42 protein-coding genes, 1 tRNA gene and 1 pseudogene (1 of these 44 cut by a window edge) are annotated in these 47,673 nt (G+C 66.5%); 21 read left to right on the top strand and 23 right to left on the bottom strand.

Annotated features, from left to right (window positions below):
• Positions 1-66 precede the first annotated feature (66 nt).
• Both O7R11_RS07805 and O7R11_RS07800 read left to right on the top strand, forming a co-directional pair.
• Positions 67-330 (top strand): AbrB/MazE/SpoVT family DNA-binding domain-containing protein, encoded by a 264-nt coding sequence (locus tag O7R11_RS07805; RefSeq protein WP_337996941.1) that lies wholly within the window; start codon positions 67-69, stop codon positions 328-330.
• Between the two features lie 55 nt (positions 331-385).
• On the top strand, positions 386-649 hold the full coding sequence (locus O7R11_RS07800) for a type II toxin-antitoxin system PrlF family antitoxin (RefSeq protein WP_337996940.1): 264 nt from the start codon (positions 386-388) through the stop codon (positions 647-649).
• Between the two features lie 55 nt (positions 650-704).
• On the opposite strand, the gene O7R11_RS07795 is transcribed toward O7R11_RS07800, so the two are convergent.
• From O7R11_RS07795 to O7R11_RS07760, 9 genes and pseudogenes are all read right to left on the bottom strand, one after another.
• Positions 705-1,781 carry a hypothetical protein gene (locus tag O7R11_RS07795; protein ID WP_337996939.1) on the bottom strand — a complete coding sequence of 359 codons (1,077 nt, stop codon included), beginning with the start codon at positions 1,779-1,781 and terminating at the stop codon, positions 705-707.
• Positions 1,778-2,323: a hypothetical protein gene (locus O7R11_RS07790; RefSeq protein ID WP_337996938.1), complete on the bottom strand. Its 546-nt coding sequence runs from the start codon at positions 2,321-2,323 to the stop codon at positions 1,778-1,780. Before O7R11_RS07790 ends, O7R11_RS07795 begins: the two co-directional genes overlap by 4 nt.
• A 414-nt stretch (positions 2,324-2,737) precedes the next feature.
• Entirely contained in the window at positions 2,738-3,778 is a 1,041-nt protein-coding gene (locus O7R11_RS07785; protein ID WP_337996937.1) for a zinc dependent phospholipase C family protein, read from the bottom strand.
• 92 nt (positions 3,779-3,870) lie between these two features.
• Positions 3,871-4,998 (bottom strand): BCS1 and AAA domain-containing protein, encoded by a 1,128-nt coding sequence (locus O7R11_RS07780; protein WP_337996936.1) that lies wholly within the window; start codon positions 4,996-4,998, stop codon positions 3,871-3,873.
• A 280-nt stretch (positions 4,999-5,278) separates the two neighbouring features.
• Positions 5,279-6,151: a TniB family NTP-binding protein gene (locus O7R11_RS07775; RefSeq protein ID WP_337996935.1), complete on the bottom strand. Its 873-nt coding sequence runs from the start codon at positions 6,149-6,151 to the stop codon at positions 5,279-5,281.
• Positions 6,136-8,046, bottom strand: coding sequence for a Mu transposase C-terminal domain-containing protein (locus O7R11_RS07770; RefSeq protein ID WP_337996934.1), 1,911 nt, complete (start codon positions 8,044-8,046; stop codon positions 6,136-6,138). Before O7R11_RS07770 ends, O7R11_RS07775 begins: the two co-directional genes overlap by 16 nt.
• Positions 8,036-8,305: a hypothetical protein gene (locus O7R11_RS07765; protein ID WP_337996933.1), complete on the bottom strand. Its 270-nt coding sequence runs from the start codon at positions 8,303-8,305 to the stop codon at positions 8,036-8,038. Before O7R11_RS07765 ends, O7R11_RS07770 begins: the two co-directional genes overlap by 11 nt.
• A gap of 33 nt (positions 8,306-8,338) precedes the next feature.
• Positions 8,339-8,692, bottom strand: a pseudogene (locus tag O7R11_RS14960) (TnsA endonuclease N-terminal domain-containing protein); the annotation flags it as partial.
• A gap of 39 nt (positions 8,693-8,731) precedes the next feature.
• Positions 8,732-10,039 carry a TniQ family protein gene (locus tag O7R11_RS07760; protein ID WP_337996932.1) on the bottom strand — a complete coding sequence of 436 codons (1,308 nt, stop codon included), beginning with the start codon at positions 10,037-10,039 and terminating at the stop codon, positions 8,732-8,734.
• Positions 10,040-10,287: 248 nt separating this feature from the next.
• On the opposite strand from O7R11_RS07760, the gene O7R11_RS07755 reads away from it, so the two are divergent.
• The 4 genes from O7R11_RS07755 to O7R11_RS07740 are packed head-to-tail and all read left to right on the top strand — an operon-like array spanning position 10,288 to position 15,353.
• On the top strand, positions 10,288-12,477 hold the full coding sequence (locus tag O7R11_RS07755) for a DEAD/DEAH box helicase family protein (protein ID WP_337996931.1): 2,190 nt from the start codon (positions 10,288-10,290) through the stop codon (positions 12,475-12,477).
• Between the two features lie 12 nt (positions 12,478-12,489).
• Positions 12,490-12,729 (top strand): hypothetical protein, encoded by a 240-nt coding sequence (locus tag O7R11_RS07750; RefSeq protein ID WP_337996930.1) that lies wholly within the window; start codon positions 12,490-12,492, stop codon positions 12,727-12,729.
• 3 nt (positions 12,730-12,732) lie between these two features.
• A complete protein-coding gene (locus O7R11_RS07745; RefSeq protein WP_337996929.1) occupies positions 12,733-14,877 on the top strand; it encodes an AAA family ATPase in 2,145 nt (714 codons plus the stop codon).
• 11 nt (positions 14,878-14,888) lie between these two features.
• Positions 14,889-15,353 (top strand): hypothetical protein, encoded by a 465-nt coding sequence (locus tag O7R11_RS07740; RefSeq protein WP_337996928.1) that lies wholly within the window; start codon positions 14,889-14,891, stop codon positions 15,351-15,353.
• 32 nt (positions 15,354-15,385) lie between these two features.
• Here the strand turns inward: O7R11_RS07740 and O7R11_RS07735 are convergent, their stop codons facing one another.
• Positions 15,386-16,591 carry a cysteine desulfurase family protein gene (locus tag O7R11_RS07735; RefSeq protein ID WP_337996927.1) on the bottom strand — a complete coding sequence of 402 codons (1,206 nt, stop codon included), beginning with the start codon at positions 16,589-16,591 and terminating at the stop codon, positions 15,386-15,388.
• 120 nt (positions 16,592-16,711) lie between these two features.
• Here O7R11_RS07735 and O7R11_RS07730 point away from each other — a divergent pair, with 120 nt between their 5' ends.
• Genes O7R11_RS07730 through O7R11_RS07720 form a run of 3 tightly spaced genes read left to right on the top strand, consistent with a single transcriptional unit; the run spans position 16,712 to position 21,892 of the window.
• Positions 16,712-17,677 carry a DUF4007 family protein gene (locus O7R11_RS07730; protein WP_337996926.1) on the top strand — a complete coding sequence of 322 codons (966 nt, stop codon included), beginning with the start codon at positions 16,712-16,714 and terminating at the stop codon, positions 17,675-17,677.
• Positions 17,674-21,066 carry a hypothetical protein gene (locus O7R11_RS07725; RefSeq protein ID WP_337996925.1) on the top strand — a complete coding sequence of 1,131 codons (3,393 nt, stop codon included), beginning with the start codon at positions 17,674-17,676 and terminating at the stop codon, positions 21,064-21,066. The genes O7R11_RS07730 and O7R11_RS07725 overlap by 4 nt, the downstream gene beginning before the upstream one ends.
• Complete coding sequence (locus O7R11_RS07720) at positions 21,056-21,892, top strand: phosphoadenosine phosphosulfate reductase domain-containing protein (protein ID WP_337996924.1); 837 nt, start codon at positions 21,056-21,058, stop codon at positions 21,890-21,892. Before O7R11_RS07725 ends, O7R11_RS07720 begins: the two co-directional genes overlap by 11 nt.
• 527 nt (positions 21,893-22,419) lie before the next feature.
• Here O7R11_RS07720 and O7R11_RS07715 read toward each other — a convergent pair.
• From O7R11_RS07715 to O7R11_RS07700, 4 genes are all read right to left on the bottom strand, one after another.
• Positions 22,420-22,494: transfer RNA gene (locus O7R11_RS07715), tRNA-Gln, on the bottom strand.
• Positions 22,495-22,563: 69 nt separating this feature from the next.
• Positions 22,564-23,502, bottom strand: coding sequence for a 4-(cytidine 5'-diphospho)-2-C-methyl-D-erythritol kinase (locus O7R11_RS07710; RefSeq protein ID WP_337996923.1), 939 nt, complete (start codon positions 23,500-23,502; stop codon positions 22,564-22,566).
• Positions 23,503-23,521: 19 nt separating this feature from the next.
• Positions 23,522-25,243 (bottom strand): tetratricopeptide repeat protein, encoded by a 1,722-nt coding sequence (locus O7R11_RS07705; RefSeq protein WP_337996922.1) that lies wholly within the window; start codon positions 25,241-25,243, stop codon positions 23,522-23,524.
• A 16-nt stretch (positions 25,244-25,259) separates the two neighbouring features.
• A complete protein-coding gene (locus tag O7R11_RS07700) occupies positions 25,260-26,906 on the bottom strand; it encodes an electron transfer flavoprotein-ubiquinone oxidoreductase (protein WP_337996921.1) in 1,647 nt (548 codons plus the stop codon).
• A 137-nt stretch (positions 26,907-27,043) separates the two neighbouring features.
• Here O7R11_RS07700 and O7R11_RS07695 point away from each other — a divergent pair, with 137 nt between their 5' ends.
• From O7R11_RS07695 to O7R11_RS07680, 4 genes are all read left to right on the top strand, one after another.
• Positions 27,044-27,844, top strand: coding sequence for a uracil-DNA glycosylase (locus tag O7R11_RS07695; protein ID WP_337996920.1), 801 nt, complete (start codon positions 27,044-27,046; stop codon positions 27,842-27,844).
• A gap of 103 nt (positions 27,845-27,947) precedes the next feature.
• Complete coding sequence (locus tag O7R11_RS07690; RefSeq protein WP_337996919.1) at positions 27,948-29,786, top strand: lytic transglycosylase domain-containing protein; 1,839 nt, start codon at positions 27,948-27,950, stop codon at positions 29,784-29,786.
• A 5-nt stretch (positions 29,787-29,791) separates the two neighbouring features.
• Positions 29,792-30,415 carry a ribonuclease HII gene (locus O7R11_RS07685; protein WP_337996918.1) on the top strand — a complete coding sequence of 208 codons (624 nt, stop codon included), beginning with the start codon at positions 29,792-29,794 and terminating at the stop codon, positions 30,413-30,415.
• A gap of 34 nt (positions 30,416-30,449) precedes the next feature.
• Entirely contained in the window at positions 30,450-31,532 is a 1,083-nt protein-coding gene (locus tag O7R11_RS07680; protein WP_337996945.1) for a site-specific DNA-methyltransferase, read from the top strand.
• Between the two features lie 139 nt (positions 31,533-31,671).
• On the opposite strand, the gene O7R11_RS07675 is transcribed toward O7R11_RS07680, so the two are convergent.
• Positions 31,672-32,778, bottom strand: coding sequence for an A/G-specific adenine glycosylase (locus tag O7R11_RS07675; RefSeq protein ID WP_337996917.1), 1,107 nt, complete (start codon positions 32,776-32,778; stop codon positions 31,672-31,674).
• A gap of 317 nt (positions 32,779-33,095) precedes the next feature.
• Between O7R11_RS07675 and O7R11_RS07670 the strand changes: the two genes are divergently transcribed.
• The 8 genes from O7R11_RS07670 to O7R11_RS07635 all read left to right on the top strand — a co-directional run bounded on the left by O7R11_RS07670 (position 33,096) and on the right by O7R11_RS07635 (position 40,680).
• Entirely contained in the window at positions 33,096-33,539 is a 444-nt protein-coding gene (locus O7R11_RS07670; RefSeq protein ID WP_337996944.1) for a DUF721 domain-containing protein, read from the top strand.
• A gap of 59 nt (positions 33,540-33,598) precedes the next feature.
• Positions 33,599-34,225: a thioredoxin domain-containing protein gene (locus O7R11_RS07665; RefSeq protein WP_337996916.1), complete on the top strand. Its 627-nt coding sequence runs from the start codon at positions 33,599-33,601 to the stop codon at positions 34,223-34,225.
• 57 nt (positions 34,226-34,282) lie between these two features.
• Entirely contained in the window at positions 34,283-37,750 is a 3,468-nt protein-coding gene (locus O7R11_RS07660) for a chromosome segregation SMC family protein (RefSeq protein ID WP_337996915.1), read from the top strand.
• A gap of 219 nt (positions 37,751-37,969) precedes the next feature.
• Positions 37,970-38,356: an AtpZ/AtpI family protein gene (locus tag O7R11_RS07655; RefSeq protein ID WP_337996914.1), complete on the top strand. Its 387-nt coding sequence runs from the start codon at positions 37,970-37,972 to the stop codon at positions 38,354-38,356.
• A 99-nt stretch (positions 38,357-38,455) separates the two neighbouring features.
• Entirely contained in the window at positions 38,456-39,181 is a 726-nt protein-coding gene (locus O7R11_RS07650) for a F0F1 ATP synthase subunit A (protein WP_337996913.1), read from the top strand.
• 73 nt (positions 39,182-39,254) lie between these two features.
• Positions 39,255-39,479: an ATP synthase subunit C family protein gene (locus tag O7R11_RS07645; RefSeq protein ID WP_337996912.1), complete on the top strand. Its 225-nt coding sequence runs from the start codon at positions 39,255-39,257 to the stop codon at positions 39,477-39,479.
• Positions 39,480-39,640: 161 nt separating this feature from the next.
• Positions 39,641-40,135 (top strand): F0F1 ATP synthase subunit B family protein, encoded by a 495-nt coding sequence (locus O7R11_RS07640; protein WP_337996911.1) that lies wholly within the window; start codon positions 39,641-39,643, stop codon positions 40,133-40,135.
• A gap of 8 nt (positions 40,136-40,143) precedes the next feature.
• Entirely contained in the window at positions 40,144-40,680 is a 537-nt protein-coding gene (locus O7R11_RS07635) for a F0F1 ATP synthase subunit B family protein (RefSeq protein ID WP_337996943.1), read from the top strand.
• Positions 40,681-40,772: 92 nt separating this feature from the next.
• On the opposite strand, the gene O7R11_RS07630 is transcribed toward O7R11_RS07635, so the two are convergent.
• From O7R11_RS07630 to O7R11_RS07595, 8 genes are all read right to left on the bottom strand, one after another.
• A complete protein-coding gene (locus O7R11_RS07630; protein WP_337996910.1) occupies positions 40,773-41,396 on the bottom strand; it encodes a nucleotide-binding protein in 624 nt (207 codons plus the stop codon).
• An 83-nt stretch (positions 41,397-41,479) separates the two neighbouring features.
• Positions 41,480-42,304 (bottom strand): ABC transporter substrate-binding protein, encoded by an 825-nt coding sequence (locus tag O7R11_RS07625; RefSeq protein WP_337996909.1) that lies wholly within the window; start codon positions 42,302-42,304, stop codon positions 41,480-41,482.
• A complete protein-coding gene (locus O7R11_RS07620; protein WP_337996908.1) occupies positions 42,301-43,503 on the bottom strand; it encodes an adenosylcobinamide amidohydrolase in 1,203 nt (400 codons plus the stop codon). The genes O7R11_RS07625 and O7R11_RS07620 overlap by 4 nt, the downstream gene beginning before the upstream one ends.
• Before the next feature lie 90 nt (positions 43,504-43,593).
• A complete protein-coding gene (locus O7R11_RS07615; RefSeq protein ID WP_337996907.1) occupies positions 43,594-44,334 on the bottom strand; it encodes an ABC transporter permease in 741 nt (246 codons plus the stop codon).
• Entirely contained in the window at positions 44,331-45,167 is an 837-nt protein-coding gene (locus O7R11_RS07610) for an ABC transporter ATP-binding protein (protein ID WP_337996906.1), read from the bottom strand. The genes O7R11_RS07615 and O7R11_RS07610 overlap by 4 nt, the downstream gene beginning before the upstream one ends.
• Before the next feature lie 85 nt (positions 45,168-45,252).
• Positions 45,253-45,762 carry a nitroreductase family protein gene (locus tag O7R11_RS07605; protein ID WP_337996905.1) on the bottom strand — a complete coding sequence of 170 codons (510 nt, stop codon included), beginning with the start codon at positions 45,760-45,762 and terminating at the stop codon, positions 45,253-45,255.
• A gap of 361 nt (positions 45,763-46,123) precedes the next feature.
• A complete protein-coding gene (locus tag O7R11_RS07600) occupies positions 46,124-47,524 on the bottom strand; it encodes an efflux transporter outer membrane subunit (protein WP_337996904.1) in 1,401 nt (466 codons plus the stop codon).
• Positions 47,521-47,673 carry the 3' portion of a MacB family efflux pump subunit gene (locus O7R11_RS07595; protein ID WP_337996903.1) on the bottom strand. Its footprint extends 1,794 nt past the window's final position, so 153 of the gene's 1,947 nt are visible here — the last part of the coding sequence; its start codon lies beyond the right edge, outside the window; its stop codon occupies positions 47,521-47,523. Before O7R11_RS07595 ends, O7R11_RS07600 begins: the two co-directional genes overlap by 4 nt.

Below are 47,673 nucleotides of genomic sequence, written 5' to 3'. Positions count from 1 at the left end.
TGACCTCTCGCCGTAGCAACAGGTCATTCACGCAGGGCACGCCATCCCCCGCAAGGCAGCCATCAGATGACGCTTACGGAGGAGACGGAACATATGAGAACGCGGGTCGCCCGGTGGGGGCACTCCCTGGCTGTCCGTCTGCCGCGAAACATCGCCGTAGCGGCGGGTCTGGCCGAGGAAATTCCTGTCGACATCACGGTCGAAGGGAACATGGTGCAGATCGCAAGAGCGCAACCATCCTACTCCCTCGCCGAATTGCTCGCCGCCGTCACCCCGGAAAACCTTCCGGACATATCCGACGACATGCCGCGAGGACAGGAGTTTCTGTGACCGCCACCCGCGGATACCATCCAGCGAAAAGGCTATTTGCCGAACGAGGCACCCCGTGATCACCAGCAAGCTCTCGAATAAGTTCCGCACGACAATTCCGCGACCAATCCGTGCCGCCTTGGAATTGCACCCCGGAGACGAAATCGAATACGAAATCGGCGATACGGGGCGAGTGGTCATGACACACGCCAAATCGGCCGACGAGCCGCCAGCCTCCCCCACGGAACAGGAAATCCCTGCGGCCCCTTGGGATGACTTCTTCTCTGCCGAAGGAACTGACCTAGGGCAGTCCCATGCAGACGAACGACACAAGGGCTAAGAAAGGCCCCCTCGGATCACAGCAGTAGATCAAACCTTGCACTTAGAAACTGACGTCACCCCGCTCCTGGGATCTGAGAATCCGGCACATCTCTCGAACTTGCCTTGGTCGATTCCGACGTAGGCTTGATCCAATTTTTGAACCGGTTGATGAGCTGATCAGCGGTCTTAAAGGCAAGATCGGAACTGTACCCGAACAACAGAGCCACCAGCGGAATCGAGAATTCCCCGCCCCTGACCTCACCACCCAATGCGCTGACCAGAATACCTGCAAGCGCTCCAAAAGTTGCACCCTGAACGATCCGCACCCAGTCGCGGATTCTGTTGGCCGCGCGATAGGTATGGTTGGCGATTGACCAACTGAACTGACGAATAATGTAGGCGCAGGCGCCAATCAGCCCCAGAAGCACCGGGATGAGGTAACCCTGAAGGACGTCAAGATAAATTCTGCCATAGGTCTCAGTTGCACGGGCGGAAGCAATCTCATCCCGGACTTCGGAACCATTAACCATTTCGGAAGATAAATCGGAAGCTTCCAGCTCAGGAACCCAAGGAAATGCGATGATGGTTCTACGCGCCGCGACGAGCCCAGCCTCCGCATTGGTTCTCTTAGCCTCTAGACGATCCAAGAATCCGGAGCCACTGTCTTTGGCCATCACCCGCTGCTGTGCGATATCCTCCATCTGCGCCTGATAATATTTCAGGTCCTCCAAAGCGCGACCAAGTATGACCGCCCCACTCTGAGCGACGATATAGACGAAAAGGCACGCGATGGCCCCCGAAACCCACAACCATTTGCAGCAATGAACACTATCAGCGCTCGGCAGCCGTTCCTTGCGGTTCTCGGTGGTTTCCCAATCTGCCAGTTCGATAACAAGTTTTGCGCTTTCAAGGGTTGTAGGCGCGATCATTTGCGTGAGGCGATCACAACCCCGCCAGAGGGCGATTTCACCTTCTTCGTCAACCTCGTCCGCTGACTTGCGTAGCACTGGCGCTACCGATCGGATCAGTTCCTCCGGCGTGCTTTTGAAAGCAGCTTCGGAATTGTAACGCAGCAAAACCGCTACCGCGTCCTGAAGATGGCGAACACGTGCAATGCGCTTTTCCGCAGCGGCTTCGACTTCAGGGGTCATCGCGTCCTCCCCGGTGCAGTACCAACAGTGATGCGGATTAGACAGTCCTCGATCATGCGTCCGTCGCTACGGCAGGCGACCGGTGAACGATCGGCATAAAGCAGTCGTACCAGCCAAATTCCCGGGCGCAGGTTTTGTTTGGTGCTCCAAGTACGCCAATCGAAGTGGCCACGCTGCGCCACTTCCTGTCGTAGTTTCGCCCGTAACGCCTCAATGCCAGCGATGTCGAGGGGAACTTCGTCGATCACCTCGGGAGCGCCGTCTGATTCCAGCCCACCAGGGGCCTGCCGCATCCACACGTGGCGTAGCGGCAGCCCCCCATGTTCGAGGCGTTGTAGCGCCTCCGGCGTGCCGCTAATGCGCGTCCATAAGGTAAGCGGCGCCACCGGAACCGGTGAGTGCAGACGGTCTGTGGCTTCACGTTCGACGACCCGTGAGGTCCAGATAGCCTCGACCGTAATCACCTCATCGGTAGGGGGAGCGGCAAAGGCAGCAACGGGAATGGATGCTATAAATGCGGCAATCAGGCAGCGTACAAGCATGTTATGGACCTCCGCTCTGGGAGCATGCGGCAGTAGGGCTCATGGTAAAGGCGCACGGTGCACTGGGAAGATCGAACAGCCGCACGTCAACTTGTGGCGTGCAGGCGTAGTCCTCGACCAAACCGTAACGGCCATCGGAAGTGCAGATAAGCACCGCGCCTCCGCCCCGCACGATGACGTGGTAACCTGCGAACGGGAGCAGTACATCGGGATGATCTCGGCCAATTCGATCCGCCAAATCGTCGTCGGCGACCCCTGGTCCACCGAGGCGACGGGCGATACGGGCAAGTGCGTCGGCAGAGGCGGCCATGGTCTCCAACTCGCTCTGCGATGCCGCATTGGCAGGCGGTGCGGCGGGTACCAGAAACGCGAGAACAAGACACGCCATCAGTGGGTTACGCATCGTTTCCTCTTTCACCACAACGACAAGCGTCCAGTAACATTGTCCGCGCCAGTGTCGAGGTTCCAGTCCTTGAATGCCGTCAGGTGGGCATTGCCAACCATGTCCCTCTCGAACAGATCAAGGGCAAGAACGTCCCAGAGCTCCTGCGTCTTCTCTAAAGCACGATCGAATATCGCATCGAAGGCCATCGGTTGACCGCTCTCGACGGCGATGCCGTCGGCATTGAGGTCATCTCCAAGCGGCACCAGAAGATTTGTGACGAATTCCGAGTGCGCGGCATCGTCAAAGTCGGGATAGGCGACGGCACCATCGACGAGATGGCGGCTGAAGAACGGAATTCTGCATCCATTTTCCGCAAAATCGACGAGGGATTGGAACGCTGCATGCCACTTGTCGATCTGATGATCACCCGGACGTTCACCGTAAGCAGTTTCCATACACGCCGCCCACAGATCCTCAACGGCATCCTCAAGGTCGAAACGGCGACCACACGACTTGACTTCGGTCTTCATATTGTCAGAGTAATGGAGATCGAGATTGATGCGGCGACGATATATCCAGACATCCTGGTTCATCTCGCAAAGGCGATGACGGACCTTGTTGGCCTCGTATTTCCCGACCTTGAGATTGACCACTGGGTGAATTACCACGTCAGTAACAACGTGCGCTGCTAGCCCAAGCAGCCAAGCAAACTGCTGCTGCCAGACGCGTCCGCCGGAGTTGTTCTTCTTCTCACGATAGATTGCAGGCATGGCCGCACTTACCATGCGGTCGGTGCCCCCTTTATGCATATGATCTGCCCACTCAGCGTCGAACCCCAGATATGGGTAGTCGGGGCTCACTCCACCGAGGTAGGCGTAGCGGCTCCAAATTTCGAGCACATCAGCAAGCGCGCTCTGCCAAGGCAAAACGCCACTCTCATATTTTCGGTTGCAGACGCTGGTTATTGCTGAGCGCACCAACGTCAGATGAGTATATCCCCCTGCCAAAATAGCGCCCTCACGCCGTTGATATTCCGGCCTGAGTTGACAACTTTCAGGGGTGCCGCGCAAGGATTTTCCATTGCCAGAAGCGTTAGTTCACATTATCAAGACTGCCCACCTAACCTTCTTAACTTATGAATGACATAATGGCCTTAATGGGCTTACGGCCCATGTCGCGGTTCCAAGGTGGGATCGTTCAGTGTTGTAGCAGACAAATCATCTGCACAATTCAGCATCAGCGCCTGCAGCTCGGCGGCGGGAATGTCACGACCGGCGAGCGATTCCAGGATTTCAGCGACCAGATCGGGGCGATCGGGATGGAAGCGGGCGATCATGCGCGCCGCGTCGACCGGCCCCAGGGGGCCGATGGAAACGGACAGATCGATCCTGCCAGGACGGATCAGGGCGGGGTCGAGGCGTTCGGGGTGATTGCTGGTCATGAACATCAGGCGGCCTTCCGCCGCGCCCAGGCCGTCGAGCGCGTTCAGCAGGCCGCTCAGGCTCAGCTTGCGCTCGGCCTTGGGGTCTCGCCCCGGCGCCACGGTATCGATATCCTCCAGCACCAGGGCAGCGCGTTTGGGCAGGCTGCCGAGCAACTCCCGCAAGCTGCTGTCGTTCAATTCCGGCATCGACAGGTCGAGCGCCGCGAGATCGAGGTCCAACTCGCTGGCCAGCGCCCGGATCAGGCTGGTCTTGCCGGTTCCCGGCAGGCCGTGGAACAGGTAACCCCGGCGCCACGGCACCCCGCGCTCCGCGTACCACGCCTGACGCACCAGGAAACGACGGGCATCCTCCAACAGCAGGACATCAATGCCGTCGGCGACGAAAACGCTGTCCAGGGGGCGGCGGGGAATGCGACCGGATTCCACCCATTCGCCGTATGAGGCGGCGGAGTAGAAAGCCAGGGTTCCGGCCCGATCGCCATGGCAGCGAACCACTTCGTCGATCAGTCCGACCAGGGCACCGCGATGTGGGGTAAGAGCACGAAGCTCGATCGTCTCCCGCTGGCTTTGAGCGTGTGCATATTTCCCCTCGGCGGTCGCCCGGCTGCGCCTCAGCCAGAACCAGACTCCGCCCTGACGCAGGATGTGTCCCCCCTCCCCAGGCACGAGGCGGATTCCATCTTCTCCGTCGCCGCCCTCGGCACCGGTGGCCGCGACCAGACTCCGGCAGCGCCCGGTATAGGGATGTTCGGCCAGCCACGCCTGCATGTAGTCGAAAAGCGGCGAACGGCGGTCGACGGTGACGGTGGGGAAAACCCGCGCGGCCAGCAGACGGCACGCCCCCATCCCAGGCGGCCGAACAGCGCCAAGGCGGTGCCCAGTGCGCCTAGGGCAAGACCGCCGGCGAAGATCTGGTTTTCCCACTGCTGTGCGATGAGCGACAAAATGCCGTCGAGCATGGTTCAGCCTCCCCACGAGCGACGACAACCCGGCACAGGTTGCCCTGTCCGGGTTCGGGGTGGCCGTCGTTGGCCGACTATGTCGAAAAAATTGCCGAGCCGTGGTTATAGGACAGGATGAGGCGCACGGCAAGCGTGTTTCGACGCGGCTGCCGTGCGCCCTTCCCTTATCGCCGACGTCCGTCGGGCGACATCCAGCCGGGGACGTTCAGGTCGGATATCGCCAGTTTGTGGCCGGGATCGACGGCCCGAGCCGCCACCTTCCGCGCGAACGCCCGTACTTCGCCGGTCAGGCCTGCGGTCTGGGCATGGAGTTTTCTCACCGCTTCCGTATTGCGGAACAAATCGCTGCCGTCCAAGCGCTCTCCCCGGAACACCTGGATGGCGAACAGGGCGAATTCCCTGTCCACCCTCCAAGGCGGCATCTGCATCGGCGTGAAGCGGTTGCCGATCTGCTGGTCGGTCTGCATGGCGACCCGAGCCTCGTCGGTGCCGACGGTCACGATTGGCAGCCTCAGCTCGTTACTGATGAACTTCAGGAAATTCAGGAAATACATCGTATCGCCCGACGCCCCAGTCAGGATGTTATGAATTTCGTCGAAGATGAGCATCCTTGCCCCAACTTTGGGGAGAACGGCCGTCACCTGTTCGACACGCCGTTGCCGCGTTGCAGTAGCGGGAACCGCCGCCCCGACAGCCCGGAGCAACAGGGCACAAGCATGGCCGACATCCGGACCCGGCGGGGTCTGGACGTAGACGACGGGCATCTCGTCTCCCTCTTTGCCGCGCCGCGCCTGCGCATTGACCAGCCTCTGGAAGCGCCGTGCAACCGTCGTCTTTCCGTTGTTGGTCTGCCCGTAGACGAGCATTCCCGGAGGGCGGTCCGACTGCGGGACGTCCAGCATTTCCTGCATATGCGCCAAAATCCGCTCGGCCACGGGATAGGGCAGCCACCGGTCCTCGCCGGAATCGCCGAAATCGTCGTTTGCCGTCGAAAGGGGAAGAACAGCCTGCATTCGTTGCCTCACCACCGTTCCCATTTGTCCTTGAGTTCTTCGTCGGAGAATTCGAACCGCTCATCCCCGGAGACGCCGCCTTTCGGCGGGACCGAACCGTCGTTGTCGACCACCAGCCTCGGCTCGAAGGGACCCGTCCCCCCGTCCTTGGCCTCCCGCGCCAACGAAACCGCGCGTTGCTTCCCGGCCTGCCTGGCACGGCGGGCTTTCCTGGTCTCCTTGGAGGCCGTCTCGACGATCTCCTGCATGCGCGCCAGGGCCTCAAAGATACCGTCCTCGTCGACTTCCCGGCGCCCTTGCTCCTTGACCCGAGCGGTCGCCGCCCGCAGTTCCCAAACGCTGATGCTGGGCCGCGTGAGCGTTCGATAGGGAACGACGACGTAGTCGCCGATCTTCGGGTCGAAGAACCAGATCCTGCTGATATCCCTGGGGTCCCGGCGGACCAGGAATTTCACCGCCGTTCTCCCCTTGCGGGCGTTGATCCAGGGCCGCAACACGTCTGCGTAATAGAATACGTTATCCCAGGCGATGCCCTCCCTCTGGACGGACCGCTCGGTGAAGGGAAGGAAGTCGAGGCGCAGCCTCTCCGGATTGGCGATGGGATCGGGCAACCCGATACCCTTCCGCTTACCGTCGCCGACGATGCCCTGCTGCCAACGGACGAGCGGCGGCATCTTCAGGGCCGAGTGTTCCTTCTTGTGGTAGACGTTGACGATGAGATCGGTGAGCCACCTCTCGAGTTCGTCCAGGGTCATCACCGCTTTCTGGTCCGATTTGTATTCGCCCCGTTCCTTGACGTTGGAGAAGGTCGTCCCCGGAAGCGCGTGGATTTCCCCGGCGAAGGTTCCGAGAATCCGTTCGATATGCCCGCCGTAGTGAGGCGTCCGCACCGGCCGCCAAGCCAGATTCACGCCGTGCTGTTCGCATGCCTTCCGGAGAAGCTCGCTGCGGAAATCCTTGCCGTTGTCGGCGTGAAGGGTCTTCATCATCCCCCACACCGGCCACTGCCCCGCAACCCCGAGACGCCCCAGCCCGGCGTCCTTCTCCAGCACAGAATGGCGGATGCACATCCCCACCGAGAAAGCACTGGGCGCATCCAGGGACAAATACAACCCGGTCACCATCCGACTGCATACGTCCATAGCAAGCGTCAGCCAGGGGCGGCCGATGGGCAGGCGGTGTTCGTCGTCGACCACTTCGATATCGAGAGGCGTGTGGTCGATCTGAACCACATCCAAAGGGTACTCGGCCCCAGGGAACGCCCCCTTCACCTCGTCGTAGCGGTCGCGGGCGGCCTTCCTGCCTTCGCGCATTTTCGTCTTCCGTCGCGCGTCGACTTCGTTGAGGCGGCTTCTGATGGTCTTCTCGGACGGCGCCTTCAGGTGGGCGGCCCGGCATTTCATCCTGACCAGATCAACGACCTTGCTGCCCTTGAGTTTCTGCATGGTCAGAAAGGCGTTCTCGATGACGCCGGAAGCGATCGCCTCGACCTTCTTGGAAAGTCGCCTCTTGCGCACTTTGGCCCGTTGCGGCGCCAGGGCGGACAGCGTCCCGCCCTCATCAGCGGCTCTCAACCAGCGATACAAGGTGGACTTCGAGACGCCGATTTCCTCGACGATCTCCCTGATGCGGGATCCGCGCGCACGACCGGACAGCGGAATCAGTTCCTTCACCACATCCCGGCGCCGTTGCGCTTCCTCGAACTCGGCCTGCGTCAGAGCATCGACTGGGCGGCATGCTTCCGCCACGGATTCATCGTCGAGGGGGCAAAGAGCGGCTACGGAAACCTCTTCGATGTCGCCGGTATCCTTGAAGCGGACCAGAACCCGGTCCGCGGCGACCACCTGCCGGATGGTGCAGGCACGACCGGCGACGCGGCAGGACGTTCCCTTCCGATAGGTTTTCATCCTAGACGACATCTCGCTCTCCGCTCGCCGCCGCCATGACGCGGCTGTCCATGTTCAATGAACTACACCCCAAGTCCGCCGCCAGACGCCCGGTGGCGAGCAGGTGCCACAGGCAGGCCAGCCACCGTCCCCGTTCGCGCTCTCCCTCGGCCTTGGCGACGATCCCCGCGACGGATTCCGCGCCGTCGGCAACCGCGCGCATCACCGCCAGGCAAAGCCCCGGATCCATGGCCCGCGACCGGAAGGACAGCAGGAACTTGGCGTTGTCCAACCGTACCGTCCGAATCTCGCGTTCCGTCCATACTTCGAAAGACCAACGCCGCCCGGCTGCGTACCCGCGGGCTGCGGCAAACTTCGGCTCCAGATTCGCTCCCTCTGCGGCCAATATCTGGCTCGGCTTCACCTCCACCAGGGACGTGCCGCCCACCCGCCGACGCACCAGGAAATCGGGAACGTAATAAGCCGCTCGCCCTCTCCCCCCGGGAAGAGGAACGCGCACTGGCTGTTCTTCTACCTCGACCACATCAGGGTCGAACAAGGTGAGGATGACGAAATCCCGCTCCAACGGGGATTCGCAGGCGATACCCCGGCGCCCGGGACCGGGGCTGACGACCCCGGTCAGGTTGCGATGGCTTCGCGGAATGCGACGGACAGGCATCGTCCCTTCGGCCCCCGAATATGACGGATTCCCCCGCAATTATTTCGGGATATGATGCGCCCGTCTTTCGCGCGCAAGCTTTTGCCGCAGGACTTGTTCAACCCACGGCCCGACCTTCTCCCCGGCCCGATGGGCGGCGGCCTTGGCTGCGGCGCGAACCTCGGCAGAAACGCCGTCCAACTTCCAGTAGCGATGGGTGCCGTAGGGCCGCACCGGACGCGCCGGAGCCGCATCGGCGAAGGCCCCGGCCTTCACTCCCGAAACGGCGAGAAGGTTCTTCAGGGTCGGAATGCGCCCTTCCCCTTCCAGCAACCGGGTGACCGCCTTGGTCTCGTCGGCCCCCATCGTCCGCATCGGCTGGCTGAGGTGTCTCACCACGGGATCGCGATAGGCGAAGGGGGCGTCGGCGTGGTCCTTGATCAGGATCCGGCTGGCAATGCCCACCTCCCGGCAGGCTTCGACGAAGACGCGCGGCCAATCCCGCAGCAGTTCGTCGGCCATGGACAGCAGCGCCTGGCGGCAGCGGGGGTTGAGCCTCTCCACCTCCTTCACCATGGGCAAGTTCTCCGGACGGGGCATCGCACGGTTGCGGTCGGCCACCCCCGTCCGCAGGGGGAAGGCGAAGCGACCCGTCGCGAGCAGGCGATAGACCCGCCAGAGGATCGGAAACCAGGCCAGGGAATACTGGGGACCGTAGTCACCCAGCATGGCCCAGCCCTCCCGGGCGATTTTCCTCCAGCCGCCCTCCCTCTCGACGGCGCCGGGATCGAGGACGGAGACCTTCGGAGCCCGGCGGTAATCGGCACCGCACTTCCAGCAGCCGATCAGCCGGTCACGACCGTTCGGCGGGGGCAGAAAAAGGGGCTGCAAGGGTTCACCGCATGCGGGACATCGGTCGATCAGCAGAATCCCGTGGCGGGGACAGGCGGTCACGAAGCCCAGCCGCCAGGTCATGCGGAAATAGGGATGAGAATCTTCGACCAAGCACAGGGGACAGGCCTGCTGCCCGAACGAGGTCCGACCACCCGCCGTTCCGACCCAGGGTAGCCAAGTCAGTTTCCGGCGGCCGTCGTCGGCTTCGAAAAGCAACCCCGCCCAGCGACGGAAGGTGGCGGCGGCAACCTCCGCCTCCTCGGCCCCGGCATAGGCCGCCAGGTTCCGCACCAGGTCGTCGCACGCCAACCGGTCCAGGTCGGTCCTGTACAGGCGTCCGCCCGGCAGGACGATCGGGTAGAACTCGGAAGGGCTGAGGCCGTTGGCCAGCGCGATTCGCGTCAGCCACGAGCCCAAGGTTTCATCGGGTTGCAGGGAGGGGCGCAGGGATACCGGACTTTCGGAGAAAACCATACCGGATCCTCCTTCGGTAATGACGTGCTCACCATATTAGCTGGGAGATTGTAAAGCTTCCGCTCGCCCCGTCCTAATGCCGGATAGAAATTATAACCCGAAACGTAAAATGTGCTGGACGATACCGCTAATGGAGCATCCTAATCAGGGGCCAAGGGCGTGACCTCTCCGCGCCGCCCATGCTATTTTTGCGCAGCCGAAAAGGCTCGCGTTCGCATTCCTCCTCCCAGGAGTCAGGGCCGTGTGTGATGTCGCATGTTCAGAACGCTAACGGGGGGGACTCGCAGGACACCGACGCGCAGAAGCTGAGGACCCTGAACGACGCCAAGCCCCTCTATTTTATCCCCAACGACAATTTGATCGACGAAGTTTTGGTGCCCGCTTTCCAGGAGGCCCAGAAAGCGAGTTGCATGGTCGGATTTTTTTCGAGCGCGGTTCTTGCCTCGCTCGCCCCTGGGTTGGCGACCTACATCAACAGCACGACGAGCACGTTCCGCCTCATCGTAAGCCCCTTTCTTCGGATCGAGGACATGCAGGCCCTCAAGGACGGCACTGCACGACCGGAGGTTTTGGCGAAAGACGCGCTTGAGCAACTTCTCGTCACGGAGGACTTGCTTCGCCAACACACGCTCCGCTGCCTTGCCTATCTCCTCCACGCGGGCCGACTCGAAGTTCAGATTGCGCTCATGGAAGACGCCCTGTTCCACCCGAAAGTCTGGATTTTCGAAGCCGGGAAGGACGCTTTCGCGGCCCACGGATCAAGCAATATGACCAATGCCGGGATCGCACGGAATTTCGAGCAGGTCACCATTTCCAAGTCGTGGGTCGATCCCACCCAGAACTACATCATCGAGAAACTCCGCTATCAATTCAGTCGGCTTTGGGAGAACAAGGAGGATAACTGCGTCGTCGTCTCGCTTCCGACCGCAATCAAGGACAAAATTCTTCGGGCCTTTTCATCGGAATATGCGCCGACCGAGGACGAATGCCGAGCCCTCTATGCCCAGGCGATGCAACAGTCGGTTCCGCAGCCGGAGGTGCCTATGCCCGACGACGCGACGCCCGTCAGGCCGAAGCCCTCGTTCTCGATACCCGCTTGGCTTAAGTTCGACGAAGGCCCTTTCGAGCATCAAGGCAGAGCGATCAGGGCGTGGTGCGACGCCGGCTTCCGGGGCGTTTTGGAAATGGCGACCGGATCGGGCAAGACGCTTACCTCGATGATTGGCGCCTATCGTCTTTTCGAGACGGCGAGCCCGCTCTTGATCGTCGTCGCCGCGCCCTACATTCCGCTGATCCAGCAATGGTGCGACGAGATCGAGTCCTTCGGCGTCAAGCCGGTCAATCTGACGACGGTCGGCAACGCGGCGGCACGTTCCCGCGTGCTTCAGCAGGTCAAGCGGCGCCTGCGGCTCAGCCTCTCCCAAGTTGAGGTCGTTGTTATCAGCCATGACACCCTCTGTTCCCAGGAGTTTCACGATGCCGTGGGTGCTTTCGATTGCGCCCGACTTCTCGTTGCCGACGAGGCACACAATCTCGGGCGCGAGGCCTTCGTCTCCCATCCGCCCGATTTCTTCGAGCACCGTCTTGCGCTGTCGGCGACGCCCGTTCGGCAGTACGACCCTGATGGCACCGACGCGATCTTTGCCTTCTTTGGCGATGTCGTGTTCCGCTTCACGCTGGAGGAAGCTATCGGGCGCTGCCTAGTGGAGTACGACTACTATCTCTGCCCGGTGACGCTGACAGCGACCGAAATGGACGCCTGGTACGAACTGACGGTCAAGATCAAGCAGAATACATGGCGTCAGGGCGACGGCGCGCCCGATGAATACCTGACCAAGCTCTACCGCGATCGTCGCGCGCTTCTGGAAACGGCTCATGGCAAGATCGACGCCCTCCGCGCTCTCCTGAACAAGGAAGACCTGAAAACCCTCAAGCACACGCTTATTTACGCGACGGACAAAGGACCGGCGCAGCTCAGCGAAGTCAACCGCGCCCTGCTCGACAATGGGGTTCTCTTCCATCAATTAACATCTGAAGAAACGCACGACAGGGAAAACACGGCGCGCATCATCCGCTCATTCCAGGAGGGCGAACTACAGGTTCTCACGGCCAAGCGCGTTCTCGACGAGGGCGTGAATATCCCGCAAATCTGCAAGGCGTTCATTCTCGCGAGCACGACGGTCGAGCGACAGTGGATTCAAAGGCGAGGGCGCCTTCTGAGAACGTGCAGATCGATCGGTAAAACGTACAGTGTCATCTATGACTTTCTTGCGCTGCCGCCTCTCATGGGTGAAAGTCTTGACAAGGAAGCGCGTGCGTTGATCCGATCCGAGCTGCGCCGCGCCCAGGAATTTGCCAGCCTGGCGAGGAACGCCGGAAAGCCCGACGGCCCGTTGCCAGTTATAGATCAGCTCGTGAACGCCGCGTTCGGCGAGTGAGGGGGAAAGGGAATGCCACTCAATGAGCGGAAGATCATTTCCATCATCCTTGAGCAATGCCAAAAGCTCGAAGAGCGATGCCCTGGCTACCAAGAGGAAATCATTGAGACGGTCTCCGAGATCCTTGAGGAAGAGCGTAAGCACAGCGTTCAGGGTACGAATATCCAGCAGAAAATCAACGACCGATGCAACACCGTCGGTCGCCTCCTGGCGCAGCACCGGGGCCAGATTCATGCGGATCAGGAGGCATAGCCGATGAAGCTGGTCCGCGCGGAATTCCAGAACTTCAGACTGCTCCGAGACCTGGAGATTAATTTTTCGACCGATTCTGAGCGCAGGCTCACTGTTATCCGCGCCGCCAATGAAACGGGAAAGACGACGATCCTGACCGCTCTACAATGGGCGCTCTACGGAGACGCGGCTCTGCCGGGACGTGGCGAGGATTACCGGCTACATCCGATCGATTGGAACATCGCGCAGGGGAAGCGCGTGCCAGTCACCGTCTCCGTCGAGTTCGAGGTCGCAAAGTACCACAAGGCAGCGAGTGGCCTGAAGGAAACGAGGCATCGGCGCCGACTTATCCGGTCCGCCTTCGAGGAGATTGACGGGTCCTCATGGCGTCGGTCCCCCTCCACCGTAAAACTTTTTGCCCTGGCCGATCACGGTACCGCGCCGCTTGCACCTCCGGAATCCTATATCAACGATGAGCTCCCGCCCGAACTGAGGGAGATATTCTTCACCGATGGCGACCGGGCCTTGAGCTTCATTGAAGCCGACGTGGCCCTCTCGACCAAGCGCGACCGCGTGCAAAAGGCCATCCGGTCGTTGCTTGGCCTGAGCGTGATCGAGAAGGCTATCGGGCACATCAACAGAACGGCGGCGGAAGTCAACAGGCTCGCCAAAAAGGCCGGCATGGGAGCCGACCTCGGCAGGATCGCCTCCCAGCTGGAGGAAATCAAAGAGGATATAGCCAAGCACAAGGCGGATAAGGAAGATGCCCGTCAGCAGTTCATGGCCTTCGACGAGCGTATCAACGAGATCGACAAGAAGATCGCCGCCGCGCTTCAGAAAGGCGACAAAGACAAACTTCGTCGAGACATGGAAGAGGCGAAAAAGGAAATCACCCGCATCGACGACCGCATCGTCGCCGCGAACAAGGACCATTCCGCGCTGTTCCGAAGCTTGGCTCTAGCGCGTGACCTGTTGGCACCGGTTCTCCAGAGCGCCTTCGATATCCTGGACAAGAAGCGTAACCGCCAGGATTTCCCGAAGATGGCCATCCCCGTCCTGGAGGACAGGCTCAACGCGGAGGTCTGTATCTGTGGCGCGTCCCTGGACTGTAACTCGGCGGATGGCAGCGCCCGCCGCAGCCATATCCACAAGCTTATCGAGGATAGCCGCAGTTCGGATGCCTTGCAGGCCATCGTGACGGACCTCTATTTCAGTTCTAAGCCGTTGCAGCCGCAGGTGGGAGGCGAGAGCTCCGGCTGGATCGCCGATTACACAAAGGTCGTCGAGAATCGCGACACGCTTCAAAACTTGCGAGAAGACGCGGGCAAGAGGTTCCGGGCTCTGGAATTGCAACTCGACGCCCTCCCGGACACCGATATTCAGGGGCTTCGCGAAACCTTGCGGAAATACAAAGACCAGAGGGATCGCTTCCTCTACAAGGAATCCTCCCTCGAAACCCAACTCGCCAATCTTAATCGCGACTGCGAGTTTCTCACGGCCGAGCGCGACCGGATGCTGCGCGAGCAGAAAAAGGGCACGCGCATCCTGTCCGAACTCGAGGTCACCCAGGACGTCATTCGGGTGTTGGATGGTGCCTACAAGCAGATCACCAACGAGGAGTTGGCGAAGGTCAGCGAGTTGATGAACCGGACTTTCCTGGAGATGATCGGTGCGGACCCCAAACAGGGGGCCATCATTCAGCGCGCGGAAATCAGTCCGGAATTCGACATCATCGTCTATGGCCCCAACGAACACACCCTGAATCCGGACCGCGACCTCAACGGCGCGTCCCGCCGTGCCCTGACGCTCGCTTTCATCTTGGCATTGACCAAGGTGAGCGATGTCGAGGCCCCTAACGTCATCGATACACCTCTCGGTATGATGAGCGGCTATGTGAAGCGGTCCGTGCTCCGCACCGCCATCCGCGAAAGTGCCCAACTCGTCCTCTTTCTGACCCATTCCGAGATCGCGGGATGCGAGGAACTTCTCGACGAGGCGGCGGGTGTCATCTTCACCCTGACCAATCCTGCCCATTACCCGAAGATGCTCATCAACGATCCCGGCGTGAGCGACCGAAAGGTTCTCCGCTGCGATTGCAACCACAAGCGGGAGTGCCAGGTTTGCCAGCGCCGGCAGGATGCCGACCTTGAACTCGATCTGACGTCATAGCGGGGCGTACCGTGGCCGACAAATACCAGAGCAACCCGTTTCAGGGCATTGATGTCAGCGTTCCCGAGGAATTCCGGGAAACCTTCCAGCGCTATTGCCAAACGGGCGGACGCGCCGTCATTGACCAAAGCCCCTTTCCGCGCATGGTTGATCTCTGGTTTCTCGCGATCTGCGTCGCCGCCAGGCTCGGCTTGAAGCCCGCCGCCTTGGCGAAGCTCGATACCTATAAGATCATCGAAGGGTCAATCATCGGCAGTGATCCCTGGCGGGTTCATGCCCTCATGCTGATCGCGGTCGCCCAAAGCAGCGAATTGGAGATTATTTCCGAACCCCGCCGAATGATGGCGTTGGCTAACGGCCTTGCTGTCGCGGGATTACCGAAAGTCGTAGAGATGCTCAAGGATGGCGACGGCAATCCTATTTGGAATATTTCAGAAGAAATAGAATCCCTGCTCCGAAAAAAAGTGGGTGCATAACAAGAAAGTTAGCCTGGCCTGCAGCATGCGTGTTAGAAAGTATTTCTGGGCATTACTTTATTCCCATCATCGTACTTATTTGCAGTTCCGACAATTACGGCGATTGCCTCGTCGATATCGCGGGAGGATGTGAACCGTCCGATCCCGAATCGAACCGAGGCATTGGTGTCCGCGATCGAGAGGCCAAGAGCGCGCAGGACGTGGGAAGGCTCGACACTCCCCGAGGCGCAGGCCGAGCCCGTCGATGCGGCGATTCTCGGCTGCATCATCGCCAGCAGCTCATATGCATCAAACCCGGCGAAACGGAGATTGGCGTTGCCGGGATGGCGTCCAACCAACCTAGGCCCGTTGAGGAGGACGCACGGAATCGCTCGGCGTAGGCGTTCGACGAATAGGTCGCGCAGCGTCGCGATGCGCTTGCGCTCGGCGTCGGCCTCGGCTCCGGCCATCAATCCCATCGCGACGGCGAACCCCACACAGAGCGGCACCGGCAGCGTTCCGGGCCGCAATCCCTGCTGCTGTCCGCCGCCATACATCAAGGGCTCGATCCGGTCGTGCAGATCGCGGCGCACATAAAGGCAGCCTATTCCCTTCGGGCCGTAGATTTTGTGGGCGGAGAAACTCGCCAGGTCGGCGTCCACTTCCGCCATATCGACGATACCTGCTGTCGGCGCATGGACCGCGTCCGTATGGAAAAGGGCCCCAACACCGTGGGCCGCGTCAGCAAGGGCTTTGACCGGTTGTAGGCTGCCGACCTCGTTGTTAACTGCCATCACCGACACCAGCAGCACGTCGTCGCCGAGCCGCTCCATCAGCTCTGCCGGATCGACGATGCCTTCGTCCGTCACCGGGAGAAAATCGACCTGAATGCCGACCCGTTCCGCTGCGCGAGCGGCAGCTAGAATCGACCTGTGCTCGATAGCACTGACAAGAATCCGCCGTCGCCCCGGCAACGCGCGACGCGCCAGCCCCAGAAGGGCCAGGTTGTTCGCCTCCGTTGCTCCTGATGTAAAGATAATCTCGTCGGCATCGACCTGAAGAACACCAGCGATCTTTGCCGATGCATCCTCAATAGCCTTATGCGCAGCCCATCCAAGGGCGTGATCTGTCGCATGGGGATTTGCGAACGAGACGGAATAATGCTCCCCCATCGCGGAGATTACACGCGAGTCCATGGGCGTAGACGCCTGATAGTCGAGATATATTTGTTGATTACAATCACCGTACCATTCGCGCATCGCGGCTCATCCCGAAAAAATCGCGGCCTCACGCCCCGCCCTGGAGAAATCTTCCAGGAGCGGTTGACGTTATCCCATATGGCTTATAATGTCGATCTGGTTGCTTCATCCAGGTGCCCTATGGTTCGAGGACCCCTCTACCGGGACGAGTACAGGCCCGCCTTTTCGGGCCATGAAACCTTCCCGCTCCGCTATGGCTGGCTCAAGAAGGCTTACGATGCCGTGGCCGCCGGTCAGAGTTTGCCCGACAGCCGCCAAATCTTTCGGAGCGACGAGGCCATTGCCCGCTTCGGTGTCGGCAAGAACATGGTCGCGTCTATACGGCATTGGGCTAATTGCTGCGGCATCATCGCCGAAGATTCCGCAGCGGGTCAGCTCACCACCACGGAAATAGGCGATTTCCTGTTCGGGGAAAACGGGGTCGATCCCTATCTTGAGTCGACCGCTTCCCTTTGGCATATTCATTGGCTTCTGTGCTGCGGCGATCCGGTGCGCCCGATCAAGACCACTTGGTTTTGGGTTTTCAATCATTTCACGAGTGTCAATTTCAAGCGCGACGATCTTGTCGAGGGGTTGATGCGCCTCAGCGAAAGCCGGGGTTGGAAGCGCGTGGCGCGGACCACGGTGCAGCGTGACGTCGAGTGCTTCGTCCGGATGTATGAAACGCGGCCTTCCGGGCTTCATGGTCCCATCGAAGAAAGCCTTGAATCGCCACTCGCCGAGCTCGGATTGGTGCGCGGACACAAGGGTCATTTTCATCTGGCGCGAGGAAGTAAGGCGACGCTGCCGGACGGCGTGTTCGCCGTCGCGCTCAACGATTTCTGGAACCGGCAGGGCTCGACGCGAACGCTATCTTTCGAGATGGTAGCGTACGAACCCGGCTCACCGGGTCGGGTTTTCCTTTTGGACGAACCTGATCTTGCCGACCACCTGTTCGGCCTTGAAGATGCGACCAAAGGGAACTTTCGCTGGTCCGAGACTGCCGGGCTCAAGCAGATGCTTCGCGACCATCCGCTCGATCCCACGGAGGCGCAGGACCTTCTTCGGGGCGACTATAAGGCCAGGCACGGACGAAAGGCGGCATGATGAGCTTGATCGACCGTGTTCATGTCACCCGTCGTTTCCAGCGTTCTATCCGGATCGACACCGACCTCGGCGACCCGAAAGCCCTTGAGGGGTTCATATGTCCGCGATCATCGGCCGACGTTCTGATGACCATGGCCCGCCATGTCGGCGAAACCGGCCACGCTGCATTTACGTGGACCGGCCCCTATGGCAGCGGCAAGTCGAGCTTGGTGGTTGCTCTCAGCGCCGCCCTTAACGGCGATGCCGCCTTGAGAAAGGAAGCCGTCGCGACCATCGGCAAAGATGTCGTCGAAACGCTTTGGGCGGCCTTGCCGCCCAAAGCCAAAGGGTGGCGAATTCTTCCCGTCGTCGGCCAACGGGCAGAGCCTTCGGAGGTCATCGGCACGGCGCTTGCCGCTAGCCACCACATCCCCAGGAGCGCCGTAGGTCCATGGACCGACGACAAGGTGATCGCTGTCGTCGAGAAGCTCTCAGCCGAAAATCCGGACCAGCATGGCGGCGTGGTCCTCTTCCTCGATGAAATGGGCAAGTTTCTTGAAGGTGCCGCCCAAGCTGGCCACGACATTTTCCTCTTTCAACGCCTCGCGGAATCTGCCGCGCGGAGCAAAGGACGCCTGATTGTTGTCGGCATTCTTCACCAGGGCTTTGACGAGTACGCAACCCGCGTTTCACGGGATTTGCGGGACGAGTGGGCAAAAGTCCAGGGGCGCTTCATTGATTTGGTCGTGAACACGGCCGGCGACGAGCAACTCGACCTGCTCACGCGCGCGATTCACTCCGACCACCACTCGAAGCAGCCGTCGCAGGCCAGTTTGAGCGCCGCTGAAGCGGTTCGATCGGGCCGCCCCGGTGCCGCAGCCGACATCGCCATAACGCTCGAACGGTGCTGGCCGCTCCATCCCATCGTCGCCTGCATGCTTGGTCCCATTTCGCGGCGGCGGTTCGGGCAGAACCAGCGCAGCCTCTTCGGGTTCCTCAATTCGGCGGAGCCGTTCGGCTTCCAAGATTTTTTGCGCAACGCGGACGACGGCGACGTTTTCGCGCCGGATCGCCTTTGGGATTATCTGCGAACCAACCTTGAACCGGCAATCCTCGCCTCGCCCGACGGCCACCGCTGGTCAATGGCCGTCGAAGTGATCGAACGCGGCGAAACAATCGGCGCGTCCGGTGTTCACGTCCGGATTCTCAAGACTATCGCGCTCCTCGACCTGTTCCGCGAGCGCTCGGGGCTAGCCGCAACACCGAAGGTGCTTGCGACCTGTGCGGGAGACGGGCCGACCGCCGCCGACAAAGCCCTTGACGATCTTCAACGATGGTCGTTGATCGTCTATCGCAAACACCTCGACGCCTACGCCATCTATGCCGGAAGCGATTTTGACATTGATCAGGCGCTTTCCGAGGAGCTTTCCACCATCCCGGCTGTCAATTTTCGCGAGTTGAGAACGCTGGCAGGCTTGCAGCCGCTTCTTGCCAAGCGACATTACCACGCGACCGGCGCCTTCCGATGGTTCGATGTCGATTTTGTCCCTTTGGCGGAACTGTCCGACCGCATCGCAGTTGATGCCGGGAACGACGGCGCGACCGGACGGTTCCTTCTGGTCATTCCGACCGCCAACGAGACCAAATCGAAAGCCGCGCAGATGTGCCTCGAGGCGGCCGAAGCCGCCGAGGGCGAGGTGGTCATCGGTCTTTCCTCGGCATCTTGGCAGGTCATCCAGTTCGCCCGTGAATTCCTTGCCATGAGCAAGATCGTCGAGGAGCGAACGGAACTCCGCAGCGATCCCGTTGCCCGGCGCGAGGTATCAGCCCGCCTTGCCGATATCCGCGCCCGGCTGGAATCGGACCTCGGAAAGATGTTCGAAACTGCGGATTGGTATCGGCGTGGCACCTATCCCGTCCGCTATTCCTATTCGGAACTGAACGGCCTTGCGTCCGATATCGCGGATGCGCGGTATGCCTTGGCGCCGAGGCTTCCGAACGAACTGGTAAACCGGCAATCGCCATCGTCGAATGCCGTCGCGGCCCAAAAAGCGTTGCTCAAGCTGATGGTCGAGCGCGAAGGAGAGGAGCGCCTCGGGATCAACGGTTACCCGGCCGAGGGAGGACTGTTCGACTCCATCCTTTTGAAGGCGGGGCTGTACGGGCTCGCGTCCGATAAATGGCGTTTCATCGCGCCTACGGAAGCCAACGACCCGTGCGGATTGCTCCCAGCATGGACAATGGCCGTCACTTTCCTCGAAAGCAATGCGCGACGTACGGTCGGCATGGCCGAACTGTTCGCGCTCTGGAGCCGACCGCCTTACGGGATCAAACAGGGGCTTTTGCCGATCCTGGGTGTTGCCCTTCTTCTCGCCCGGCGGGATCGGCTCGCGATCTACCGCGACGGTTTTTTTCAGGCGCGCTTTTCGGATATCGATGTCGATTATCTCGCGACGGATGCCGCGTCGATCCAGGTCCGCTGGATGGAGTTGTCCGTTTTGTCGCGTCGCACCCTGTCCGATCTCGCCGCGATCGTGCGCGAGATCGATGGAAAAAATCGCCTCGTGCATCTTGAGCCGATCAATGTCGCGCGCGGCCTTGTCGGCATTCACGAACGCTTGCAGCCCTGGACCAAGCGCACGGCACGCCTATCGGCCAATGCCGTTCAGGTCCGTTCACTCTTCAAGCAGGCGTCGGACCCGAACAAATTTCTCTTCGACGATATCCCGAGCGTCTTCGGCAGCGGCGCCGATCGACCGGACGCCGAGATCGACACAGTGATCATGCGGATTCGCGACGGCCTTCAGGAGTTGACCAAAGCCTACGCGGACATGCTTGCCCGCCTGCAAGAGATGATGCTCGCCGAGCTGGGGGTTCCGAACTCGTCCTCCCAGGCGCTCACCGAGTTGCGTTCAAGGGCGAAGAACATTCAGCAGTTAACAGGGGACTTCAGGCTCAACGCCTTCGTCGGTCGTCTCGCCACCTTCGCAGGAGGCGACAAGGGCATGGAGGAGATCGCGAGTCTCGCCGCCAACAAGCCGCCGCGAGATTGGGTGGATGCCGACCTCGATCAGGCCGGCATCGAGATTTCCGACCTAGCGCAGAAGTTCATTCGTGCCGAAGCCTTCGCACGAGTGAAGGGGCGGCCCGACAAGCGGCTTGCGATGGCCGTTGTCGTCGGACGGGAGGGCCGCCCAACCCCGGTTTCCGGCGAGTTCGCCATAACGGATGCTGATCGCGCGGCGGTCAATGACCTGATCGGTCGCGTGGAGTACGCGCTTGCCGGCACCGATACGCGGCGGCGCAACGTCATCCTTGCGGCTCTAGCCGAAATGAGTGCCCGGTATCTGGGCGAAGGCGAGACGGCGTGCGAGAATCCTTCCTGCAAGGCGTCGTGCCATGCTGAATAATATGAAACACGTCCTTGGTCTGTCTGGCGGAAAGGATAGTGCGGCCCTAGCCGTATACATGCGCCAGAATTACCCCGACCTCGATATCGAGTATTTCTTCACCGACACAGGCAAAGAACTGCCGGAAGTTTATGAGTTTCTAGGCAAGCTTGAAGGCTTTCTAGGCAAGGCGATTCTGCGGCTCAACCCGGACCGCGACTTTGACTTCTGGCTGAAGCGTTACAATGATTTCCTGCCTTCGCCACAGACCCGCTGGTGTACGCGGCAGCTCAAGCTTCGTCCCTTTGAAGCTTGGTTGAAGCCACTCTTGCAGGCCGGGCAGCAGATCGTCAGCTATGTAGCGATCCGGGCCGACGAGGAATATCGGGAGGGCTACACGGCGACGCAAAAAGGGCTAACTATCCGGCTCCCATTCAAGGAGGCTGGAATCGACAAGGCGGGTGTGCTGGAGATTCTCGAAGCGTCCGGCCTGGGGCTCCCCAGATACTATGCCTGGCGGTCTCGCTCGGGCTGCACCTTCTGCTTCTTCCAGCAGAAGATCGAATGGGTGCGGTTGCTCGAACAGCATCCCGAGGCATTCGAGGAGGCCAAGAGCTACGAGAAAACCGCGTTGAGCCATGGCTCTCCCTTCACCTGGAGTCTGGGCGAGTCATTGGAGGAATTGGCACAGCCGGAGCGTATCGCAGCGATCCGCGTCGATCACGAACGCCGGGTAGTTCGAATGCGCTCCAGGAAGCAGCCCAATCCGCTGAGACCGCAGCCCGAGCCGCTTGATATCGACGAACTGTACGGCAAGACGAAAGTCTGCCTCGCTTGCCATAAGTAAGCGGCCAGCTTCCGCTTATTCGACACATTCCGCCTGCACCTGCTGAAGCTGGGGGCCCGGATCATCAAAACCGCCGCCCGCGTTCGCATCGCCTTCGCCGCAGCGTGCCCCGACGCCACATCATCTGCCATGTCACCATCGCCCTGATGCCAATCGGCCGGTGATCGCTGGGATATTCATCGCCCCCAACCACCCCGCCCGTCCGCAACCTCAAACCCGAAGCCCCCACGCTGAACCCTGTTCCGGCGGGATGCCCTTTACCCACACCCTCTCGCAGGCAGACATCCCAGCTCCTTCGTGAATAAGACGGGCTAACAGCTCCGGCAAAGTTCCGACAGCCGATGATAGCGGAACGCAGAAACAGTCCGACTCCAATTTTTCGTCCGCGTGTGGAATATCGCATTTTCAGATGGTTAACGAATCCGCAGTCTCATCGTTAAGTGCGGATTCCCATCCTTAGCTACCGAGTCTCATCGTTAGCTACTTCCGACAGTTGCGGAGAAGCGTAGCGCGGGTGGGGTGAGGATTGGCTGGGGCGGCAGGATTCGAACCTGCGTATGGCGGTACCAAAAACCGCTGCCTTACCGCTTGGCGACGCCCCAGCAGACCCGCGGAACGCGGGGAAAAAGGGAGCCTCTTGTACGCTACTTCGCGCGGGGAGACAAGGCCCCTCAGGCCGCGGGCGGCTCCGCCCCGGCGAGGCGCACCGCGGGGGGCGACTCCAGCAGGCGGGCGGCGCGCACCCACCAGGTGGGGTGCGTCGCCTGCATCACCTCCGCCGCCGCGGCGGCCACGTCAGCGTTCTCGAACAGGCCGAAGCAGGTGGCCCCCGAGCCCGACATCCGCGCGAGCAGGCAGTCGGGCCGCGCCGACAGCGCGGCGAGCACCTCGGCGATTTCCGGCACCTGCTTCAGCGCCGCCTCGGTCAGGTCGTTGCGCCGCTTCATCAGGCTGGCGGCGAGCGCCGCGGCGTGCGGCGGGGCGAGCCATGGCGGCGGCGGCGTGCCGGGGCCGCCCCACTCGCGGAACACCCGCGCGGTGGGCAAGGGCACGCCGGGGTTGACCAGCACCACCGCGGCGGCGGGGAGCGGCGGCACCGGGCGCACCTCCTCGCCGATGGAGAAGATCTCGGCGGCGACGCCGCGCAGGCACGCCGGAACGTCGGCGCCGAGAGAGGCGGCAAGCTCGGCCAGTCCCTCCGGCTCCGCCCCCCAGAAGCGGGTGAGCACGCGCAGCGTCGCCGCCGCATCCGCCGAGCCGCCGCCGATGCCGGAAGCCACCGGCAGGCGCTTCACCAGGGTGAGCGCCACCGCGGGCTCGCGCCCGAGCAGGGCGGCGAGGCCGCGCGCGGCGCGGACGCAGAGGTTGGCCTCCATATCCTCGCCGAGCGCCGCGGCCATCGGCCCGGTGGCGGCGAAGCCGAACGCCGCCGCCGGGGCGGCGTGCACGGTGTCGGCGAGGTCGGCGAAGGCGACCAGGCTGGCGAGGTCGTGGTAGCCGTCGGGCCGCCGCGCCAGCACGTGGAGATAGAGGTTGAGCTTGGCCGGGGCCTCGGTCTCGAAGGCCTGGCCGGGGGAGTGCGCGCGCGGAGGGGGAGGAGGATAGGTCATCGCGAGGGCCGGTCCGTCTTCAGGGTTGCAGCGTCGGCGGCAGGCCGTTCGCGAGCTTGCCGCGCAGTTCCTCGGCCTGCTTGTCTTCGGGGTCGAGGGTGAGCGCGCGCTGCCACTGGTAGCGCGCCTCCAGCCGCCGCCCGACCCGCCAGTAGGCGTCGCCCAGGTGGTCGTTGATCGTCGGGTCGTCGGCCACCAGCACCACCGCCTGCTCCAGGTGCTTCACCGCCGCGGCGTAGTTGCCGCGCTGGTAGTGCGCCCAGCCCAGGCTATCGACGATGTAGCCGTCGCGCGGCCGCTGCGCCACCGCCTTCTCGATCATCTGCTGCGCCTCGTCGAGGTGCATGCCCTTGTCGAGCCAGGAATAGCCGAGGTAGTTGAGCACCAGCGGCTGCTCCGGCTCGAGCTTCAGCGCGGCGAGGAAGTCGGCCTCGGCGCGCGGCCATTGGTTGGAGCGTTCGAGCGAGATGCCGCGGGTGTAGAACAGCACCCAGTGACGCTTGTCGAGCTTCGGGATGCGGGTCATCGCGCCGTCGTAGGCGGCGACCGCCTCGGCATAGCGCGACTGGCCGCGGTAGAGATCGCCGAGTTCGATCAGGGGTTCCGGCCGCGCCGGAAAGGCCGCGGCGAGGCCGGTGAGTTCGCGCGCCGCCTCGTCCCGGCGCTCCATGCGCTCCAGGTTCTTGGCGATGCGCAGGCGCACCGAATAGGCGACCACGGAGTCCGCGGCGATCGCCGCATAGGCGGCATTGGCGCGCGCGTAGTCTTCGTGCCCCTCGAACAGCTCGCCCACCAGCACCCGCGCCAGGTCGAGACCGGGGTCGAGGCGCAGCGCAAGCTGCCCCAGCGCCAGGGTGACCTCCCAGGTGTCGGTGTTGGTGAGCGAGGAGGAGACGCTGAAGAACGCCTCGCCCATGCCCGCCGCCGCGTTCGGGGCCACTCGCTCCGCCGCCTTCTTCTCCACCAGGCGGAGGCGCAGCGCCTCGGTGAGCGCCGCCTCGCCGTGTTCGGCGGCGTAGGCCGCCAGCAGCGCCGCGGTGCGCGCCGGCTTGCCGGTGCGGTTGAAGAATCGGCCCGCCGCCTGCAATGCGTGGATGGAGCGGCCGCCCTCGCCCGCCAGGGTCTTTTCGTAGAAGCCTTCCGCCTGCGCGTCGCGCCCGGCGAGGTCGCAGATCAGCGCGGCGTGGAAATCGTGCACCGGCAGGAACGCCTTTTTCGCGGCGAGCGGCGCAAGGCGCGCGAGCGCGCCGCCGGCATCGCCCCGGCCCGCCGCCACCCAGGCCTTCAGGAGCGGGCCGAGCAGGGCGTTGAGGTTGTTTTCCGGAATCGCCGCGAGCCGCGCGTCCGCCGCCGCCCAGTCGCCGCCGCGCGCCGCCTCCGCCGCCAGAACGTAGCCCGCCATGATGTCGCCGGGCTTGGCCGCGGCGATGGCGCGCGCCGCCGACGCCGCGGCGTCGAAGCGGCCGTCGGCGGTGGCGTAGACCAGCGAAAGGCGCAGCACCTCGAGATTGCCGGGATCGCTTTCCAGGGTGCGCGACAGATGGTCCGAGGCGCCGCCCACGTCGTCGCGCAGGCGCGCCGCGTGCGCCGCCAGGTACGCGCCGAAACCGCCGCTTCCGGACTCCGCCGCCGCGGGAACGGAGACGGAATCCTTCGCGCCGCTGTCGGCCGCCGCGCAGCCCGCGAGGATCAGCGCGCCGCCGAAGGCCAGTCCCCGCCACAGACGCACATGTTTCGCCATCGCCGTCCGCACCGCCTCACATGTTGGGATAATTCGGGCCGCTGCCGCCTTCCGGCACCGTCCAGCGGATGTTGCGGCGGGGGTCCTTGATGTCGCAGGTTTTGCAGTGCACGCAGTTGGAGGCGTTGATGCGCAGGCGCGGCGTTTCGCCGCGGTCGAACTCGTAGACGCCGACCGGGCAATAGCGCTCCTCCGGACCGTCGAAAACCGCCAGGTTGTGGGCAACGGGAACCTCCTGATCGGCCAGGCGCAGATGCACCGGCTGCGCCTCGTCGTGGGTGGTGTTGGCGAGGTAGACCGACGACGCGCGGTCGAAGGTGAGCACCCCGTCGGGTTTCGGATAGGCGATGGGGCGCGCCTTTCGCGCCGGGATCAGGCATTCGTTGTCGGCATGGTGGCCGAGCGTCCAGGGCGCCATCCCCCGCAAGACATAGGCATCGAGCGCGGCATACGCCATGCCGCCCCACAACCCCCAGCGGAACGCCGGGCGGATGTTGCGCACCGCCTTCAGCTCCGCGGCGATCCAGGAGTCCTCCACCAGCATCGGATAGCGCTCCGGCGTCACGCCGCGCGCATCCTCCGGCGCGGCGGCGAGCGCGGCGAACGCCGCGTCGGCGGCGAGGATGCCGCTCATCATCGCGGTGTGGGTGCCCTTCACCTTCGGCACGTTGACGAAGCCCGCGCAGTCGCCGATCAGCGCGCCGCCGGGGAAGGTGAGCTTCGGCAGCGCCTGCCAGCCGCCCTCGGCGAGCGCCCGCGCGCCGAAGCCGACGCGCTTGCCGCCCTCCAGCATGCCGCGGATCGCCGGGTGGGTCTTGAAGCGCTGGAATTCCTCGAACGGCGAAAGGTAGGGATTGCGGTAGTCCAGGCCGACGACGAAGCCGATCGCCACCTGCCCGGCCTCCGCATGATAGACGAAGGAGCCGCCGTAGACGTCGGCGGAAAGCGGCCAGCCGACGCTGTGCACCACCAGGCCCGGCTTGTGGCGCGCCGGGTCGATGTCCCACAGTTCCTTGACGCCGAGGCCGTAGGTCTGCGGCTGCCTGCCCGCATCCAGGCGGTAGCGGGCGATCAGCTCCTCCGCCAGGGAGCCGCGGCAGCCCTCCGCCACCAGGGTGACGCGGGCGCGCAGGTTCGCCCCGGGCTGGAAGCTCGGCCCCGGCTGCCCATCGGCCAAAAGCCCCATGTCGCCGGTGGCGACGCCGACGACGCGGCCGTCCTCGACCAGCGGCGCGGCGGCGGCGAATCCGGGGAAGACGTCGGCCCCCAGTTCCTCCGCCTGCTGCGCCAGCCAGCGGCAGAGATTGCCGAGGCTCGCCACGGTGTTGCCCGCGTTGTGCATCGTCGGCGGCGTCGGCAGGGGCAGCGCGCGGGTTTCGGTGAGGAAGAGGAAGCGGTCCTCGGAGACCGGCGTGCCCACCGGCGCGCCCCTGGCTTTCCAGTCCGGGATCAGCTCGTCCAGCGCCCGGGTCTCGATCACCGCGCCGGAAAGGATGTGCGCGCCGATCTCCGAACCCTTCTCGACGACGCAGACGGAAAGCGCGCGCCCCGCCGCGGCAGCCTTCTGCCGCAGGCGGATCGCCGCGGCCAGGCCCGCCGGGCCGCCGCCGACGACCAGCACGTCGAACTCCATCTCCTCGCGTTCGGTGTCCGCACCACCCATCCCGGCAACGTCCTTGCAAAAACAAACCCCTGCGCCCGTCGGGCGCGGCGGACCGCAGTTATAGCACAGACGCGCGCGCCTGCCAGCGGGCCGTCACGCGCTGGCAGCCGCCAAGTCCGCATGCTAGCATGCGGCCCATGACAGAGTCCCGCACGCCCGAACCCGCCGCCGCCGCGCCTTTCGACGCGGCCGCGGTGCTGCGCTGGTATGCCGCCGCCGGGGTGGACATCGCGGTGGGCGAGGACCCGGTGGACCGCACCGCGCCGCCGCCCGCGCCGCCGCCGCCGCAGCCGCGCCTGCGCGAAGAGCCCGCTGCCGCGCCCGCCGCGCCGCGCCGCGCAACCGCCCTGCCGCCGGAGGGGGCCGCGACGCTGGAAGAGCTGCGCGCCCGGCTGGAGGCGTTCGACGCCTGCCTGTTGCGCCGCACCGCCACCCGCACGGTGTTCGGCACCGGCCCGGCGGACGCCCGCCTGATGGTGATCGGCGAGGCCCCGGGGGCGGACGAGGACCGCTCCGGCATACCCTTCGTCGGCCGTGCGGGCCAATTGCTGGACAAGATGCTCGCCTCCATCGGCTGGCCGCGCGAGGCGGTCTACATCACCAACGTCGTGCCGTGGCGTCCGCCCGGCAACCGCAACCCGACGCCGGAGGAGATCGCCCTCTGCCTGCCCTTCGTGCTGCGCGCCATCGACCTCGTCGCGCCCCGGGCGATCCTGCTGCTCGGCGGCTCCGCCGCCGCCGCGCTGCTCGACAGCCACGACGGCATCACCCGCCTGCGCGGCCGCTGGCACGGCCTTTCCCGCCCCGGGGGCGAGATCGCCGCCCTGCCCACCTTCCACCCCGCCTTCCTGCTGCGCAACCCGTCGAGCAAGGCGGCGGTGTGGCGCGACCTCCTCGGCCTCAAGGCACGCATCGGCGCCGCAGCCGAACCGCGATAGTGATCGCCGTCACACCCCGGCGCTTGCGCCGGGGGGCGCGGGCCGGTACTCTCGCAGACGAGCCGACGCATCCGCTTTCCGACCCAAGAGGGGGACCCTTGAGTTGACGCCCACCAAGATGCGCCTGAGCCGGCGCGTCCGCGTGCTGGCCGGAACCATCGCCCTCGCCTTCTCCCTCGTTCCGGGTGCGGGACGGGCCGCCGATTCTCCTTCGGGTTTCGCCGCGCCGTCCTCCGAACTCGCCGACGAGCCGCTCGACGGCGGGCTGGGGGCCGCCGACGCCGCGCTCTACCGCCGCATCTTTACGTTGCAGCGCGGCGGACACTGGCGCGACGCCGACGCCCTGATCGAACGCCTCTCCGACGACGTGCTGCTCGGCGCCGTGCTGGCGCAGCGCTATCTCCACCCCACCCGCTACACCAGCTCCGGCGAGGAACTGCGGCAGTGGCTGGAATCCTATGCCGACCACCCCGACGCCGCGGCGATCCACCGCCTGGCGAAGGCGCGCTCCCCCCGCGCCACCCCGGTGCCCGAGGCCGAGGACGCGCGCAGCCTGCGCGGCCGCGGCGGCATCGACGGCGGCGAGCTGTGGCTGCGCGGCCTCTCGCTCTCCCGCCTCTCCCGCCACGACGCCGACGCCGCCAACGGCCTCGCCCGCAAGTTCCGCCGCGCCCTGCGCGCCGGGGCGACGCTCACCGCCAAGCGCATCCTCACCGACACGCCGCTGCCCCGCCTGCTCACCCACACCGACTACGACCGCCTGCGCGGCGCGCTCGGCTTCTCCTATTTCCTCGACGGCCAGGACGACCTCGCCCGCGCCTGGGCCGAACCCGCCGCCGCCCGCTCCGCGGCGCGCGCCCCCCAGGCGGCGTGGACCGCAGGCCTCGCCAACTGGCGGGAAAAGCGCTTCGCCGCGGCGGAAGGCTTTTTCGGCATCGTCGCCGAGTCCGCCTCCGCCGACCCGTGGATGCAGGCCGCGGGCGGCGTGTGGGCGGCGCGCGCCGCGCTGCACGCCCGCAGGCCGCAGGCGGTCAACGCCTGGCTCTCGCTCGCCGCCGACCACGGGCGCACCTTCTACGGCCTGATCGCGCGGCGCTCCCTCGGCCTGCCCATCGGCTTCGGCTGGGATGCGGAGACGATGTCCCGCGCCGACCGCGACACCGTGGCGCAGTACGACGGCGGCCGCCGCGCGCTGGCGCTGATGCAGGTGGGCGAGGACGCCTACGCCGAGGCGGAACTGCGCCGCCTCTTCCCCGCCGTCGATCCGCCGACGCAGCAGGCGATCGTCGCCGTCGCCGGGGCCGGGGGGCTCGCCGGGCTGTCGATCCGCCTCTCCGCCGAGATGCAGCGCCGCGAGGGGGTGATCTACGACAACGCCCGCTACCCGGTGCCCAACTGGACCCCCGACGGCGGCTGGACCCTCGACCGCGCCCTGGTCTACGCCTTCGCGCGGCAGGAATCCGGCTTCGACCCCAACGCCAAAAGCCACGCCGGGGCGCGCGGCCTGATGCAGCTGATGCCCGCCACCGCGCGCTTCATCTCGCGCGAGGCGCGCAACCGCGACATCCTCTTCGACCCCGGGATCAACCTGGCGCTCGGCCAGCGCTACCTCAACCACCTGCTCGCCGAGCCCTATATCGGCGGCAACCTGTTCTTCCTCGCGGTCGCCTACAACGGCGGGCCGGGCAACCTCGCCGCGTGGAGCCGCAAGGCCAAGGCGGGCGACGACCCGCTGCTGTTCATCGAATCCCTCGCCTCCCGCGAGACCCGGCACTTCATCGAGCGGATCATGGCCAACCTCTGGATCTACCGCCTGCGGCTGAACCAGGACACCCCGTCCCTGGACGCCGTGGCCTCGGGCCGCTGGCCGGTCTATACTTCGCTCGACCGCCTGGAGGCGCGCCTCGCGGCGCGGCCCGACGGGCCCTTCCTGAACCGCTGAGGCCCATGCCGGATTTCACTTTCGAAGACGCCTGCGCCGCCCCGGCCGCGGGGATCGACGAGGTCGGCCGCGGCCCCTGGGCCGGGCCGGTGCTCGCCGCCGCGGTGATCCTCGACCGCGCCCGCGTGCCCGCCGATCTGCTCGCCGCGCTCGCCGATTCCAAGGCGCTCTCCGCCCGCCGCCGCGAAACCCTTTCCGCCGCGCTGATCGCCTGCCCCGGCGTCGCCTGGGCCACCGGCGAGGCCTCGGTGGCGGAAATCGACGCCCTCAACATCCTCCAGGCGACCTTCCTGGCGATGCGGCGCGCCGTCGAGAAACTGGAGATTCTCCCCGCGCACGCCCTCATCGACGGCGACAAGGCGCCCCCCGGCCTGCCCTGCCCGGCCACCGCCATCGTCAAGGGCGACGCGAAATGCGCCTCCATCGCCGCCGCCTCGATCATCGCCAAGGTGGCGCGCGACCGCATCATGTTGGGGCTGGATGCGGACTTTCCCAACTATGGGTGGTGCCGCAACGCCGGGTACGGCACCGCGGAGCATCAGGCCGGTCTCTTGACAAACGGCATCACCGAGCATCACCGCAAGTCCTTCGCGCCGATCCGCAAGCTGCTGACTCACAAGGACTCTTGACGGCGACTCGGCAAACCGGCATGGTGCGGCGATGATGACCTTCGCGCCGGATACCGTCTATCAGGGGGATTGCATCGCCTTGATGAACGCCATGCCCGAGAAATCGGTGGACATGGTGTTCGCCGACCCGCCCTACAACATGCAGTTGGGCGGCGAGCTGCTGCGCCCCGACAACTCCCGCGTAGACGGCGTGGACGACGCCTGGGACCGCTTCGAAAGCTTCGCCGCCTACGACCGCTTCACCGCCGACTGGCTGAAGGCGGCGCGCCGCATCCTCAAGGACGACGGCACCCTGTGGGTGATCGGCAGCTACCACAACATCTTCCGCGTCGGCGCGACGCTGCAGAACCTCGGCTACTGGATCCTCAACGACATCGTCTGGCGCAAGTCCAACCCGATGCCGAACTTCAAGGGCACCCGCTTCACCAACGCCCACGAAACCCTGATCTGGTGCGCCAAGGACAAGGACGCGCGCTACACCTTCAACTACGAGGCGCTGAAGGACCTCAACGAGGGCCTGCAAATGCGCAGCGACTGGCTGCTCCCCCTGTGCACCGGGGGCGAGCGCCTGAAGGACGGCGACGGCGCGAAGCTCCACCCGACGCAGAAGCCCGAGGCCCTGCTCTACCGCATCATCCTCGCCGCGACCAAGCCCGGCGACACCATCGTCGATCCGTTCTTCGGCACCGGAACCACCGGCGCGGCGGCGAAGCGCCTCGGCCGCCGCTTCATCGGCTTCGAGATGGACCGCACCTACATCGCGGGCGCGCTGGACCGCATCCGCGCGGTCGAGCCGGTGGCCGACCTCGAATCGATCAAGCTGTTCAACAAGAAACAGGAACCGCGCGTCCCCTTCGGCACGGTGCTGGAACGCGGCCTCCTCGCCCCCGGCGAAATGCTCGCCGACGTGCGGCAGCGCTACACCGCCAAGGTGCGCGCCGACGGCACCCTGATCGCCGCCGATACCCGCGGCTCCATCCACCAGGTCGCCGCCGCCGTGCAGGGCCTGCCCGCATGCAACGGCTGGACCTTCTGGTACTTCAAGAACCGCAACGAGTGGCTCTCCATCGACCTGCTGCGCCAGCGCATCCGCTCGGAACTGGCGGGGTTGGCGTAAAAAACAGGCCGGGGCTCCGCCCCCGGACCCCGCCGGGGCCGCAGGCCCCAGACCCCATGACTTTTTTCTCGCCGCGAAGCGGCAATCGACTGTCACGCCGCGCGATGGTCTCATCGCGCTACGCGCGAAAATAAAGAAGTTATGGGGTGCGCGAGGGGACCGAGTCCCCTCGCAACGTTTTGTTTTTCCCCATAGCGGCGGCACGCACCTTCTCCATCACCGTGGGCAGGCCGTCGATTTTTTCCATCGGCACCCATGCGCCGGGACCGAAGGCCGTGGCGGGGTCTGCCTGTGGCGGGGGACTGAGTTTGACCACCGCGAGGTCGAGGGAGAAGTGAGTGAAGACGTGGCGCACCGTGGCATTGAGCGGCGTGGCGGCCCAGCCTGGAGGCAGCGCGGCGGGCGGCGGGTCGGCGGACCATTCGGTGCAGGGGAAGGCGGCCATGCCGCCGAGCAGCCCCTTGGCCGGGCGGCGCACCAGCCAGACGCAGCCATCGCGCTCGACCCAGAAGGCGGTTCCGCGGCGGTGCGGCTTCTCCGCCTTGGGCGGGCGCAGCGGGCGCTGGGAGATGGTGCCCGCGGCGCGGGCACGGCAGACATCGCGCCACGGGCAGAGCAGGCAGTCCGGTTCGCGCGGGCGGCAGACCAGCGCGCCGAGGTCGATCGCCGCCTGGGCGAAGTCGCCGGGCCGTTCCGCCGGAACCAGCGCGAGGCCGAGGGCGCGCGCGGCGGGCTTGAACGCGGGCAAGGGCGTGGCGTCGTCGGTCAGGCGGGCGAGGATGCGCTCCACATTGCCGTCCACCGCGGCGGCGCGGCGGCCGAAGGCGATGGCGGCGACAGCGGCGGCGGTGTACGGCCCCACCCCCGGCAGGGCGCGCAAGCCTTCCTCCGTATCGGGGAAGCGCCCGCCGTGTTCCGCCGCCACGGCGCGGGCGCAGGCGAGCAGGTTGCGCGCCCGGCTGTAGTAACCCAACCCCGCCCACGCGGCCATCACCGCCGCATCCTCGGCGGCGGCAAGCTCCGCCAGCGTCGGCCAGGACGCCAGGAACTTTTCGAAATAGGGGATCACCGCGGCCACCGTGGTCTGTTGCAGCATCACCTCGGACAGCCACACGCGGTAGGGGTCGCCCAGCGCCCCCGCCTCCGGCCGCCACGGCAACGCGCGGTGCCCGGCGTCGTACCAGGCAAGCAGCCGCGCCGCCAAAACGGCGGGCGCGGCAGGCAGGGCGGCGAGAACATCCGGCATCGCTCTCAGATGCCCCGGCGGGGCCGTGGCGTCAAGGATGGGAAAAACCAGGCCGGGCTCCGCCCGGACCCGCAAGGGGCCGCGGACCCCTTGACCCCATAAGTTTTCCGCCGCGTAGCGGCTATCAATCCTCACGCGGCGTGATGGCTCTATCGCGCTACGCGCAAAAGCTAAAAGTTAGGGGGTGCGCGAGGGGACCGAGTCCCCTCGCAAAGTTTTGGCTTTTTCGCCTTCGCGCCTATGATGCAGGCATGAAGAAGCCGACCGCGCCTGTTCCTGCGCCGCCGAGGCGCCGCAGGCGGCCGCATCCCTTGGGGATGGCCGCCGCGGCGGTGGTGCGTCCGATGATCGGGCGCAGGGGGTTCGTCGAGGCGGATCTGTTGACCCGTTGGGAGGCGGTGGCCGGGCCGGAGACTGCGGCGCTGTGCCGCCCGGTGCGGCTGGCGAAGCCGCGCGACGGCGGGCCGCCGGTGTTGCATCTGCGGGTCGCCTCCTCCGCCTTCGCCACGCTGCTGAAGCATCAGGAACCGGAGCTGTGCGCCCGCATCAACGGCTATTTCGGTTTCGACGCGGTGGGAAAGCTGAAGATCGCCCCCGGCACCCTGCCGCCGCCGCCCGCGCCGAAGCCGCCGCCGCCCGACCCGCCGCCGCTTTCGGCGGAGGAGGCGGCCCTGGTGGCGGGCATCGACGACCCGGACCTGCGCGCCGCGCTGGAGGCCCTCGGCCGCTCCCTCCGCGCCGGAAACCGCGCGGGGGGATGACAGGGCGCGATCGGCGCTTTATCTGTTGGGACGTCGCGCATCTTTCGAGGAGTTGCTTCGTGCCGCTGACCCGCCGTTCCCTGCTTGCCGCCTCCGCGGCGTCCGCCGCGCTTTGCCTGCTGCCGCGCGCCGCGCGCGCCGCCGGGCCCGCCCGCCTCGCCGATCTCAGCCTGGGGCGCGACGGCGCGCCGGTGACGATCCTCGAATACTCCTCCTACACCTGCCCGCACTGCGCCACCTTCCACATCGAGACGCGGCCCTGGCTGGTCAAAACCTATGTGGACACCGGCCGCGCCCGCATGGTGTTTTCCGACTTTCCGCTGGACGGCGTGGCGATGGCCGCCTCGATGCTGGTGCACAGCGCGCCGAAGGCGACCGCCGCCGCGCTTTCCGAGGCGCTGTTCTCCGAGCAGCGGCACTGGGCCGCCGCGCAGAACCCGCGCGAGGCGCTGACCCAGCTCGCCGCCCTCGCCGGGATGTCGGCCAAGGCGGTGGAGACCGCGCTGGCCGACAAGGAACTGTTCCAGGCGCTGATGGACCAGCGGGAAAAGGCGGAAAAGGACTACGGCGTCGATTCGACCCCGACTCTCGTCATCAACGGCCACAGGGTCGCCGCCAACAGCCCGCGCAAGGACCTGGCGGCGGCGATCGAGGCCGCCGAGGCGGAGGCAAAACGCAAGTCCTGACGCGCGGTTATCGCAAACCCCTCTTGGCAGCGCCGATCAACCGGGCATAATCGCCGGATGATCCAGTTCACCAAGCTGCGCCTCTCCGGTTTCAAATCCTTCGTCGAGCCGACGGAACTCCTGGTCGAACCGGGGCTGACCGGAGTGGTCGGCCCGAACGGCTGCGGCAAGTCCAATCTCGTCGAGGCGATGCGCTGGGCGATGGGGGAAACCTCCGCCCGGCAGATGCGCGGCGGCGAGATGGACGACGTGATCTTCGCCGGCAGCCGCGAGCGCCCGGCGCGCAACGTCGCCGAGGTGACGCTGACCCTCGACAACCGCGCCCGCACCGCCCCCACGCACCTCAACACCGCCGACGAACTGGAGGTCAGCCGCCGCATCGAGCGCGGCTGCGGCTCCAACTACCGCGTCAACGGCAAGGAGGTGCGCGCCCGCGACGTGCAGCTCCTGTTCGCCGATGCGGCCACCGGCGCGCGCTCCACCGCCATCGTCTCGCAGGGACGCATCGGCGCGCTGATCGCCGCCGCGCCGGCGGAGCGCCGCGCGCTGCTGGAGGAGGCGGCGGGAATTTCCGGCCTCTATTCGCGCCGCCACGAGGCGGAACTGCGCCTGCGCGCCGCGGAGAACAACCTCACCCGCCTCGACGACGTGCTCAACGCGCTGACCGCGCAGAAGCAGGGACTGGACCGCCAGGCGCGGCAGGCGGTGCGCTACCGCACCCTTTCCGAGGATATCCGGGCGCTTGAAATCGCGCTCACCCGCCGCAACTGGGACGAGGCGGTGGCGGCGCGGGAGGAGGCGCGCGCCGCGCTCGCCGAGGCGGAAGCGGCGGTGGCCGCCGCCGCCGCCGCAGCAGCAGCCGCCTCGACGTTGCAGGCGGAGGCCTTCGCCGCGGTGGACCCGGCGCGCGAGGCGGCGAATGCGGCGAACGCGGCGTTGCAACGCTTCGCCATGGCGCGCGAGGCCCTGGAGGACGAGGAACGCCGCCTGGAGCGGGCGACGCGCGGCAATGCGGAACGGCTGGCCCAGGTTGCCGGGGACATCGCGCGGGCGGATGCGCAGTGCGCCGATGCGGCGCGGCGGCGCGGGGAGATCGCGGCGGAGCGCGCCCGCCTGACCGCGGCGGCGGAGGCCGCCCCGGCGGCGAGCGCCGCCTTGCAGGCCCAGGCGGACGAAGCGGAGGCGGCGCTGGCCGCCGCCGAGGCCGAACTCGCCGCGGCGACGACGCGCCTCGCCGAGACCGAGGCGACGATCAAGGCGGCGACCCGCCGCCGCGACGATGCGGAGGCGGCGCTCGCCCGTGTTCTCGCGCGGGAACGGCAGATCGAGGTGCAGATCGCCGCGGCGCAGGCGAAATGCGTGCCGCCGGAGACGATGCGCGGCGCGGAGACCGCCGCGGCGGAGGCGGAGGCGGCCTCCGAGGCCGCGCAGGAGGCGCGCGACGCGGCGGAGGCCGCCCGCGCCCGCGCCGCGGCGGAACGCACCGCGAGCGCCGAGGCGTTCGCCGCAGCCGATGCGGCGCACCGCCGCCTCGCCGCCGAGGTCGAAGCCCTGGAGGCGGTGCTCTCCGCCGATACCGGCGCGGCGGGCGCGCCGGTGCTCGACCGGGTGCGCGCCGAGGCGGGGTTCGAGGCCGCCGCCGCCGCGCTTCTCGACCATGGCGCCGACGCGCCGGAGGACGACGGCGGGACGAAGCCGCCGCGCGCCTGGCGGGTCTATCCGCCGCTCGCCGCGCCGCCCGCGCCGCCCGCGGAGCTGCCCGCGCTCGCCGCCCGGGTTTCCGCCCCCGCCGCCCTGGCGCGGCGGCTCTCGCTTGCCTTCCTGGCGCCCGATGCGGCCACCGGCGACGCGCTGGCGCCCAGGCTTTCCCCCGGCCAGTGCCTGGTTTCCGCCGACGGCGGGCTGTGGCGCTGGGACGGATTCGTCGTGCGCCCCGGCGCGCCCTCCGCCGCGGCGAAGCGCCTGGAGCAGGGCAACCGCCTGCGCGGGATGCAGGGCGGCCTGCCGCGCCTCGCCGATGCCCGCGCCGCGGCGGAGGCCGCCCGCGCCGCCGCCGCCGGGGCCGCCGCCGCCGCCGAGACCGCCGAACGCGCCGCGCGCGACGCGGCGCGCGCCGCCGAGGCGAGGGCGGGAGAGGCGCGCGCGGCGCGCGACCGCCTGCGCCGCGAAAACGACGACGCGGAGGACCGCCTGCAACACTTCGCCGATTCGCGCCAGTCCCTGGCGGTGGAGCGGGCGGAGGCGGAGGCGGCGCTCGCCGCCGCATCCGAGGACGGCGGCGAATCCACCCTTCCCGCATTGCAGGCCGCCGCCACGGCGGCCCGCGCCGCCGCCGATGCGGCGCGTTCCCGCACCCTCAACGCACGCGCGGCGCGCGACGCCGACCGCCGCGAAACCGAGATGCGCGCCGGACGGCTGAACTCCCTCGCCGACGAGGACCGCGCCTGGACGGAACGCGAAACCGCCGCCCGCGACTACCGCGCCTCTCTGGCCTCCCGCCTCGCCGAAGCGGAGACCGAGCGCGAGTCCCTGCGCGCCCGGCCTCAGGTTCTGGCGGAGCGGCGCGCCTCGCTCTCCGCCGACCTGGAAGCCGCCGAGGCGGCGCGCCGCGCCGCCGACGACGCACTGGCGGTGCGGGATTCCGCCCTGCGCGCCGCCGATGCGCGCCTCAAGGAGGCGGACCGCGCCGCGGCGTCCAGCCGCGAGGACCGGGTGCGCGCCGAAGCGGCGCTGGAACGCCGCGACCAGGCCTGCCGCGAGATCGAGGCGCGCTGCCGCGAATACCTCAACTGCGCGATCGGCGGCATCGTCGCCGATGCGCGCTTCGCCGAGATGGGCTCCGCCGAGATTTCCGAGCGCGCCGAGCGCCGCGCCGCGGAGCGCGAGCGCCTGGGGCCGGTCAACCTGCGCGCCGAGATCGAGGCCGAGGACGTGGGCAAGCAGATCGAGGGCCTGGAGACCGAGCGCACCGACCTGCTCTCCGCCATCGCGCGGCTGCGCCAGGGTATCGCGGAACTCAACCGCGAGGGCCAGGCGCGGTTGCAGCAGAGCTTCGAGACGGTCAACCGCGCCTTCCAGGAGATCTTCACCGTGCTGTTCGGCGGCGGCCGCGCCTACCTCAGCCTGATCGAGAACGACGACCCGCTGGCCGCGGGACTGGAGATCATGGCGAGTCCGCCGGGCAAGCGGCTGCAACTGCTTTCCCTGCTCTCCGGCGGCGAGCAGGCGCTCACCGCGCTGGCCCTGCTGTTCGCGGTGTTCCGCAGCAATCCGGCGCCGATCTGCATCCTCGACGAGGTGGACGCGCCCTTGGACGACGCCAACGTCGATCGCTTCTGTCTTTTGCTCGCAGAAATGGCGGCGGACCGCGAAACGCGCTTCCTGGTGATCACCCACCACCGCATGACCATGGCCCGCATGGACCGCCTGTTCGGCGTCACCATGGCGGAACGCGGCGTCTCGCAACTCGTCTCGGTCGATCTCAAGGTCGCCGAAACTCTCCGCGAACAGCCTTCATTGGTATGAATTCATTGAGTTTTAACTCCCGCAACGAGGCACCGTGGGAACGGTTTTCCACCTTGACAGTGCAAGGTGCAAACACTATGGTTCGTGCGCTTTCGTGGCGGAATACCGCCGGTTTTGGGGGATCACGCGGTTTCACGGCTGCGACGGCCCGGTTTGATGTCGATGACGACGCCCGTTTCGGCGGCGCGGCGGACGGATCGGACAGTGGGGCGACGGCGCATGACGGAACCGAAAGATCAGGATCTCTCCCATAAGCTGGCGGAACTGGGGTCCCGCGTCCGGGAGGCACGTGCCGAGGCCGGGCTGTCGCAAGACGGCCAGGCCCCGAAACCGGGGGGTATGCACAGCCTGCTGGGCCTGGGTTTACGCGTGACCACCGATCTGGTGGTCAGCGTCGGCCTCGGGGGCGCGTTGGGATGGGCGGCGGACGACCACTGGGGGTCCTCGCCTTGGGGGCTGATGATCGGATTGGGGGTTGGGTTCGCGTCGGGCGTTCTGACCGTTTACCGCGTCGTACGGGGGGCCGACACCGTGTTGGGGCCGCCCCCGGGGAAGCGGACGGCTGCCGGGAAACCGGGAGACGGCCGCGCGCGCGAAGACGAGTAACGGACGGCAGCCGGTTCCGGCTTCCTCCCGGGGGTTGTGCGGGGCGGCGATCATCGCTACGGTCGTCCGCGCAAGGTATAACGAAGGAAAGACGTTTCGATGGCCATCAACGCGCTTGAACAGTTCGAGGTCCGTCCGATCGTGCCGATTCACGTCGGTGGGATCGATATTTCCTTCTCCAATTCCGCGCTCTACATGGTCGCCGCCGTCGTGGTGTCCACGGTGTTCCTCTCCGCCGCGATGAGCAAGCGGGCGCTGATTCCCGGCCGCCTGCAGTCTCTCGCCGAGATGCTCTACGAATTCGTCGCCGGCATGCTCAAGGAGAACGTCGGCGATGCGGGGCGCAAGTACTTCCCGATGATCTTCTCGATCTTCATGTTCGTGCTGTGCGGCAACGTGCTGGGGCAGACGCCCTACAGCTTCACCTACACCAGCCACATCATCGTCAACGGCGCGATGGCGCTGGGCGTCATCGCCATGGTCACGGTGGTCGGCTTCGCCAAGCACGGCATCGGCTTCCTGAACACCTTCCTGCCGAGCGGCGCGCCGCCGCTCACCGCGGTCATCATCGTGCCGATCGAGGTGTTCTCCTACTTCGCCCGCGCCTTCAGCCTCTCCGTCCGTCTGACCGCCAACATGCTGGTCGGGCACATCATGCTGGCGGTGGTGGCGAGCTTCATCGCCGCGCTGGGGGTCTTCGGCTTCATCCCGTTCGCCGGGATCGTCGGCCTGGGCGTTCTGGAACTCGGTATCGCCTGCCTGCAAGCGTACATTTTCACGGTGTTGAGTTGCATCTACCTGCACGATGCCCTTCACCTGCACTGAGGTGCCTTGAGGACCCCGCCGCGTGGCGGGGCCCGAGGTCGGGTCTCTTGTCGATTGGAAAGGAATAGGACATATGGACGCGCAAGCTGCAAAGTTTATCGGTGCCGGCATGGCCAACATCGGTCTCGCCGCGTCGGCCATCATGGTCGGCTACATCTGGGCGACGCTGATCAAGACCGTCGGCCGCAACCCGGCCTGCAAGCCGAGCGTGGACCTCTACGGCTGGGTCGGCTTCGCGGTGACGGAAGCGATCGGTCTGTACGCCCTGGTCATCGCGCTGATCACGCTGTTCGCCTGAGGCGCGCCCATCCGCCCCGCCGACGGGAAACCGCCTCGGCGGGGACTCCGTTTTCCGCTCCATCGCCCCGGTGCATCGGCTGCCGGGGCGGTTCCCGGGGCGGAAGCCGATTTCGCCGAACCTCGAAGGCTTAGGTTTCAGGCCCGGGAGCACGCCAGCCCATGCCACAGTTCGATCCTACATCATTTGCTTCCCAGCTGTTCTGGCTGGCGGTCACCTTCATCACGCTCTACGTGCTGATGTCGAAGGTCGCCCTGCCGCGCGTCGGCGACATTCTGGAAGAACGCCAGAAGCGCATCTCCGACGATCTCGACATGGCGGAGCGCCTGAAATCCGAAACCGAGGCGGCGATCGCCGCCTACGAGAAGGCTCTGGCCGAAGCCCGCTCCGCCGCCCAGGCGGAGATCTCCCGGGTGATGGACGCCAACGCCGCGGAGGCCGCCGCCCGGCACAAGAAGCTCGAGGAACAGCTTTCGGCAAAGATCACCGAAAGCGAGGAGCACATCCACGCCGCGCATCGCGAGGCGATGGCCGAGGTCGGCGGCATCGCCGCCGAGGTGGCCGCCGCCATCGTCGAGCGCATCGCCGGAGTGAAGGCCGATGCCGAGGGCCTCGCCCCGGTGGTCGAAGCGATTGCCAAGGAGCGCGGGATATGAACGGCTGGCTGATTTCCGTCGCATACGCCGCCGAGCACGGCGGCCATGGCAGCATGCCGTTCTATCAGGACGAGCACTTCTGGGTGGCGATGGGCTTCCTCACCATCATCGCGATCTTCCTCAAGACCGCCTACGCCAAGGTCTGCGCCATGCTGGACGCGCGCGGCATCGCCATCCGCGAGCGGCTGGAGAGCGCGCGGCGCATCCGCGACGAGGCGCAGGCCCTGCTTGCCGAATACCAGCGCAAGCAGCGCGACGCCCTGCAGGAATCCCAGGAGATCATCGCCCGGGCGAAGAACGAGGCCGCCAAGCTGCGCGAGCAGGCGGCGGCGGAGCTCGAGCACCGCGTCGCCGCGGCCGAGCGCCAGGCGATGGAGCGCATCGCCGCGGCCGAGGACGCCGCGAAGCGCGAGGTCCGGCACGTCGCGGTGGACGTGGCGGTGGCCGCCGCATCGCAGGTGATGGCGGAAAAGCTCTCCGCCAAGCAGGCGGGCGCCCTGGTGGACCGCGCCATCGCGGACCTGCCGGCGCAGAAGTTCCACTAAACCTCTGCGCGGGGCCATTTCCGCCTCGGGAACGCCCACCGGGCATTCCCGCCGCCTTCGGCGGCCGGCTTCGATCTCCGCAAGTTTCGGTTTTACGGCGCGCAGTTGTCGAGGTAGTCGAGCAGCGGCTGCCATTCGGCGCGGTAGTCCGCCAGCCGTGCGGTCTGCGCGTCGAACAGGCTGCCCCCCTCCACCGCGAGGTTGGCGTAGGACTGGGTATCGCGCAGCCGCGCCATCACCGGATAGGTGAGTTCGGCGAGGAAGGCGTCCAGGCGCTCGGCGGCGCGGGTGCGCAGCTTCACCCGGTTGGCGACGAAGCAGATGTCGCGCTTGCCCTTCTTCACCGGCTTGATCGTCTCCAGGTGCTTGAGGAAGCGCAGGGTGCCGTCCTCGTCGAAGATCGACGGCAGCACCGGGATGACCAGCACGTCGGCGGCCTCCACCACGTCGGCCACCGCCTTGCGCTTCAGCGCGGCGGGCGCGTCCACCACCAGGCGGGCGATCTCCTTCGGCGGCTTGCCGGTCTCCAGATCCACCGGGTGGATTGCGGGCAGGGTGTAGGGCCGCCGCGCCAGCCAGCCCGCCGAGGACTGCTGGCGGTCGAGGTCGGCGAGTCCGGTGGCGAGGCCGCGCCGCGCGAAATGCGCCGCAAGGTGGGTCGCCACGGTGGTCTTGCCGCTGCCGCCCTTGGTGTTCACCACCGCCACGATCATCATGATGTCCCCTGTTCTTTGCCGCTCGTGGGGACCGAGTGTAGTGCATGGGGCGGGCGATGAAAACCCGCCCCGCCCCCTTGCCGTCAGTTCCCGGCGGGGCGGTGGGTGCGCAGGTAATCCAACGCCGCCGCCGTCTGCGCGCCGCCGCATACCCAGAGCGCGGGGGGAAAGACCATGCGCTGCGCCCCTTCCGCCGCATGGCGCAGCGCCGGGTGGCGCATCAGCCCGGCGGAGAGGCGCGGCGCGGGGCCGCCTTCCGCCTCGCCCACCAGCACCAGATCGGGGCGCATCAGCACCAGGTGCTCCAGATCGATGCGGGCGAATCCGCTGCGGCCCGCCTCCGCCAGCAGGTTGCGCATGCGGGCGAGGCGCAGCATGTCGGAGACCAGGGTGCCGCCGCCGTAGCCGTAGCCGCCGGGCAGGTAGAGCACCACCCCCGGCGCATCGGCGAAGTCGGGCATGCGCGCCTGCGCCGCGAGGATGGCGGCGACCGCGCGTTCCGCCGCCTCCGGCTGTTCCAGCGCCTGCCCGGCGCGGCGCAACTCCCCGATCACCGCGTCCACCGAGGTGGGCGGCGGGAAGCGCAGCACCGGCAGGCCCATCCGGCGCAGGGCGTCCGCGCCGCGGCCGCTCCAGCGCCCGGCGAAGATCATCTCCGGGGCGAGGCGCACCGCCTCTTCCGCCGCGCCGTGGTTGACCGCCACGCCGAGCGCGCGGGCGCGCTCCGCATAGGCCGAGACCGAGGGCCGCAGCGCCGTGGCGGTGACCGAGACGATCTGCTCCGGCTCGGCGAGCGCCAACAGCAACTGGTCGGAACAGAGGTCGAGGGACATCACCCGCGGCTTCGCCGCCGCCGCGCCGGAGGCGAGCAGCCCCGCGGCCAAAGCGAGGAAGGCGAAGCGCCTCACTGCGCCGCCTCCGCGCTTTCCTCCGCCGCCACCGCGGCCAGCATCGCCTCGGTGGCGCGCCATTTCTCCGCATAGCCGAGCGCGACGGCGCGCACCGCAATGAAGGGCAGGTCGTCGCGGCCGGTTTCCGCCACCGCCTGCGCCAGGGCTTCGCGGAAGTCCGCCATCCGCGCGGGCTGCCCCGCCGCGGCGGAGGCGATCAGCGCGCCGTGATCCACCGCCGCCTCGCGCCAGCACAGCGGCGGCAGCATCCCCCAGGTCACCTGGTCGCGCACATGGGCGAGCGCCGCCACCCCGGCGACGGTGAGGGGTTCGCGGTCGATGGTCTCGCGGTTGTCGGCGGCGAGCGCCGCCACGCCCGCGGGCAGAACCTCCGCCAGCGCGGCGGCGAACCCGTCCGCATCCATGCCGAAGCGTTCCAGCAGGCGGCCCACCGAGCCCTGGGACGCCGCGGTGAGGCGGTTCTGGAAGGCGAGCGTCTGCTTCACCGCGTCGCGCACGGTGCGGCCGATCAGCTCCCCCAGCGCGCTGTGGTGCCCGGCGGAGGTGAGCGGCGCAGCGCCGGAAACCGGGGCGGCGATGGCGATCTGGTCGGTGCCGGTGCCGGTGGCGAGCCCGGCGGACTGCCGCGACGGAACCGAAAGCTCCTGCAACGCCGCGGTCTTGCCCTCGGTCGCGGTCATCACCGCGCGCACCAGGGCGCCCTCCGCCAGCGGCGTGTTGACCAGCACGATGACGTTGATCGTGCCCGGCTTTTCCGGCCCGATGCCGCCGCGCTTCTCGAACGCGCCGTTGTATTCGTAATAGGAGGCGGGGTCTCCGGCGCGCGCCGCGTTGGTCTCCACGCCGCCGGTGGCGAGCGCCGCCACGGTGAGTTCGCGGTAGCTCTCCTCCGCGATGCAGAGGTTGTTCATCTCGGCGGCGGTGCCGAGCCCGGCGGCGCGGCTGCCCGCGAGGCCGTGGCGCTTCATCATCTCCGCCGAATAGCGCGCCGCCTTGCGGTGCGCGGCCAGGAGCGCGGGCATGGTGTGGAAGCGCGGCTCGCAGGACTGGTGATTGAACACCAGGTCCAGGCCCTCGCGCAGGCCGCCCTCGGCGGCGGAGGTGGAGATCACCTTGAACGGAGCGCGGAAGCGCAGGGAGACGAACTTTTCGTCGCGGTGCAGGTCCACCAGTCCGAAGAAATTCCGCACCAGCATGTCTCCTCCCTCGCCTTGCGCAGCATGAGACCCCCGATTACGACGCGGCGCAGCGGAGAGTCAAGAATGTTACGATATAGCGCGGCGGATTCAGTCCCGTGCGCGGCCGACGCTGACCAGCGCGGCGGCGAACACCGCCACGCCCACCGCGGCAAGCACCGCGAAATGCGCCCACAGCGCCGGCTGGCCGAAGGCGTCGGCGCGGATCGCCTGGGAGGCGTGGGTGAGCGGCAGCGCATAGAGCAACCCCTGCGCCCACTCGGGCATGCGGTCGAGCGGGAAGAAGGTGCCGCCGAGGAAGGCCATCGGCGTGATCACGAAGGAATTGAGCAGCGCCTGGTCGCCGTGGCCGGTGACCAGCATCGCCAGCAGCACCGCCAGCGAGGCGAAGGCGAAGGCGTTGAGCGCCGCCGCCAGCCAGAACCACGGCCCGGTGTGCAGGGAGACGCCGAACGCCGCGCCGAGGCCGAGGATGACCAGGACGCCGAGCAGCGCCCGCGTCATCCCGGAGAACACCTCGCCGAGCACGTAGGCGACATTCGAGATCGGCGCGGACTGGAACTCCTCGAAGATGTGGAGGTAGAAGCGCGCGATGTTGATCTCGGTGGCGGTGCCGTAGGCCTGGGTCATCGTCGTCATCGCCACCAGGCCGGGCAGCAGGAACTCCAGGTAGGTGTGGCCGTCGAAGCGCGCCTCCGTGCCCATCGCGGTGCCGAACGCCACCAGATAGAGCACCGGCGAGATCGCCACGCCGACGACGTAGCGCTTGAAGCGCCGCTTGAGCAGGATCATCTCGCGCAGGAAGACCGCGCCCAGGCCGTGCAGCATCATCGCACCGTCTTTCCGGTGAGGGTGAGGAAGGCGTCTTCCAGGTTCACCCGGCGCAGCGTCAGGCAGCCGTCGCACGCCGTCACCGCCCGTTGCGCGGTTTCGTGGTCCGGGAAGTACTCGGTGTCCATGCCGCCCTCGGAAAGGCGGTCGAACGCCCACGCGCCGACGCGCGCCATCAGCGCCGCCGGGGTGTCGAGGGCGCGGATCTTCCCCCGGTCGATGAAGGCGACGCGGTCGGCGAGGAACTCCGCCTCCTCGATGTAGTGGGTGGTGAGGAACACCGTCGTCCCCTCGCCCTGGATGGTCTTGATCAGCGCCCAGATGCGCCGCCGGATGTCGGCGTCCAACCCCACCGTCGGCTCGTCGAGGAAGAGAATGCGCGGGCGGTGCATCAGCGCGCGGGCGATCATCAGCCGCCGCTTCATCCCCCCGGAAAGGGTGGAGACCAGGCTGCCGGTGCGCTCCGCCAGGCCCACGTAGTCCAGCAGTTCCGCGGCGCGCGCCGCGCGGGAGGGCGCATCCATGCCGAAGAGGCGGCCGTGGATGTCCATGTTCTCGGCGAGCGTCAGGTCGTTGTCGAGGTTGACGTGCTGCATCACCACGCCGCACTGCCGCTTCGCGCCGATCGGATCGGTGCGGATGTCCGCGCCGCCGAGGCTCGCGCCGCCGCCGGACAGCCGGGTGAGGCCGGTGAGAATCTTGATCGTGGTGGATTTGCCCGCGCCGTTGGGGCCGAGATAGGCGAACAGTTCCCCGGCTTCGACGGTCAGGCTGACCCCGTCCACCGCCGCGAGCTTGCCGTAGCGTTTTTGCAGATTGTCGATGACGATCATCGGCAGGAAGACCTCCCCCGGAGGGTGCGGGCGCACCTCCGTGTAACGGTATAGCCTTGCGGAATCGTCCCTGTCAACGCCGCGTCTACCAGCGGTCGAGGTGGATGCGCTCGGACTTGAAGCGCTCCGAGGGTTCCTTCCGCTCCGCCGGATGGCCGACCGCCACCAGGCAGAGCGGGCGGATATGATGCGGCAGGTTGATCAGGCGGGAAAGCCCCTCCGCCCAGGCAATGCGCGGGTGCAGGCCGCACCACACCGCGCCGAGGCCGAGCGCATGCGCGGCCAGCAGAATGTTCATCGCCGCGGCGCTGCAATCCTGCACCCAGAAGCCCTCGTGCTTTTCCAGGGTGACGTCGGCGCACACCAGAATGGCGAAGGCCGCCTCCGCCATCATCCGGGTATGGGGCTGGATGTCGGGCAACTGCGACAGGATGGCGCGGTCGGTGATCTTGACGAAGTGCCAGGGCTGGGCGTTGCCCGCGCTGGGGGCCGCCATCGCGGCGCGGAACAGGACGGCGGCATCGGCCTCGGAGACCGGCTCGCCGGAAAAACGCCGGATGCTGCGGCGCGTCATCAGGTTTTCAAGAGCGTCCATGGAGAACCTCCGGTCTGTCGCGCGATCGGGGAAACGGTTGCCCCATTCTAGAGCCGGTCGGGCGTGAATGGAATTCGACCGGCGCCGGAAAAAACAAAAACTTTGCGAGGGGACTCGGTCCCCTCGCGCACCCCATGAGTTTTTTCGCCGCGCAGCGGCAGGCAATGCGTTCGTTGCAACCATCGCAAGCTTATGGCGCTACGCGCAAAAACAAGATGTTATGGGGAGCGCGAGGGGACCACGGAGAACGCCAAAAGGCGTTCGTAGGGACGTTGCCGCAGGCAACGGTCCGAGGCGGAGCCGAGGATGAGGAAAACGCCTTGAGCGTTTTCCGAGCAAGTCCCTCCGGAAGGTTTTTGCCTCACTCCGCGGCGAGGCGGCCGGGCGGCAGGGTGGCGGAGCCGCCGAGCGCGCGGTAGAGGGCGATGCGGTTGGCCAGGCGGTCGTAGCGGTTGGCGAGCAGCGACTCCTCGGCGGTGCGGCGTTTCTCCTGCACGTCGAGCCAGGATTGCAGATCCACCGCCCCGGCGCGGTAGCGCACCTCGTAGAGTCTTTCCGCCTCCTGTGCGGTGGCGAGGGCGCGGGCGAGCTTTTCCCCTTGCAGCGCCAGTTGGCCGCGCGAGGAGAGCGCGTTTTCCACATCCGCCAGCGCCGCATAGAGGGTCTGGCGGAAGTCCGCCACCGCGGCGCGGTATTCGGACTCCGAGACCTTGATCGTGCGGTTCATCTCCCGCCAGTTGAGGAACGGCAGGACGAGGCCCGCGCCGAGGCTTCCCACCGGGTTGCGCAGCACGTCGGTGAGCGCGACGCTGGAGCTGCCGAGGGCGCCGGTGAGCGAGAACGCGGGGAGGAAGCTTGCGCGCGTCGCGTCGGTTTCCGCCAGGGTTTCGGCCAGCCGCGCCTCGGCGGCGCGGATGTCGGCGCGGCGTTCCAGCACCTGGGCGGGCAGCCCCGGCGCCACCGGCGGCGGGTCCGCCGCGGGCAGGGTGGCGCGCGGCGCCTTGGCCGCGGCGGGCGGCGCGTCGAACAGGATGGCCAGCGCGTTTGCGGTTTCGGTCAGGCTCTGGCGGTAGGTGGTGTCCGCCGCTTCCTGGGTGCGCAGGCTCTGCTCCGCCTGTAGCACGTCGAGGCTGGAGACCGCGCCCGCGGCGTATTTCGCCCGGGAGAGGTCGAGGGTGCGCTGCGCATAGGCGATGCTGTCGGCCGAAAGCGCCACCCGCTGCCGCAGGTAGACCAACTGCCAATAGAGCTGGGCGGTGGTGGCGGCGACGCCCTGCGCCGCATCCGCAAGGTCGAGGGCGCTCGCCTGCGCCTCCAGGTCCGCCGCGTCGCGGCTGCGGGAAAGCGCGCCCCAGGGGTCGGGGTCGAAGCTGAGGGCGGCGCTCACCTCGGCGCTGCGCGTCGTCTTGCGCGGGTCCGAGAGGGTGCGCTTGCGGGCGAAGTCGCCGCTCGCGGACAGGCTGGGGTAGAGGTCGCCCTGGGCGAGGTCCGCCTTCAAGCGGGCCTGGACCAGCCGCTCCGCCGCCACGGTGAGGTCGTTGTTGCGCAAGAGCGCATCGGCCACCAGGGCGTCGAGGTCGGCGTCGCCGAACTCTTTCCACCAGTCGCCGGAAAGCGCCGCGGTCTTGGCCTCCGCACCGGCGTAGGCGGCGGGCAGGGTGAGCTGCGGCCGCGCGTAGTCGGTTTCCAGCAGGGCGCAGCCGGAGAGGCCGAGGACCGCGAGGGCGGCGATGCCGCCGTGAAGTGTGCGAAATCCGATCATTCCCGCGCCAAAGCCTCCACCGGGTCGAGGCGCGCCGCGTGCCGCGCCGGGAGAAAACCGAAAGCCACGCCGATCGCCGTGGAGCAGCCGAAGGCCGCGGCGATCGACCATGCCGAAATCACCATCTGCACGCTGCCGCCGCTCTTCGC

The organism is Oleispirillum naphthae (genome assembly GCA_027864655.1).
Taxonomy (GTDB): domain Bacteria; phylum Pseudomonadota; class Alphaproteobacteria; order Rhodospirillales; family Rhodospirillaceae; genus Oleispirillum; species Oleispirillum naphthae.
Note: the sequence above shows the minus strand (reverse complement) of the source record. Positions and strands in the feature narration are given on the sequence as shown.

What these genes read in the sequence shown, in the direction of transcription:
- O7R11_RS07805 (WP_337996941.1), top strand. Translation starts at nt 67, where the DNA reads ATGACGCTTACGGAGGAGACGGAACATATGAGAACGCGGGTCGCCCGG.
- O7R11_RS07795 (WP_337996939.1), bottom strand. Translation starts at nt 1,781, where the DNA reads ATGACCCCTGAAGTCGAAGCCGCTGCGGAAAAGCGCATTGCACGTGTT.
- O7R11_RS07790 (WP_337996938.1), bottom strand. Translation starts at nt 2,323, where the DNA reads ATGCTTGTACGCTGCCTGATTGCCGCATTTATAGCATCCATTCCCGTT.
- O7R11_RS07780 (WP_337996936.1), bottom strand. Translation starts at nt 4,998, where the DNA reads ATGGGGGCGTGCCGTCTGCTGGCCGCGCGGGTTTTCCCCACCGTCACC.
- O7R11_RS07775 (WP_337996935.1), bottom strand. Translation starts at nt 6,151, where the DNA reads ATGGGAACGGTGGTGAGGCAACGAATGCAGGCTGTTCTTCCCCTTTCG.
- O7R11_RS07770 (WP_337996934.1), bottom strand. Translation starts at nt 8,046, where the DNA reads ATGTCGTCTAGGATGAAAACCTATCGGAAGGGAACGTCCTGCCGCGTC.
- O7R11_RS07760 (WP_337996932.1), bottom strand. Translation starts at nt 10,039, where the DNA reads ATGGTTTTCTCCGAAAGTCCGGTATCCCTGCGCCCCTCCCTGCAACCC.
- O7R11_RS07755 (WP_337996931.1), top strand. Translation starts at nt 10,288, where the DNA reads ATGTCGCATGTTCAGAACGCTAACGGGGGGGACTCGCAGGACACCGAC.
- O7R11_RS07750 (WP_337996930.1), top strand. Translation starts at nt 12,490, where the DNA reads ATGCCACTCAATGAGCGGAAGATCATTTCCATCATCCTTGAGCAATGC.
- O7R11_RS07745 (WP_337996929.1), top strand. Translation starts at nt 12,733, where the DNA reads ATGAAGCTGGTCCGCGCGGAATTCCAGAACTTCAGACTGCTCCGAGAC.
- O7R11_RS07735 (WP_337996927.1), bottom strand. Translation starts at nt 16,591, where the DNA reads ATGCGCGAATGGTACGGTGATTGTAATCAACAAATATATCTCGACTAT.
- O7R11_RS07730 (WP_337996926.1), top strand. Translation starts at nt 16,712, where the DNA reads ATGGTTCGAGGACCCCTCTACCGGGACGAGTACAGGCCCGCCTTTTCG.
- O7R11_RS07725 (WP_337996925.1), top strand. Translation starts at nt 17,674, where the DNA reads ATGATGAGCTTGATCGACCGTGTTCATGTCACCCGTCGTTTCCAGCGT.
- O7R11_RS07720 (WP_337996924.1), top strand. Translation starts at nt 21,056, where the DNA reads ATGCTGAATAATATGAAACACGTCCTTGGTCTGTCTGGCGGAAAGGAT.
- O7R11_RS07710 (WP_337996923.1), bottom strand. Translation starts at nt 23,502, where the DNA reads ATGACCTATCCTCCTCCCCCTCCGCGCGCGCACTCCCCCGGCCAGGCC.
- O7R11_RS07705 (WP_337996922.1), bottom strand. Translation starts at nt 25,243, where the DNA reads ATGGCGAAACATGTGCGTCTGTGGCGGGGACTGGCCTTCGGCGGCGCG.
- O7R11_RS07700 (WP_337996921.1), bottom strand. Translation starts at nt 26,906, where the DNA reads ATGGGTGGTGCGGACACCGAACGCGAGGAGATGGAGTTCGACGTGCTG.
- O7R11_RS07695 (WP_337996920.1), top strand. Translation starts at nt 27,044, where the DNA reads ATGACAGAGTCCCGCACGCCCGAACCCGCCGCCGCCGCGCCTTTCGAC.
- O7R11_RS07685 (WP_337996918.1), top strand. Translation starts at nt 29,792, where the DNA reads ATGCCGGATTTCACTTTCGAAGACGCCTGCGCCGCCCCGGCCGCGGGG.
- O7R11_RS07680 (WP_337996945.1), top strand. Translation starts at nt 30,450, where the DNA reads ATGACCTTCGCGCCGGATACCGTCTATCAGGGGGATTGCATCGCCTTG.
- O7R11_RS07675 (WP_337996917.1), bottom strand. Translation starts at nt 32,778, where the DNA reads ATGCCGGATGTTCTCGCCGCCCTGCCTGCCGCGCCCGCCGTTTTGGCG.
- O7R11_RS07670 (WP_337996944.1), top strand. Translation starts at nt 33,096, where the DNA reads ATGGCCGCCGCGGCGGTGGTGCGTCCGATGATCGGGCGCAGGGGGTTC.
- O7R11_RS07660 (WP_337996915.1), top strand. Translation starts at nt 34,283, where the DNA reads ATGATCCAGTTCACCAAGCTGCGCCTCTCCGGTTTCAAATCCTTCGTC.
- O7R11_RS07655 (WP_337996914.1), top strand. Translation starts at nt 37,970, where the DNA reads ATGACGGAACCGAAAGATCAGGATCTCTCCCATAAGCTGGCGGAACTG.
- O7R11_RS07650 (WP_337996913.1), top strand. Translation starts at nt 38,456, where the DNA reads ATGGCCATCAACGCGCTTGAACAGTTCGAGGTCCGTCCGATCGTGCCG.
- O7R11_RS07645 (WP_337996912.1), top strand. Translation starts at nt 39,255, where the DNA reads ATGGACGCGCAAGCTGCAAAGTTTATCGGTGCCGGCATGGCCAACATC.
- O7R11_RS07640 (WP_337996911.1), top strand. Translation starts at nt 39,641, where the DNA reads ATGCCACAGTTCGATCCTACATCATTTGCTTCCCAGCTGTTCTGGCTG.
- O7R11_RS07630 (WP_337996910.1), bottom strand. Translation starts at nt 41,396, where the DNA reads ATGATGATCGTGGCGGTGGTGAACACCAAGGGCGGCAGCGGCAAGACC.
- O7R11_RS07620 (WP_337996908.1), bottom strand. Translation starts at nt 43,503, where the DNA reads ATGCTGGTGCGGAATTTCTTCGGACTGGTGGACCTGCACCGCGACGAA.
- O7R11_RS07615 (WP_337996907.1), bottom strand. Translation starts at nt 44,334, where the DNA reads ATGATGCTGCACGGCCTGGGCGCGGTCTTCCTGCGCGAGATGATCCTG.
- O7R11_RS07610 (WP_337996906.1), bottom strand. Translation starts at nt 45,167, where the DNA reads ATGATCGTCATCGACAATCTGCAAAAACGCTACGGCAAGCTCGCGGCG.
- O7R11_RS07605 (WP_337996905.1), bottom strand. Translation starts at nt 45,762, where the DNA reads ATGGACGCTCTTGAAAACCTGATGACGCGCCGCAGCATCCGGCGTTTT.
- O7R11_RS07600 (WP_337996904.1), bottom strand. Translation starts at nt 47,524, where the DNA reads ATGATCGGATTTCGCACACTTCACGGCGGCATCGCCGCCCTCGCGGTC.